Below are 54901 nucleotides of genomic sequence, written 5' to 3' on the forward strand. Positions count from 1 at the left end.
ACCAAGGCCGAACCCACTCCGCGTCACCGGGGTCTCGATAATCTCGACCACCGGCTCCGGGTTCCGAAAAGCATGATCGGGTCTCGACCAGCTCGACCACGGAGCCTCCAAGTCTCAACAAGCGCCGCTCGCCGCCAGGGCTCAACAAGCGCCGGAATCCCAAGGTCTCAAGCTCGACCAGCTGTTGCCAGTCGTTATTTGACGACGTGCGCCTGGTCCGGGGTGCCGATGCCCGGAGTGTTGAAACACCCCGCCGGGTGTCTGGCGGGTGTTCGTCGTCCTGGCGACGTCCGGAACACCGCGCCGGGCGTGGGTGGGACCCGCCATCGGGCTTATTTCAGGCGCCGGCCCGCTGAGCCGAGCTGCTGTGCGGCCTCAACCACCCTGCCGGCCATGGCTTGCTCGGCGGGTATCCCCCACGACCTCGGATCATAGGCTTTCTTGACGCCTACCTCGCCGTCAATCTTCAGGACCTGGTCGTAGCGGGACAGCATGTAGCCGGCAATGGAGCGGGTGAAAGCGTATTGGGTGTCGGAGTCGATGTTCATTTTGACCACCCCGTGGCGCACGGCTTCGCTGATCTCCCCGGGCGTGGAGCCGGAGCCACCGTGGAACACCAAATCCAAGGGCCGGTCAATATTGGTTTCCTTGGCCAGGGCGGATTGGATCTCGCCGAGCAGGGCGGGACGGAGCCGGACCGCCCCCGGCTTGTACGCGCCATGGACGTTGCCGAAGGTCAGTGCGGCCAGATAGCGGCCCCGCTCCCCCGTTCCCAGTTCGCCAACAAGCTCCCGGGCGTCGTCAACCGTGGTGTAAAGCCGTTCATCCCTGGCACCCTCAATGCCGTCCTCCTCGCCGCCCACCACGCCCACCTCAACCTCCAGGATGGTCCGTGCCTGCCCGGACAGGGCCAGCAGGCGGCGTGCCACCTCAAGGTTCTTGGCCAGGGGCAGCGCGGAGCCGTCCCACATGTGGGACTGGTACAGCGGCAGCTGCCCGCCGCGGACCCGTTCAATGGAATGCTCCAGCAGCGGCAGCACCCAGTCGCCAAGGTTCGCCTCGGGGCAATGGTCGGTGTGCAGCGCAATCTTCACGTCGTAGCACGCCGCCACCTCATGGGCATACGCCGCCAGCGCCAGTGACCCCGCCACCCGGTTGTGCGCCGCCCCCGAAAGGTACAGGGCGGTGCCCACGGAAACCTGGACAATACCGTCGCTCTCCGCCTCCGCAAAGCCGCGCAGCGCTGCATTCAGGGTCTGGGACGAGGTGACATTGATGGCCGGATAGGCAAAGCCGGCCGACTTGGCGGCATCCAACATCTGTGAATATTCGTCAGGGGTGGCAATGGGCATGGCAGGCTCCTTGGTCAGTCGGTGCAGCCGCAGGAATTCCGATGGTGGTAGATCGTTTTGGTGCGCAGCACCTGGCGGGGACCGGCCTTGCCGTCAATCCTGTCGACGAGAAGGTCGACGGCGGTGCGCCCCATGGTTTTCACGTCCTGTTCGATGGCGGTGAGCTGCGGCTCGAACACATCCGCCCATTCAAAGTCGTCGTAGCAGGCCAGGGCCACATCACCTGGCACCCTGAGCCCCAGATCCTTCAGGGCCTGCATGGACCCAATGGTCATGGCGTTATTCAAGACCACAAGCGCCGTGGGCCTTGAGGCGCTATTGCCAAACAGCCTGGTGACCGCACGGTATGCGTCCTTGGCCTTGGAATTGCCCGACACCATTTTCGACTTCAGCGCCGGGCCGCCGGCAGCAATCGCGGCCTCGAAGCCCTGAATGCGCTCCGCGGTGGATTGGATTCCGGGCAGTCCCGTGACAGCAGCGATGTACGTGTGGCCCCGCCCGACCAGGTGCCTGGTGATCAGCTGCGTCGGTTCGACGTTGTCAGGCGCCACCTGGTCACAGTCCACGTCGGCATGCCGGTCGATCAGGACCACCGGGGTTCCGGCATTGAGAACCCGCGGCAGGTTGGCCGTCTCACTGTGCGGGGCGGGGGCGATGATCATGCCGTCGACACGCCGGTCCAGAAGTGTGCCCAACAGCGTGCCTTCCACCTCCTCGTCGTCATGTGAGTCCCCCATGACCAGGCTGTAGCCCCTTGCGGAGGCCCGCTTCTCAATGGCGTGGACCAGGTTGGCAAAATAGGGGTTTTGCAGGGCGGAGATGGACAGGCCGATGGCGTGCGTCCGCGAGGTGACCAGTGCCGTCGCCAGGGCATTGCGCCGGAAGCGCGTGGAGGCCATGGCGTCCAGCACACGCTGCCTGGTGTCCGGGCTGACGGGGCGCGTCTCATTCAGGACGTGCGAGACGGTGCTGATGGAGACCCCCGCTTCACGGGCAACATCGGCCATGGTGCCCAAGGGTCCTCCTTCAGTTGATCTGGTTCATTATGTGGCACCCCTCACAATATTTTAATTCAAACGCTTGCGCAAGCGTTTGCGAGGTGCTTAGAGTGGAGCCACTCGAGGGCAGGCCCCTGCCTCACTGGTCGAAGGAGTCCAGATGACGAACAACAACAGTCCCAGGAACAGCAACCACCGCAGCGGCATCCACCGCTCACTTTCGGCACTTGTCCTAGCAGGCGCCATCGCCATGACGGCGTCGGCCTGCGGAGGCTCCGGGACCACCGGATCCACCGGCAGCGCGGGCGCAGGCAACGTCAAGGTGGGCCTCATCACCAAGACAGACACCAACCCCTACTTTGTGAAACTGCGCGAGGCTGCCAAGGCCGAGGCCGCCAAGAAGGGCGCCGACCTCATCGCCCTCGCCGGCAAGTTCGACGGCGACAACGAAGGCCAGGTGTCCGCCATCGAAAACCTGGTCAGCCAGGGCGTCAAGGGCATCCTCATCACGCCCAACTCGTCCACAGGCATTCTCTCCGCCATCAAGCAGGCCCGGGATGCCGGCGTCGTGGTCATTGCCCTTGACACCGCCACCGACCCGGCGAACGCCGTGGACGCAACGTATGCCACGGACAACAAGCAGGCCGGCGTTTTCGAAGGCAAGTGGGTCAAGGGCACGCTGGGCACCAAGACGCCCAAGCTCCTCATGCTCGACGGCACCCCCGGCGGCACGGTGGACGACTTCCGCCACAACGGCTTCCTGGAGGGCATGGGCCTTGCCGCCGGATCCCCGGAGATCGCCGGCATGGAGAACACCAACGGCGACCAGACCAAGGCCCAGACCGCCATGGAAAACCTGCTCCAGCGCGTCCCCGACGCCAATGCCGTCTACACGATCAACGAGCCGGCAGCGGCTGGCGGGTACCAGGCCATTTCCGCGGCCGGCAAGACCAGCCAGATCACCATGGCCTCGATCGATGGCAGCTGCACCGGCGTGCAAAACGTGAAGTCCGGCAAGATCGGCGCCACGGTCATGCAGTTCCCGGCCAAGATGGCCCAGCAGGGCGTTGACGCCGTGGTGACCTTCGCCAAGGATGGCACCAAGCCGAGCGGCTTCATCGACACGGGCGCGCAGCTCATCACCGACCACCCTGTCCCCGGACTTGACTCCAAGGACACGGCCTGGGGTTTGCAGAACTGCTGGGGGTGACGGCCGCAGATTGCCGGTGCAGGCGCCTTGACCATGGCGCCTGCACCCCAGCCGTTGCTGCAAAGCACAAGGAAGGTACGTCATGACTACCAGCACCACCCAGATAAGTCCCGCACCGCCCCGATCCCGCCGCGACTGGACGTGGGTTGCGCGCCAGCCGCTCGTGGGGCCCCTGGCCGCACTGATCCTTGCCGTCATCGTGTTCTCCATTGGCTCCCCCAGATTTCTCAGTCCCTACAACCTGTCATTGATCGGCCAGCAGTCCATTGTGATTGGCATTCTGGCCGTGGCCCAGACAATCGTGATCCTGACCGCCGGCATTGACCTGTCCATCGGCGCGATCGCCGTCCTGGGCACCATCGTGATGGCCAAGACGGTTCCGCAAGTCGGCGGCGTCGGGGCCTTGCTCATCGCCTTGGTGGTGTGCGTGGCCATCGGCGCCGTCAACGGCTCATTGGTCTCGTTTCTGCGGCTGCCGCCATTCATCGTCACCCTGGGCACCTACACGGCGGTGGCCGCCGCCAGCCAGCTGTATGCGGGATCCGCCACGTACCCGGTGACCTCCCCGCTGCTGACGTTCTTCGGCCAGGACTTCGGCATCGGGGCCTGGCGGACCACCCTGGGAGTCGGGGTGCTGATCCTCGTCTACGCCGTCTGCTTCTATGTCCTCCACCAGACCGCCGGCGGACAGCACGTCTATGCGGTGGGCGGCAATCCGACGGCGGCCCGCTTCACTGGCATCAAGATCAACCGCACATTGTTGATGGTGTACATCATGACGGGTGTGATCGCCATGGTTGCCGCCTGGGCGGCGTTGGGCCGCATTCCCAATGCCGACCCCAACGCCTACCAGACGGCCAACCTCGACACGATCACCGCCGTCGTCATTGGCGGCACCAGCCTCTTCGGCGGCCGCGGATCCGTGGTGGGAACCCTCATTGGAACATTGATCGTGGGCGTCCTGCGCAACGGCCTGACGCTCATCGGCGTCGACAACCTCTACCAGAACATCGCCACCGGCGCGCTGGTCATCCTGGCCGTCGCCTTTGACCAGATTGCCCGCAGGAGGACACAGTGACCAACCCGCAGACTGTGGTGCTCGAGGCACACAACCTGGTCAAGCGCTACGGTTCCGTCACCGCCATCAACGGGGCTGAATTCGAGTTGCGCGCCGGCGAGGTGCTCGCCGTCATCGGCGACAACGGCGCCGGGAAGTCCAGCCTGATCAAGGCCCTGTCCGGCGCCCTCGTGCCCGATTCCGGCGAAATCAGGATGGACGGCGCGCCGGTCCGGTTCAAGACGACGCTTGATGCCCGGCACCACGGCATCGAAACGGTCTACCAGGATCTCGCCGTGATCCCGGCCCTGGACATTGCCAGCAATGTGTTCCTGGGCCGCGAGCTGCGGAAAAAGGGATTCATGGGCACCGTGCTGCGCCAGCTGGACAAGCCGCGCATGCGGACCGAATCCATGCAGCACCTGTCCGACCTGAAAATCGGCATAAAATCGGCCACCCAAACTGTTGAGACCCTGTCGGGCGGGCAGCGCCAGGGCGTGGCCGTGGTGCGGTCCGCCGCGTTTGGCAAGCGCGTCATCATCATGGACGAGCCCACTGCCGCGCTGGGCGTCAAGGAATCGGGAATGGTCATGGACTTGATCCGCCAGATCCGCGAACGCGGGCTGCCCGTGATCCTCATCAGCCACGACATGCCGCACGTCTTTGACGTGGCCGACCGCATCCACGTGCATCGCTTGGGCAAGCGCGCCGGCGTGGTGGATCCGAAGGTGCGAAGCATGGCCGAGGTTGTTGCGTTGATGACCGGCGCCATGGAACCGACCGAGGAGGAACGAAACGGTGGGGCCTGAGCCGCCCCGCTTCCGGCCTCGCGGCATCTTCGTCGGGCTGGCGACGTTGGACATCATCCAGCGTGTCGCTGAACTGCCCGGCCGCAACGCCAAGGCCACGGCCCTGCGCCAGGACGTGGCGGGCGGCGGGCCGGCCCTCAACGCGGCCGTCGTCTTTTCCCGGCTCGGCGGCGCGGCCACCCTGGTGACGCGGCTGGGGCCGGGCGGCATCGCCACGCTGATCCGCGAGGATCTTCAATCCCAAGGGGTGGGGGTGGTGGACCTGGCCGGCGCCCACCACCAGCCGTCCGTCTCGACGATCACCATCGACGACGCAACGGGCGACCGGCAGATCGTATCCACGGACGCCCGCTCCGGGGATGCGGACCATGCCGAACGTGCCGCCCGGGCCGGGGGGCACATCCGTGAGGCCTTGGACGCACTGGGGCGTGCCGGCGTCGTCCATCTGGACGGCCACCATCCGGACCTGGCCATGGCCGCCGCCCGCTGGGGGCACGAACGCGGCATTCGGCGCGTGGTGGATGCGGGCCGCTGGAAGGCGGTCATGGCGGAGCTTGTCCCGCTTTCGACGGACGTCATCTGCTCGTCAGACTTTGCCGTGCCGTCCAGCCCGGCGGGGCCAATGCCGTGGGTCCTGGGCCAGGGCGCGGGGCTGGCCGCCGTCACGAATGGGCCGTCGCCCGTATTGTGGCGGACCCGGTTTGGTGAAGGATCCGTGGCGGTGGAGCAGATCCACGCGGTGGACACCCTGGGTGCGGGAGATTTCTTCCACGGCGCCTATAGTTTTGCTCGAACCATTCACGATCATGACGGACGCCGGCCCGGCCACGTGGCGGCGCTGAGATTCGCGGGCCACGTGGCGGCGCTGAAATGCGCCAGTCCGGGCACGCGGGAATGGCTGGGCGCGCTTGCCGGCGAACGCGCCCTTGACTATTTGAGGACGGAATGACCATGACCGACGCTGTGCAGCTTGACGACCTCATCAGCAGCGCCGGGGCCCTGGCGGCTGCGGGCCACAGGGCGATCCTCGGCATCACGGGCGCCCCTGGCGCCGGAAAATCCACGGTGGGCCGCCGAATCGTGGACGCCCTGGGACCTGACAGGGCCGTGCTGGTGCCCATGGACGGCTTCCACCTGGCAAATTCCGTCCTGCTTTCGAACGGGCTGCGGCAGGTCAAGGGCGCGATCCAAACCTTCGACGACGCCGGCTACGCCAACCTCCTGCTCCGCATTCGGGACCAAAACCCCGGGGAGGTCATCTACGCTCCCAGCTTCGACCGCGGGCTGGAGGAACCCATTGCCGGCAGCATTCCGGTCCGGGCGGAGGTTCCGCTGGTGGTGACCGAGGGCAACTACCTGCTCGCCGAGGCGGGCGCCTGGCCGCTGGCCCGCGGCTGCCTGACGGAATCCTGGTTCCTCGACCCGGACCGGACTCGCAGGCACAACTGGCTCATCACCCGCCACATGGACTACGGCAAGTCGGCCGAAGATGCCCGACTCTGGGCCCTGGGATCCGATGAGGACAACGCCAAGCTCATCGAGTCCATGGCCCACCGGGCGGACCGGGTGCTCCGGGTCAAGGGGCTGTAGCGGCCGGATCCGCGGGGACCCGGGGCCGGGGAATAGACTCCTTGAATGCGATTGGCGATTATTGGCGTGGTCCTGCTCCTGGCCGGCGCCTCTGCCGTCGCGGCCGGCGTGCTGCCGCTGTCCGACGTGGGGACGCTGGTGGGCCGGGCGGCCCCGATCCTGGTGTTTGTGCTCTCGATGACCGTGGTGTCCGAGCTGGCCAGCGAGGCGGGAATTTTCCGCTGGGTTGCCCGCCGGTTGCGGCATTGGGGCCGCGGGCGGAGCGTGGGGCTGTGGCTGTTGCTGGCCCTGCTTGCGATGCTGTGCACCGTCTTCTTGTCCCTGGACACGACGGCGGTGCTGCTGACGCCTGTGGTGGTCTCCGTGGCCCGGCAGGCAGGACTGCCGGCGCTGCCGTTCGCCCTGACCACGGTGTGGCTGGCCAACACGGCAAGCCTGCTGCTGCCCATTTCGAACCTGAGCAACCTGCTGGCCCAGGACACGCTGGGGGGCATCAGCCCCGTGGGGTTTGCTGCGCTGATGTGGGCGCCGGCCCTGGCCGCGGCCGCGGTGCCGCTGCTCTTCATCGCCATCGTCTTCCGCGCCGGTCTGCGCAAGCGCTACGAGCGGATCCCGGTGACCCGGATCCGGCCCGCCGCGGGAGAGCCGGCCGGACCCGCACCGGCCGGCACGGACGGACGGGGCACTGACGGACGGGGCACTGACGGACGGGGCACTGACGGACGGGGCACTGACAGGCTGCTGCTGGGGGGCGCGGCGGTGGTCCTCGCCGTCCTGCTTCCGGCCTTGGTCTCCGGGGTGCCGGTCTGGATTCCGTCCACGGCCGCCGCCGCGGTGCTGGCGGCACTTTTTGCCGTCCGGCGCCGACGGGCCCTCACCGTCTCGCTGGTGCCCTGGCCGCTGCTGCTGTTCGCCTCGGGGCTGTTCCTGGTCATGGAGGCCGCCCGGCAGCTAGGCGCCCCGACCCTGATGGGCGCGCTGGCCGGCCACGGCACCGGCGCCGCGGCCCTGTTGCAGCTGGCCGCCGCGGGCGCGCTGGGTTCCAACCTCCTGAACAACCTGCCCGCCTACCTGCTGGCCGAGCCGCTGGCCGGTACCCCGCAGCGGCTCGCGGCCCTGCTCATCGGGACCAACGCCGGCCCGCTCATCACCCCGTGGGCGTCACTGGCAACGCTGCTCTGGCACGAGCGCCTGCGCCGGATGAATGTGCTGATCTCATGGAGGGGCTACGCGCTGTTCGGGCTGGTCGTTGCGCCCCTGACCGTGCTGGCCGCCGTCGGCGCCCTGGCGCTGGCCCAGGGGTAGCAGGCCTTTGATCCGTGCCAACACGGCGGCGGCATGAATGGCGGCCCGCCCGGAATCAGGCGATGATGGAAGCCAGCCGCCATGCCCGCCACCCCTTGCCGAAAGGACCCCGCATGCTCAGCCTGCAGGACATCGACGCGATCATCCTCTCCGGCGGCATCGTCATCGACCCGGCCGGGGACAAAATAGGCTCCGTGGAGCAGGTGTTCACCACCGGCGACGCCGGGGTCCCGGCCTTCGTGACCGTGCGGACGGGCCTGTTCGGCATGTCCGAGTCCTTCGTCCCCCTGGAGGGCGCAAGCCTCGACGGCACCGTCATCACCGCGGCCTACGCCAAGGACCTGGTCAAGAACGGCCCGCGCATCGACAGCGACCGCGGCACCATCACCGACACCCAGGAGCAGGAACTCTACCGCTACTTCAGCATCGAAGGCTTTCCGGGGGCCGTTACGGAAGCAGTGACGGCAGACACCGCCGGGGGCACGCCTGCCACCGAGAGCAACTCGCTGAATGAGTCGCCCGCAGGGGCAAAGGCCCCAGACCGGTCCACTCCCGCCCAAGCAGCGTTGGCGGAACCCGCGGGCCGGGTTCACGCGGGGCACGCAGCGGCCGGGCCTCCCCCGCCACCTCCCCCGCCGCACCTGCACAGGCACGTGCCCGAGCCGCCGCATCCTCGCGAACCGCCTCCAGGCGGGCCGGGACCGCGCCAGCCTCGTGGAGGAACAGGCCCCGGCGGGCGGGGACCGGGACCGCACCCACCTGGACCACCGGCACAGCTTCCACCGAAGCCTTCGGGCACCTAGCAGACGACGATCCACGACGGTTCCGGGCCGGAGCCGATCCGCATGTGCCTTGGCCGGAAATAGTTCAAAAGTTCTGGACGGGACTGGCCGGGACGGCGCGCGCGTGGCCGCCTACCGGTCTTGTGGCCGGGCCATGGTCGGGCCTGCGGCAACAACGTCCAGGCCGGGGCGTCCGCCTCCGGCAGACGCCCCGGTTCGCTGTGCACGTCGTTTTCGCTTTGCCCCTCAAAGTCGGGATCGCGCAGAAACCGCAGCCGGGCATAGGCCGGCAGGCCAGGCGGACCGAGGGTGGCCAGCTGCTCCCACGGGACGTCGGCATCCACCAGCCACTGGGCATGCGCAGCGTCGGGACATGGCGTGAGCGTCATGTCCCGACGCTACCTGCACCCGCTACACAGGCCACCGGACGCTGCTGATCGGCAGGAGAAGCTAGGCCAAATTGGACGTTCCCGCCCTCGGAACCCCGGCGCCGCCGGGGTTCCCGCGAGCCCCCGCCGTGGCTACAGTTTTACTATCGCCCGCGGCACCGGACATTCCGGCCCGGCGCCCGGCGGGCAGCAACTCCGCGAAGGAGGCCAGTGATGGGCCAGCAAGGCGCTTTGCCGCACGGCGAAATCCATGAGGGCGGATACGGCGCACCCATGCCGGAAGACGAGATGCCCGATCCCGGGGTACCCGAGGTGCCGGCGGGGCAAGATGCCGGGGAGGGGCCCGGCGTCGAACCTCAGGAGTCCGCTCCGGCAGACAGCAACAGGCAGTCTTGACGGTCCTTGAGTGGGCGTGCTTCACCGTCGGCGCGGCGGGGGTCCTGCTGACCTGGATCAGTGTGATCGGGACGCTCATCGTGACGCGGCCGCTGCACAGCGCCCTGTCGCGCGTGACGGGCCTGGCCACGGTGAAGGCCTTTCACGCCCTCCTGCGGCCGGTTTCCACCTACGAATTGCGGGACCGGATCCTGTCCTGGCAGGCCCCCATGTCCCTGTTCCTGCGCCTGCTGGCCTGGATGATTCTCTTTGACGTATCCTTCACCCTCCTCCTGATGCCGTTTGTGGGTGGCGACCTGGGGCGGGCGGCGAGCGAGGCAGGCTCGGCGATGTTCACCCTGGGCTACGCGGCGCCGAACAACCTCGGCAACACCGTGCTGGTCTACGCGGCGGCGTACACGGGGCTGACAGTGATCGCCCTCCAGGTCAGCTACCTGCCCACCCTGTATGCAGCGTTCAACCGGTGCGAGGCGGACGTCACGCTGCTGGTTTCACGCGCCGGATCGCCGTCATGGGGCCCCGAGCTGCTGGTCCGCACCCGCTATGGCCGGGCAGCTCGGGACAGCTCCAACGAGCTGGCCGAGCTCTACCAGCAGTGGGAGCGCTGGGCCGCCGAGGTGGCCGAATCCCACAGCACCTACCTGACCCTGGTGTGGTTCCGCTCGCCGTCGCCGCAGTCAAACTGGCTCATTTCCCTGCTGAGCGTGATGGACGCCGCCGCGCTGCAGCTTGCCCTGAGCCCGGGTACCGTGCCGAACACGCGCGCCCGCCTGGTGGTCCGAATGGGCTTCACCTGCATGAACCAGGTGGCGCGCGCCATCCGCCTCCCCGTCGACGATGACCCGGACCCCGATGCCCCGCTCAATGTCACCTTCGACGATTTTCAGCTCGCCGTGCAAATGCTGCGCAGCGTCGACTTCCCCATTGAGGTGGCGCCCGAGCAGGCCTGGCCGCACTTCCGGGGCTGGCGGGCCAACTACGAGAAGGTGGCCTACGCCCTCGCCTACGCCATCGACGCGCCGCCGTCCATGTGGAGCGGCCCGCGGCGGTTCCCGTTTGAACCGGCCATGCCGCACCGGCCAAAGAACCGCACCGCCAAGGAGGTCAGGCCGGACGATCCGCAGATCCTGGGGCGGCGGAAAGGCTGAGGCCGCTGCGGATGCCGGGACGGATTGTTCGGGCTTAATGACCGGGATCCCTTCACCCTTCCACCCTCCTGGCGGCGCACCGATCCTGAGGTGAGGCACGACGCCGGTTCCTCCCGGGGCGCGATGGCCCGGCTGCGGCGTCGTCCGGCCGCGGCGTCGCCCGGCTGCGGCGTCGTCCGGCTGCGGCGTCGTCCGGTGGCCCGCTCTGGACGGGCACGTTGAGGTGGCGGCCAACCACCTCCGCCATCGGGCGCAGCGGGACGGCCTCGTCCGCCCACCGCGTGCAGCGCCGAACTGCCCGGGACCCTCTCCAGTGCCAGGGGCAACAGCTGAGCGGCGACGGGGCGGACGGGGGTCCGGACGGTCGGTTTCCACCGAGGCCCCGGCCACCAGGCCCGAGGCGAGGACCAGCTGGCGGCCGCTGCCCTCGATCGGCTCGCCGAAGGGCTGGACGGCCGCGAAGCGGGCCTCCACGGCGTCGTTGCGCCGGCTGAAATCGTGGTTGAACGCGGTGTGGATGACGGCCCAGGCGTCCACCAAGACCGGCCCCTGGCGTTCACCTTCACGCCGGGCGCAGTTGGCCCTGTTCAAAACCGCTTCCCAGCCGGCGGCCATAGCTTTCAAAGGCAAGCTGTTTCCGAACCGAAGGATAAACCCATGCCAGCCATGTCCCACTTCAAGCGCACCTCGATGGCCGTTGTTGGCGCCTGCCTGACCGCCGCCGCCGTCTCCGCTGCGCTCCCCGCCTCGGCCGCCGACAAACCCGAGGCCCCCAAGACCGCCGGCTACACGGTGAAGGCCTTTCCTGCCCTCGGCAGTGAGACAGGGCCCGACGATGTCACCCACCTCGGCAACTCCGTTTACGTTTCCTTCCAAAATGGCGTGGGCCCCTTGGGCGAAGCCGCAAAGACCGGTGCCACGGAAAGCACCATCCAGCAGTACAGCCTGGACGGCAGGCCCGGAAAAGCCTGGCAGGTGACCGGCAAGGTGGACGGCCTGACCGCCGATCCCGCCCACCACGGCCTGCTGTTGACCGCCAACGAGGACGGCAATTCCTCCTTCGCCACCCTCTCCCCTGAGGCAGCCCAGCCGCTGACCACCTACACGTACTCCGGCCTGACGCATGGCGGCGGCACCGACGCCATCACCGTCAGGCACGGCAAGATCGTGGTCAGCGCCTCCGCCCCCACCGACTCCTCCGGGCCCGCGGCCTACTCCGTAGCCCTTGAAGGCACGACGGCGACCCTCACCCCGCTGTTCCTCGACAACGCCGCGGCGACCATCGCCAACGGGCCCAATGCCGGAACCACCACCACCCTTGCCCTGACCGACCCCGACTCCAACACCACCGTCCCGCGCTCAGCTGCGCGATTCAAGAACACGTTCATGCTCGACGCCCAAGGCGACCAGCAGCTGATCTTCGCCGCCGACCTCGGCAAGGCAAAGCAGAACTTGCAGGTCCTCAACGTGGCCCAGCCGCTGGACGACACCGCCTTCGCGGCCCACGCCAACGAGACCCTCTGGATCACGGACCCGGCCGCCAACGCCGTCTACTCCGTGAACGGCCCCTTCAAGGCGGGGCAGGCGGTTTCCACCGTGGCCCCGGACGGCGCCGCCACCACGCTGGACACACTGGAGCTCGCCACCGGTGCCCTGACCCCGATCCCGGAACTCGCCGCCATCCATCCCAAGGGCCTGATGTTCATGGCATCCGGCGGCAAGGACCACGACGGCGGCATCCACAGCCACACGTCCCGGCAGGGTGAAAAAGCCACCGGTAGCAGTACCCCGCTGTAACGGAGCGCGCGAATGGCCGGAAGCCCCTGAAAGGCTCCAGCCATTCGGCGTTTTCGGCGGTGCCGGGCATCGCGAAGACGCAGCCGCGGCCCGGCCGGCTCAGCGTTGCGGGAGCGCCTGGGTTCCCTCGATCTGCACTGCCTGCAGCTGCCTCGGGTCCAGGCCCAGGGCAGCAAGGATGGTCGGGGCGATCTGCGTCGTCTCGACCGGCGCGGAAACCTTCTGCGCCTTGCCTCGGCCGGCGCCGGACACCACCAGCGGCACGTTGCGGTCGTCGGCACCGGCGCCGCCGTGCTCGGCGATCTTGCTGTGGCCGCCGGTGAAGACCACACCGGCCTGGGCGATGCCCAGGACGTCCGGGTAGCGGGAATCAGCGGCGGTGGTGCCGAAGTACTTCGCGGACCCGCTCCCGGCATGGACAGCGCTGAGCCCGGAGGACTGGACGGTCTTCGCCGTACCGGCAATGCCATTGCCGGCCGCAGCGTGCGCCAGCAGGTAGTCCTTGGCGAACTGGGCGGCTGCCTGCGAGTGGTCGGACAGCCACAACTGCATGATGTCATCGTCCGTGGAGAAGGCCACCAGGTCCGCGGACGACGCCGGGTGGGCAGCCTTCCATGCCGCGTTGAGGCCGGCGATGATGGCACCGTCCGGGACCCGGGTCAGCGCCGCCGGATTCATGGGCGACTGCCCGTGCTTGGCGGAGAGGATGATGGTGGTGTCCTTGCTGTTGCCCGTGGCCTTCAGCGCCGCCACCATGTTTCCAACCGACGCGTTGATGTAGTCCAGGGCCTTGCTCAGAAGCGGCCCCGGCGTGGCGCCGTCGGCCAGGTAGCCGCCCGCCAGGCCGTCCGACGTCGGAAGTTTCTGTGCCGTGGAAACGGACTGGAAATTCATGCCGAAGATGGCCGGGATCGCCGCGAACCTGGTCCCGGAATGGTCCTTGCCGTGGATTTCATTCAGGACGGCCCGGACCTTGTAGCCGTCGTACTGCTGGGTGGCGGCGTTGTCGGTGGTCCAGTCGGCCCCGGTGAAGGGCGCGGACGTGGTGGAGTTGATTTCCGGTGTGAAGAGGTCGTCAATGCCCTTGCCGGAGGGGCCGTTGAGGATCTCGTATGCTGCGTGCTTGTCCGACCACGCCGTGGTCAGCCCGGCGGCTTTCGCCACCTCGAAGACAGTGTTCACTTTCAGGTACTGGTGCGGGTAGACCGGCTTGCAGGTGGTCGGGTCCACCGGCAGCGCGGCCGGGTTCAGCAGCGTCTCCGGGTGGCCGGTCATGTTCATGATGCTGGCGGGCAGGCCACCGAGGCCCTGGCCTGCGTCCAGCGCGAGCGGGTTGGCGTCGGCCGCTTCGGTGTAGGCAACCTCGGCACCCGGGACGGCCTTGGCGCAGTCAGTGGTCCCGGCCGGCAGGAGCGCGCGATTGAAGGTGTCGTCGTAGTAGACGCCCGTAGTTTTCGGGTTTCCACCTGTCAGCTGGCCCACCATGCCGGGAAAGGAGTCCGACGGGACGGGCGTCTGCGCGTTGGTGTAGCTGGTCCCATGGTGCACCAGGGACGCAAGGGCGGAGCCCGGGTGGTTCTGCGAGTACCAATCCAGATCCTTCTGGTGCATGCCATCCACGGAGAGCAGGAGCACGTGCTTCGAGGTGCCGGGACGGCTGCTTGCGCCCTGGCCGTGGCCGGCGAGCGCCGGCGTCACGGTGGAGCCGGCAATCATGACCGCACCGAGAACTGCGGCCACCGCATTCTTTGTCATTGATTTCATCGAGACTTTTGTCCTTCGCCAATGGGGAGACGTCGGGGATGACGGTTCATCCCGTCTGGATTCTGCCAAGGCCCCGGCCCGATGGTGAGGACTTCGGCGCCTTCTCGCGCATTGTTCACCACAGATTCGGCCACGCGCCGCCAAACTCGGGGCTGATTCCCAGTTAGCGGCCTTGACTGATGTACGACGGCGACGTCCCCGCCACCCAGCCCGGCTCACCCTCGGCGGCACGCCGGACGGCCGTTGCCGGCGTGCGGCGCGGCCTCAGCGCCCGGACATGGCACCGGGCTGCCCTGGCATCGGCCCGGACCGCTGGCTCCATGCCCGCGGCATTGAATGGATCAGCGCCTGCCGCGCAGCCGGTTGGCGAGCCGGCGAAGGTGCTGCCGCCGGAAGGCGGCCTCGCAGGGCCCGTTGAAGATGATGAACTCGTCGAAGACGTGGGCACCGGGGCGCTCTGCCACGGCCCGGGCTGCGTCGCGGACCTCGCCCAGCTGCCCGACCGTCATCTGCAGCGGCGGCTCGTCGGGCTGGTAAAGCGTTCCCGCGGGATAGTCACGCCCGGGGAAGGTGGTCATTTCAATGTGGGAGCCCAAGACCCCCGTGGCCTGCCGGTCCCGGGCCAGGGCCCACATGCGGTCCAGGCTCTCGGTGAACGCGGCCATGTCCTCGACGTAGAGCCGGCCCCGGCAGACGGTGTCCCCCGTCAGCAGCCACCCCGTCCACGGGTCGTGGATGGTGATGGCCGCCTTCTGGTGCCCGGGCGTGTGGATGGCCTCCACGACCCGGCCGCCGAGGTCAAGGGCGGCGGGGCCGGCGTCGTCCGTGAACCCCCAAAAGGCGCGCACGGCGGCCAGGCCGGGACCCACCATCTCGGTGTCCGGCCGGCCCGCGAACTGTCCGTCCCCGGCAATGTGGTCGCCGTGGCCGTGGGTGTGCGCCACCACCAGCCCGCACCGCCCGCCGCCGCACGCGGGGTGCGCGGCGAGCCATTCGGCCATGATCGAATCCACCGTGGTTCGCAGCGGGAAAAGGGCAGGGTCGGCCGTGGCGCCGGTGTCCAGCAGCAGGGCCCGGCTGTTGCCGAAGAGCAGGTACAGGAACGGCGCCTCGAAGCTGGTGCCCTTGCTTTGGCGCAGGACGTAGCTGTGCTCGTCGTGGCGGTGGACCTGGATCAGCGGCCCGGCACCGGCACCCCCGCGCCGGCTGCCGTGGATCCAGCGGACGTCGAGGTTGGCCGGGACCGGCGCGCCGGCCAGGAAATCCACGGCGCCTATTGCTTGTAGCCTTCGACTTCGCTGGCCGGACGCACGCTGGCGTCGTCCGGGTTTTCCCCCACGTGGATGCGTGCCTGGCGCTGGCGGAGCAGGTCCCAGCACTGGTCCAGCTGGACCTCAATGGCCTTCAGCCGTGCCGCCCTCTCAGGCAGTTTCGTCTGGTCCGCACTGGTGTCCCGCAGCTCCTGTTCGGCCTTGACCAGCTCCTCGATCCTGTGGTGCACCTGGTTGTTGTCCATCCCGAGTCTCCCTCTTGTCCTCCGGCGCCGCTTGCGCTGTCCAGACCCACGTTAGTGCGCTACGGCCCCGGCGGCGAGGACCGCGTCCGCGTCCAGCAGGACCCTGGCGGCGACCTGGAGCCCCTCGATGCGGCCCAGCTCCACGTCCTCATGCTCGATGTTGACCAGCATGTCCGGGTCCACCTCGTGCAGGGCGCGCAGGAACTCCGTCCAAAAGGCGGTGTCGTGGCCCTTGCCGAGCGCCACAAAGTCCCAGGCCGCGTCCCTGGGCCACTCGTTGGCCCATTCGTCGCCGCCCAGGTTGGTCCGCGGCTCCTCCGGTGAGAGGCGCCGGAAGCGGTTGTCCAGGACGCCGTAGACGGCCGCGGCCGGGTTGATGCGGACGTCCTTTGCCGCGGCATGGAACACCAGCGGGCCCAGGGCGCGGACCACGGCAACGGGGTCCATCTGCTGCCAAAACAGGTGCGAGGCATCCAGCTCCACGCCAAGGTGCGTGGCGCCGGTGAGCTCCACCAGCTTGAAGACGTCGGCGGGGTTGAAGACCAGGTTCTGCGGGTGCAGTTCCAGCGCCACCTTCACGTCGAGGTCGCGGGCGAGGGCATCTGTCTCCTTCCAAAACTCCGCCGCAATGCCCCACTGGTAATCCAGCACGTCCAGCGCCGCCGAGTTCCAGGCGTTGACGATCCAGTTGGGCCGCGAGGCCCCCGGCTCTCCCCCGGGCAGCCCGGACATGGTCACGACCCGGTGCTGCCCCAGGCGGTTCGCCAGGCGGATGGAGCGCCGGATGTCCTCGGCGTGCTTGTCCCCGATGGCACGGTTGGGGTGCAGCGGGTTGCCATTGCAGTTCAGCCCGGCAATGTGCACCCCGGTCCCGTCAAAAATTGCCAGATAGTCGTCGCGGGCCGCGTCGCTTTCAAGGATCGCGTCGAAGGTGGGGATGTGGACGGCGGGCAGGAAGCCTCCGGAGTTGATTTCGATGCCGGTGAGGCCAAGGCTCCTCACCACGTCGAGTGCTTCAGGCAGGGGCCGGTCGTGCAGGACCGCGTTGTAGACGCCGAGTTTCATGCCGACGCCAGCTTTCCGGAATCGACGACGACGGCGCTTCCGCCGGCTTGGGCGGACCGGGCCACGGCGTCGAGCAGTTCCATGTTGTGGACCCCGTCGTCGAACGTGGCGTTGCGCGGGAGCGAGGCGGCCTGGTCAATGCCGGCCACCTCTTCAAGGAAGGCCCTGGCCTGATAGCCGAAGGCGTCGTTCTGGCCGAAGCCCACGCTGGGGGCGTCCATGGCCAGGCCGCCGCCGATGTAGGGGTGCTCCGGGCCGAGGATGACCTGGCGGTAGCCGCGCTGCGCGGATGCGCCGTCGTTGAGGAACAGGCCGATCTCGGCCGGGCGGCGCTGGTCAAAGGTGGCGGCCCCGTTTTCGCAGAACACCTCGAAGATCAGGCTGTTGGCGTGGCCGGCGGCAACCCTGGACACCTCGAAGCTGCCGACGCCCTGGTCAAACGTTGCCGAGAACGCCGCGTAGTCGTCATTCTCGACCCGCTCAAAGGTGTCGCCGACGGCTGCATGGTCGTGTCCCATGACGGCGCCCAGCGGCAGCGGCCGTTCGCCGATGACGGTGCTCAGCTGGCCCCCGTTGACGGAACGGACGTCCCCGCACAGGAACTCTGCCACGTAGGCCAGGTGGCTGCCGACGTCGGCCAGCGCGCCGGACCCGGCCGTGCCCTTGTAGCGCCAGCTCATGGGCGCCTGCGGGTTGGATCCGTAGTCGGTCCAGTAGCGGCCGCTGAAGTGCAGGACCTTGCCGAGGACCCCTGACTGGACCAGGTCCCGGATGTAGGCGATGCCGGGGGTGCGGCGGAAGGTGTAGCCGATGCGGGCGATGGACCGGGCATTGCGCGCGGCCTCGGCCATGGCCCGGGCGTCGGCCAGCGTGTCGCTCAGCGGCTTCTCGCACAGGACATGCTTGCCCGCGGCCAGCAGCCCCTCGACCACCTCGCGGTGGAGGGAGTTGGCGATGACGACGCTGACCACGTCGATGTCATCCGCCGCGGCAATGGCCTGCCAGGAGGTGTCGGAGCGTTCATAGCCGAAGCGCCTGGCGGCGTGGCTGCCAAATTCAGCGTTCACGTCGCCAATGGACACGAGCCGGATGGGCGGCAGAACGGGGTTGTACAGGGTGGACGCGGTGCGGAAGGCGGCAGCGTGCGCCTTGCCGGCCATGCCGGCGCCAATGACGGCTATCCCTAAACTCATGGAGGTTCTCCTTTGAAATCCAGCTTCGGAGCGTGACCCGGGCTGTGTTGTTTGGAGCGCTACAAATTGCGCCGGTTCAGTTAGGTTAGTTTCATCCATATGTCCTGTCAATATGTTTCCCGGTAGTCTCGTGTGTCAGAGACGAAAGGATTCTCCCGACGATGGCCACCACTGCTTCCAAGTCCAGGCGCCCCACCATCTCCGACGTGGCCAGGCGCGCCGGCGTTTCGACTTCCCTGGTGTCCCTGGTCCTGCAGGGCTCCCCGCTGGTGCGCGAACCCAAGCGGGCCGCCGTGGACGCGGCCATCAAGGAGCTGGGGTACCGCCCGAGCCGGGCCGCCGCGACCCTTGCCGGCGGCAGGACCAAAACCGTCGGGCTCATCATTGACGACTACCGCAACTTGTGGTTTGTTGAGCTCCTCCAGGGCTTGCAGTCCGAGCTTGACAAGCACGGCTACCACGTCACCGTGCTGGATTCGAAGGCCGGCGACGCCCCCGGGAACGGAGCCATTGACCAGCTGCTCTCCATGCGGGTTGACGGCATAGTGGTGGCCATGGATCCGCGCGACTCGATGCTTGAGGCGACCTGGGCCCCCACCGTTGTTGCCGGCTGGCGGGACCGGATCCCCGAAGGCGCCGACCTGATTGCCAATGACGACAGCGCCGGCGGGCGCCTCGCGGCCGGACACCTGCTGGAGCTGGGGCACACCCGGATCGGCCACCTGACGGGGTCGGGAGGGGCCGCGACCCACCGCCGGGCCGGCTTCCTCCTGCGCTGCGCCGAGGCGGGCCTGCCCGTGCGGCTTTGGGGGGAAGGCCACGGAACCAGCGAAGAGGACGGCTACCAGGCCGCCTGCGCACTCATGGACCACTTCCCCGACACGACGGCCATTTTTGCCGCCAATGACATCATGGCGGTGGGGGCCCTGGCGGCCCTGCGGGAACGGGGGCTGCAGGCGCCACGGGACGTTTCAGTCCTCGGCTACGACAATTCACCCCTGGCCATGTCGCGCTACCTTGATCTGAGCTCCGTCGACGCCAAAAGCGGCGACGTCGGCGCGGGAGCAGCACAGGCGCTGCTGGCCCGCATGGAGGATCCCGCCCGCACCCTGCTGCGGACGCTGATCCCGCCGGCGCTGGCACCGCGGGGCACCACGGCGCCCCTCGGCGCCCGAGCCGGGCACCGGCGTCGTGCATCCCAGGGGCCCCGGCCCCGGCCGGCACACGATTTATAGCGCTACAAACATTTTCCTCAAAAGTCTTGTGGCCCCATCCGGCGGCGCGTACAGTGATCCTCACGCACTCACTTTGTCTTGACAATAGGATGTGCTGCCCAGGCCCCTCCAACGGCCGCACCAGACCCCCTTGGGCCTTCCGCATCCCCGACGGGAGCGGCGTCCAACGGCAGTCCCACATATCAAAGGAGATCAATTGTGAGGAAGTTTTCTTGGCGCATGGCGGCGCTGACGGCCGCCGTGGTGCCCATGCTGGCGCTGAGCGCCTGTTCCAGTTCCGGCGGACGGACCACCGACACGGCCCCGGCGGGCAGCGGCGGACAGGCCGTGAGCACTCCCCGGCTCAACATTGCCCTGATCACGCACGCCCCGGCCGGGGACACCTTTTGGGACATTGTCCGCAAGGGTGCCCAGGAGGCGGCCAACAAGGACAACGTCAACCTGCTGTACACCTCCGACACCGACGCGGGCGGGCAGGCCCAGCTGGTCCAGCAGGCCATCGACCAGAAGGTGGATGGCATCGCCGTCACCCTGGCCACGCCCGACGCGCTCAAGGGAGTGCTGAAGAAGGCGGAGGACGCAGGCATTCCAGTGGTCAGCCTGAACTCCGGCGAGGATGTCTTCAAGAGCCTGGGCGCCTTCACGCACTTCGGCTCGGACGAGAACGTGGCCGGCGCCGCCGTCGGCACCCGGCTGGCAGCCGAAGGCGTCAAGCACCCGATCTGCGTCATCCAGGCCCAGGGGAACGTGGGGCTGCAGGCCCGCTGCGCCGGCGTCAAGTCCAAGGTCCCGGGCACGGAAATCCTTTACGTCCAGGGCACGGACATGACCCAGGTGGACTCGACGGTGACGGCCAAGTTGCAGGCCAATTCAAGCGTGGACGCCATCATCGGCCTGGGCGCGCCGATCACGCTGACCATTGTGAAGGACGTCGCCAGCCTCAACCTGCAGGACAAGGTCAAGGTGGCCTCCTTCGACCTGAACGCAACGCTGGCGCAGTCGATCATCGACGGCAAGGTGCAGTTCACGGTGGACCAGCAGCCCTGGCTGCAGGGCTATGACTCCATTGACGCCCTCTGGCAGTACAAGCGCGGCGGGTTCAAGGTGGGCGGCGGGCTGCCCGTGCTGACCGGACCATCCATCATTGACAAGACGAACGCCCCCGCCGTCCTCACGTTCGCCAAGGAAGGCATCCGCTAGGACCGGCCCGGGTCCCGGAAGGAGCCGCCGTGACGGCCCGGGTCCCGGAAGGAGCCGCCGTAACGGCCCGGGTCCCGGAAGGAGCCGCCGTAACGGCCCGGGTCCGGGAAGACCCTCCCGGACCCGGGCCGTCCGGGCTTTCAACCGGCGGCAATGGTCATGTTCTTCCACCATTGGGCGGTGATGGCAATGCCGAGCAACGCAACCCGGACGCAGAGGAAGAGCTGGATCGGGCTGACTGCCGCGGCGGCGGCCGGTCCACCCAGGCCCATCCACAGCCCGGGCGCCGCCTAGGGAAACCACGCCCCGGCTCCAAAAGCCGTCACAACCTGGTTGGCAACCACCAGCAATATCAGGGCGCCGACGCCGGGAAGGTAGCCGCGCGCGACGCTCGCCACCACGGCGAGGGGGCAGGCCAGCAGGGCTGCCATGGCGCCGGCGCACAATGCCCTGCCCGCGGCCTCCAAGGCCGCCGGCCCGGGGACGCCGAGTCCGATGACGGAGCCGGCGAGGAGGGCCGTCGCCACGCAGGCCAGGCAAAGGCCCAGGGACCAGGGCAGGATCACCATGAACTTCACACAGGCAAGCCGCCGCAGGCTGACCGGCAGTGCGAAGAGTCCCCCCACGGTCTTGTCGGTGAACTCGCGCCCGAAACTCCAGCACACCACGAACCCGATGCCCATCAGCGCCCCAACGGACAGCAGCATCCCCACCATCCCCAGATACCCGGCCCAGCCTGCCGTCGTCACCATGGCGGCGGCCTTGAGGCCGATCAGGCTGGATGGGGCGGAGTTCGCCGCAACCATGAACGCCGCGGCGAGCGCCGGAAGGCCGCCGGCAATCAGCGCGGAGACTGTGCGGACCACCGGCGCCCGGCGGAATTTTAGTGCCTCAAACTCCAGGGCCCGGCCGGACGTCCTCATGGTTGCCCCGGCCCCTGCGCGGCGGACCGCTGCTCATCGGACCGCTGCTGATCGGCCCGCAGCACCCGGTCAAAGAACTGCCGTTCAAGATCCACGGTCCCAGGCTGAAGATTGCCAATGACCCGTCCACGGTGGAGCACGCTGATCCGGCCGGCCATCCGCGCCACCTCGTCAAGGTGGTGGCTGGAGACCAGGATGGCGGCGCCGCTCGCCCGGCAGGCGTCCTGAAGCAGCTGGCGGAGAACGATGACGCCGCGCGGGTCCAGGGCGTTTCCCGGCTCGTCCAGAACAAGCATGGTGGGCCGGTGGACCAGGGCGGCGGCCAGTCCCAGCCGCTGTCTGTTTCCCAGCGACAGGGTCCCGGCGCGTCTGGCGGCATACTCCTCCAGCCCCAGGCTGTTCAAGGCCGCTTCGGGCGCAGAGCCGGCGTCTTTGCGGCCCATGCCGTGCAGGCGGGCCGAGGAATAGACGTTCTCCCGCACTGTCAGCTCCGGGTAGGCGAAGGGCGCCTCCAGCATTTGTCCGAGCCGGGACCAGGTCCGTGCCCCCGCCCCGGATACAGGCACTCCCGCCAGGGAGCCCGAGCCGCGGTCCGGGGCGGGCATGCCCAGCAGAATCCGCATCAGGGTCGTCTTTCCGGCCCCGTTCAGCCCGACCAGGGCGTGGATTTCAGCCGGCCCCACGTCCAGGGACACCCCGTCAAGGACGGGGAGTCCGCCCAGCGACTTGGTTATCCGGTCCGCCGCAATGACGGCAGGCACGGTCACGGGGAACCGTCCGCATCCCCCGCAGCGGTGGCCGGCCCGCCGATTTGTCCGCCCAGGAGGGCCAGTGCGGCATTCATGCGTTCCGGCAGATCCTGCCCGTCCGGTTCCGACGCCCAGTCCAAGAGGGCGGCCGTCAAGCCGCCAAGGCACGCACCGGCGGCAACCCGTGCCTCAACCCGTCCGACGCCGGTTCCCGTCAGGGCTGTGACGATCAGCTGCTCGGTCCTGCGGTTGTTTTCCCAGATGCCTGCCGCGAGCCTGGCGTGGCCCGCTATCAGCCTGATCCTGTCCCTGGTGGCGTTGATGGCCGGTTCCGGGATCGAGCCCCATGCCGCGGCCAGGCCCGTCCGGACACGCTCCAGCGCCGGCAACGTGCGGTCCTGTGCCGCCATGACATCCGCGATTACCGGGTCATAGGGGTCGTCGAAGACCACGGCGTCCTTGGTGGGAAAGTGCCGGAAGAAGGTCACCTGCGTAACCCCTGCCGCCGCGGCAATTTGGGCCACTGTGGTGCCGTCGAACCCACGCTGCCTGAAGAGCGCCATGGCCTGCTCCTGCAGGCGCGCCTTGGTCGTCGCAGCTTTTCCGATGCCAATAATGTTAGTCACTAACATTTCAAGGGGTCAAGGATGTGCCGCAACCCGGGAGGTCCGCCAAATGAGTCCTTGTCACCCCATGGAGACTGAGGATAATAATTCCCAAGGCCCAACAATTAGCCACCATCTTGCGGGCCCCGGCGGTCGGCTGTTTGCGGGGGCCGATGAGGGGTGGAGGAGTCACCATGGGGTGGTGTGCGAATGCCAGGAAGCGGCCATGCGCCTTGGCGGCCGCCGCGCTGCTGGCGCTCGCCGGCTGCAGCGCGTCACCGCCCGCGGCCGCCCCCCAGTCGCCCACGGCGGGCGGGATGACGGCAGGGTCCGCCAGCGACAGCGCCCGGGCGGGCGCGCCGGGGAGCACCGGCAATCCCGGGAACAACTCAGGTCCCAGGAACAATGGAAGTTCCGGGACAAACGGGAATAACGACGGCGGCGTGCTGGCCTGGGTTCCCCCCGGGCCAGTGGATCCAGCCGACCCCCCTCAAAGCCAGTGGTACGTGCTGCTGCAGGCCAAGGATTGCGACGGCCTGGCAGCCGCCGTCAACGCCGGCAACTCGACGACGTCCGACGGGTTCGCGCTGTGGAGTGCGGCCACGGCCGCCTGCCGGGCCGTGTACCAGGGCCAGGCATCCGGATGGACGGATGCCGCCGCCGGACTCGCGACACTGCAGCGGCCCGGAGACGACCGCTGCCTGGACCGGGCCGCCTACGACCTCGTCGCCGCCCTCGTGACGTTCCACTCGGAACACCCCGCCGCGGCGCCTTCCCCCGCGGCGGGGCCCGGAACGGCTTGCCCCTTGGGCCTGGTGGGGCTCGACGCACTTGACGGGCAGGGGGCCAGCAGCACGCCCTCGAGCGGATTGGCCGGAGGCCGCTTCCAGCTGGCCGGCCGCTTCCTAGACGTCGTGGCCGTCATGGTGGGCGGGCAACGCGTGGCGGCCGAGCCGGATCCGGACCAGCCCGGACGCTGGGACGCCGTCATCCCGCCCGCCGCGGCAGCGGGCACGGTCCAGATCACGGCCGTGGGAAGCGCCGGGGCCATCCCCGGCTCGCTCACGTTCACCTATCTATCCGGCTCATCCACGGCTCCGGATGCCACCACGCCCGGCCAGTCAAGTGTGGCCACGCCCTCGGAAGGGGACCTCGGCTGATGGCCGGCGGACCAGCCGACGGCGCCACACCCGACGCCACCACGGCGGGCGGCGCCACACCCGACGGCGCCACAGCAGGCGCCACGGCGGGCGGCACGGAGGCCCCGGACGGCGACGTCGCGACGCCGCTGGCGAAGGTCCTGGCGATCATTTCCTCGATCGGCCCTCCCGTCACGGTGGCCACGGCGCTGCTCGTCTACTTTGGCTGGGCACGCTCCGACGCCCAGGCCCGGGCCATGGGGCTGGACGTCAGCCTGTTTGGCTACTCCGTGCAGGACTACGCCCTGCGGAGCATCCGGTCATTGTTCTTTCCCCTTGTCTCGCTCCTGATTGCCGGCCTGGCGTGGCTGGCCGTCGACGGCTGGGTGCGCGGCCAGATGGAACCGGGGCGGCGGGGCCCGCTGATGGCCCGCCTGTCGGCAGCGGCGACCGTCGGCGGCACCGCCCTGGCCGGCGGCTGCTGGCTCCTGGCCGTGGTCCTACCCCGGGGGGCATTCCTGGCGGTTCCCTTCCTGATGGCTGCCGGCGTCCTGCTGGCCGAGTGGGGCGTGCGCCTGCACCGCCTCACGCTCGGGCAGCCGCCAAGGACCTCAGGGAGGCTGGTCCTCCAGCACCGGGCCCTGGAGGCCACATTCGTCTTCACGCTCGTGACGGTGCTGTTGTTCTGGGGCGTTTCGGATTTCGCCCAGGTGGTCGGGCGCGGCTTGGCGGCCGACGTCCAGGCCCAGCTGGCGTCGCTGCCGCGGGCGGACGTTTACAGCCATGCCGACCTCTCCATCGGCGCGCCCGGCGTGGCCCAGAACCGGCTCGGAACGGCGTCGGCACCTGTCTACAAATACACGGGCCTGCACCTCCTGGTCGTCAGCGGCGGACGCTTCTTTTTGCTGCCCGACGGCTGGACGCTGGCCCGGGGCACCGTCGTCGTCCTTCCTGACAACGACGACGTCCGGGTGGAGTTCGGCAACCGGTAAAGTCGCCACAGTGGCGGACGGGGCGCGGCGGCCGGACAGGCGGCGCCGGCCGGAAACCTGCTTTCCGAAGAACCCCCTTGACATGCCCCGGGGCGCGGAGGATTCTCAATTTCAACCATGCTGTTGCGGGCCCGACAGGACCACGGCATGGCGGTGAAGGAGGAACCACAATCATGGCCAGAACCAACTCGCGGTACGGATGGGTCCCCGACCTGCCCGACCAGCGCGACTTTCACTTCGCGGCAGCGGCAGCCGTGCAGGCAAGCCTGCCGCCCGTCGTCGACCTCACTCCCCAGTGCCCGCCGGTCTACGACCAGGGGCAGCTGGGCTCCTGCACCGGCAACGGCGTGGCCGGCGTGCTCCAGTTTGACGCCCTGAAGGAGGGCCTGGCTGACACCGCGGCGCCGTCGCGGCTTTTCATCTACTACAACGAGCGGGTCATCGAGGGAACGGTGAAGTCCGACTCCGGCGCCCAGATCCGCGACGGCATCAAGACCGTTTCCAAGACCGGCGCGTGTGACGAGACCCTCTGGCCCTACGACATCGCCAAGTTTGCGACCAAGCCGAAGGCGGCCTGCTACACAGCGGCCAAAAGCCACCGCGCGATAGTGTACTCGCGCGTCGGCCAGACGCTCGGCCAGCTGAAGGGCTGCCTCGCCTCCGGTTACCCGATCGTGTTTGGGTTCACCGTCTACGACAGCTTCGAAAGCAGCGAAGTGGCCAGCACCGGCGTGGTCCCCATGCCCGCCTCGGGAGAGGCGGTGCTGGGCGGGCACTGCGTGGTGGCCGTCGGCTATGACGACGCCGCCCAGCGGTTCACCATCCGCAACTCGTGGGGCGCGGGCTGGGGCAAGGCCGGGTACGCAACCATGCCTTACGCCTACCTCCTCAGCACATCGCTGGCCAGCGACTTTTGGACGGTGAAGTCCACGTCCTGACCCCGCGCGCCCGGATGCCAGTTTGGCCCCGGGACGCGCGGACTGACCAAACATGCTCACACGCCTGAAAGCGGCCGGACCGGTTGCGCGCTTTGCCATCGGGGTGGCCGCGGCGGCCGTCGGCCCGCTGCCGTTGACGGGATGCGCCTGCCGCCGCAGGGTCTCTGGGAGGTGGACACGCTTCCTGCCGACATGCCGCGGCCCTGCTGCCGTTCAATCGGTACATGCTGCCGTTCAGTCGGTACATGCTGCCGTTCATCGTCGCGGTCGTTGTGGCTGATTGCCGCCGCGGCAGGCGTGCCCATTTGGTGGACGGGTTCCGCGCTGTTGGTTGCGGTGGCTGCGCTGCGGTCAGCCGCGCCTACGCCTGCCACTCGCAGGATATGGCGCATCTCGCCGCACGGGCATTGGTCCGGACGCTGTGGGGCCCGCAGGGGTCGCTGCCGCAGGTCACGGCGGCCTCGGCGGTCGTGCCCTTGGGCCTGGCGGACCGCAGGATGGCACGACGGCGGCACCCCCTGCGTGCCCCCGCCCCCTGAGCCCTCGGCCCGGCGTCCCCGACCCGGACGACGACCGTGGTCTCCAAGTCCACCAGCTTGAGCGTTCCCGTCCTGGCGCAGACAATCCACGCCATCGACACGGACGGCAGCATCCTGCTCACCGTCCCCGCGTCCAGGAGCCTTCCGCCGCGCCAGGCCTCGATGTATTCGCCGGTGTGGAGTTCTTCGGGCCGATGGATGCCCGGTAGTGCCTGGATGTCTGTCACGTTGAGCTCCTTTCCTGCCCTGCCCCCGGCTTCAATCCTGCCGGAGGCACGCCCGTGCCGTAAGGGGAAGGGTGGGTCGGCCGATCCTAGGAAACGCCGGAGGTGGCTCAGCCTGGCCGGTACGGCGCGGCCGCCGGGGCTGGCCGCGGCCGGCACCCGCCCGCTACACCCGGCCCGCGCCGTCGAGCTTGCCCTGGAGCACAGCGCGTTCGGCGGCGTTTCCGCACAGCTCGACGGCCCGCCGCAGTTCGGCCCGCGCCTCCTCGACGCGGCCGAGCCGCAGGAGCAGTTCGCCTCGGATGGACGGAAGCAGGTGTGATTCCGCCAGCCCGCCCTGGGCGGCGACCGCGTCGAGCACGCCGAGGCCGGCCGCCGGGCCCGACGCCATCGCCACCGCCACGGCGCGGTTGAGCTCGATGACGGGCGACGGCGCCAGCTTCCCCAGTGCCCTGTAGAGCGCGACGATCCGCGGCCAGTCCGTCTCGGCCACGGACCGCGCCACGGCGTGGCACTCGGCGATCGACGCCTGGAGGCCGTACGCCCCGAGGCCCCGGCCGGCCGCCGAGGCCTGCGCCAGGGCGGCCCGGCCGCGCCGGACCGCCGACTGGTCCCACAGCCTGCGGTCCTGGTCCTCCAGCAGCACCGGCCGTCCCGCGGCGTCCAGGCGTGCGGGAAACCGGGCGGCGGTCAATTCCATCAGCGCGAGCAGCCCGGACACCTCCGGGTCCGGTGCCAGCCTGACCAGCACGCGGGCCAGCCGTCGGGCCTCCGAGGCCAGGTCCGCGCGGATCCAGTCCGAACCACCGGATGCGTATGACCCCTCCGTGAAGATCAGGTAGACCACCTGGAGCACGGAGCCCAGCCGCGCGGCCCGTTCCTCCGGCGGGGGCACGGCAAAAGGGACGTCAGCGGCGGCCAGCGCCTTCTTGGCCCGGGTGATGCGGGCCTGGATGGTCGGCTGGGGCACCAGGAAGGCCTTGGCGATCTCGGCCGTGCCCAGGCCTCCCACCACGCGCAGGGTCAGGGCAATCCGTGCCTCCCTGGCCAGGACGGGGTGGCAGGAAATGAACATCAACGCGAGGACGTCGTCGTCGATCGCCTCGGGGTCAAACAGGGCATCCGCCCCGGGCTCCTCCTCGTCCAGCCCGCGGGCCAGCAGCGCATAGCGTTCGTCGCGCGCGGACCTCCGCCGGAAGGCGTCAATGGCGCGGCGGCGGCCCACCGTCAGCAGCCACCCCACCGGCTGGGCGGGCACGCCGTCCACGGCCCAGGACACCAGTGCCTCGGCCAGGGCTTCCTGGGCCAGGTCCTCGCCCAGCGGAAAGTCGCCCGTGTACCTGGCCAGGGCGCCGACGATCCGGGCGGACTCCATCCGCCACACCGCCTCGACGGCGCCCCGCGCATTCTCCGTGCCGGCGTGTTGGCTCACACCGGTCAGAGCTGCCCGGTCCGCTCGCGCCAGGCCCGTTCCTTACGGATCCATTCATTGTCCTGCGGGAACTCGTCGATGGTGGGGACGCGGCGGATCTCAGCCTTGCTCCCCTGCATGTAGGGCGCCCGCTTGGCCCATTCGACGGCCTCCTGGATCGATGCGACATCGACGATGTAAAAGCCGTTGAACAGTTCCTTCGTCTCCCCGTAGGGTCCGTCGGTGACGACCGGGGTCTCCCCCGTGTAGTCGACGACGACGCCCTCCGCCGGGTCCGCCAGGCCCTCGGCCGCAAGCAGGACGCCCGCCCGGATCATCTGGTCGGTGAACTTGCCCATCGCGTTCATGATGTCGGTGAAGTCGACGTCCTTGAACGCAGCCTGCGATTCGTCGGTTGCCCGCCAGATCAGCATGTACTTGGCCATGGTGTACTCCTTGTGTGTGGAAGGTCGCCTCTCGACCTTCTCACCCCTTGGTCGAACGGCGCGAGCCCCGATCGACAGCGGGCGGCGATTTCCTTCGCCCGCCGACGGGGCGGGCCTCGGGCGCGGGCGGGCGCCTGCCGGCCGGAGGGCCGTTGCGGGTAGGCTCGTGGACAACTCCGGCAGGCGCGGCTGAACCGGCTGGCCGTCCCGTCAGCATTGAGAAAGGCAGGGAAACCGTTGCCATGAAGGCCGTCGAGACGATGGAGCGGTTCCGCACGGCAGTCGCCGGGTGGGCCGCCGGCGACTGCCGTGCCGCGGACTCGGCCCTGGCCCTCGCGCAGAACGTCCACACCGTCATTCTCGTGGAAGGTGCGAGCGACGCAGCCGCCGTCGAGGCCCTGGCCGAACGCCGGGGAATGAAGCTCGACGCCGGGGGCGTCGCCACCGTGCCCATGGGCGGCGCCACGAACGTTGCCCGGTATGCGGGACTGCTGGGGCCCTCCGGGCTTGGCCTCCAGCTGGCCGGCCTGTGCGACGCCGGCGAAGAGCGATTTTTCATGCGCGGCCTAGAACGGGCCGGCCTGGGCCCGTGCACCACCCGGACCGGCTTGGAGCGGCGCGGTTTCCACGTGTGCGTTGCCGGCCTTGAGGACGAGTTGATCCGCGCCCTGGGTGCGCCGGCCGTTGAGGAAATCATTGAGGAACACTGCGAGTTGCGCTCGTTCAGGCTCTTCCAGAACCAGCCGGCCCAGCGCGCCAGGTCCGTGGAGCGCCAGCTCCGGCGATTCATGGGCACCCACAGCGGCCGCAAGATCAGCTATGGGCGCTTCCTGGTGGACGGACTGGACCTGGCCCGCGTCCCTGCCCCGCTGGACCAACTCGTCTCGAGCCTGTAGCAACAGGCCTCTGCGGCCAGGGGCCAAATCGGTTCCGGAAGGGCTGTTGCCCGCCGGTGGAGCGGGCTAGGGTTGGTGGCGGAACAATTCCGCCTCCGCCCACCCCAGGAGTTCCGCCATGACCACCCTTCCCGGCCGCCCCAACACCGCACTGCTCATCATTGACGTCCAGAAGGGCGTTGTGGACGAAGCCTATGGCCGCGGCTCCGTCGTCGCGAACATAGCCTCCCTGGTGGAGAAGGCCCGCGTTGAGGGGACCCCCGTGGTGTGGGTCCAGCATTCCGACGAGGAGCTTCAAAAGGGCAGCGAGGCCTGGGAGTACGTCCCGGAGCTGGTCCGCCGGGAGGCGGAGCCACTGGTTCACAAGTCCTACGGCGACTCGTTTGAGGGCACGGATCTGGAGGACATCCTGGCCAGGGCCGGTGTGGGCCGGCTCGTGGTGGCCGGGGCCGAGACGGACGCCTGCATCCGCTCCACCATCCACGGCGCGTTTACGCGCGGTTATGACGTGACGCTGGTGGGCGACGCGCACACCGCCGGGGACAAGAGTGCGTGGGGCGCCCCGCCGGTGGAGGCCGTCATTGCGCATACCAACCTCTATTGGCAGTTCCAGGACGCGCCTGGGCGCACGGCCGCCGTCACCAGGGCCGAGGACATCAGCTTCACCGGCTGAGCGCACGCGCGGACGGCCGACATCCGTTCAGGTGGCCAGCAACGTGCCCGGTCAGGTGTGCAGCAAGCGGCCTTCCGCCAGTGCCAAGACGCTGGCGAACGCGCGGGTTCCCACATTGTCCGTCCTCCCACGGACCACGGCGGGGGCGCGGTCAGCGGAAAGCGGGGATGCCGGTGATGTGGCTGCCCAGGATCAGGGTGTGGACCTCGTCGGTGCCCTCGTAGGTGCGCACCGATTCCAGGTTGTTGGCATGGCGCAACGGCGAGTAGTCCAAGGTGATGCCGTTACCGCCGAGGATGGCCCGGGCGTCGCGGCAGATCTTGATGGCCTCGCGGCAATTGTTCAGCTTGCCCACCGAGATCTGCACCGGCTCCAGCGTTCCTGCGTCCTTCATGCGGCCGGTGTGGATGGCCAGCAGGGTACCCTTCTGGATTTCCAGGAGCATGTTCACCAGCTTTTGCTGGGTCAGCTGGTAGGCAGCCAGCGGCTTGTCGAACTGCAGGCGCTCGAGCGAGTATTTCAGCACACATTCGTAGCTGTCCCGGGCCGCGCCCATGGCGCCCCAGATGATCCCGTAGCGTGCCTCGTTCAGGCAGGAGAACGGCCCGCGCAGGCCCTTCGCGCCGGGCAGGATGGCGGAGGCCGGCAGCCGGACGCCGTCGAACTTAAGGTCACACTGGATCGAGGCGCGCATCGAGAGCTTCGGCTCAATCACCGTGGCCGAGAACCCTTCGATGTCGGTGGGGACCAGGAAGCCGCGCACGCCCTCCTCCGTGGAGGCCCAGACCACCGCGACCTGGGCGATGGAGGCCAGGCCGATCCACCGCTTGGCACCGCTGAGCACCCAGCCAGTCTCGGTGCGCACGGCGCGGGTCGCCATGGATGACGGATCGGAGCCGGCCGTCGGCTCGGTCAGCCCGAAGCAGCCAATGACCTCCCCCCGCGCCATGCCGGGCAGGTAGGTGTTCTTCTGTTCCTCGCTCCCCCACTTGTGGATGGCGGTCATGGCGAGCGAGCCCTGCACCGAGACAAAGGTGCGCAGGCCCGAATCCCCGGCCTCCAGCTCCATCTCGGCGATGCCGTATTCCACCGCCGAACGCCCGGGGCACCCATACCCCGTCAGGTGCATGCCCAACAGCCCCAGGGCGCCCATCTCCTTGACGACCTCCACCGGGAAAAAGGCGTCCTCGTACCAGGCGGCAATATTCGGGCGGATCCGTGCATCCACAAAGGCGCGCACCGTGTCCCGCAGTTCCAGCTCGTCGGCGGTAAGCAAGGCATCAAGGTTCAAAACATCGGAGTTGGCCAGGACGGCCGTGCTGTTCTCTGTGGCGGGGGCGTTCACTGTAAGCCTCTTTCCAAGGGTCTTCGGGGTTGGCTGCGTGCGCTTGCTGCGAGTTTAGCGGCCTGCGGCGGAGAGCGGGCTGTCGTTGGGCAGCACGGCGTCTTTGTCGTCGCCGAGTTCCGGCGGCGTGTCACGGGCCCGGGGGCGTTGACTGCTGAAATTGACGGGGAAGGCCACTGGCTGCAGCGCCCCGATGGCACGGCCATCCATGCGCGGCCGCAGGGCCCTCGTCCGCAGGGCCCGCAGCCGCAGGGCCCGCGCCCGCTGGGCCCGTGGCGGCTGCCGGGCGCGCAAGGCGCGGGGCGCCGTCGTCCGCCATCAGGATTTGCCGAAGCCCGGGTGTGTTCCGCAAGAATGGAAGCATGGACGTCACTGAACTGTTGGACCGGTCGGCTGAACTCAAGAGCGCCCTGGTGGACTATGCCACGTCGCCGGGGTTTGCGCGCCGCCTGGCCGAGGCCCTCAAGTCGGCTGAAACGGAGGGACGGCCGTCAATGGAGGAGTTCGCCGACGCCGTGGAGCAGATGCTGTTTGAGCCGTCACTCGACGGGCGCGAAGCGCTGCTTCACCGGTTCCTGCGGACCAACAAGGCCCTGTCGCCGGATGACCGGGCCGTGTACGAGGACTGGCGCGACCGCAATGTCCTGGGCGCCTTCCGCATCGTCTCGAACCACCGTATGTGGATGGTCCTGCACAACCTCATCGACGAACTCGACTACCAGGCCCATCCCACAGCCGGGCTGGAGCAGCTTCCCCACGTCAAACCCGGCGGCTACGTGGTTACACGCCTCGTGCCAGTGGGCGGCATCTGGACGGTCAGCGGCAACTTGAGGTTTTTCGGTGCCAACGATCTGCCGCAGGTGCGGCGTTTTGCGGCATCCCTGCTCCGAAGGATGCCGCAACTGGCCTTCCGCAACCCGGAGAAGCTGGAAAACGCGCGCGACACGGTCCGGAAACACCACGACATTTTTGTCCGGCTGTTTGGTGGCAATGTGCTTCGGGGGACAGGCGCGGAAGCTGTTGCGGCGTACCGGCGGTTTCTGGACGCCTGCGGTTCCGAGCTGGCCAGGCCGGACACCGATCCGGCAACGATCCGCACCGGCGCGCAGCTTGCCCCCGATTCCGGCATTCCGCCCGAGATCCTCGAGTCGGCCGACGTCGCGCTGTTCCACCACCCGGTCAAGTCCATTTCCTTCCTGCTACATTACGGCGAGCTCGAGGATGCCCACCGGTTCCCACCCCGTGACACGCACGACGCCGGGGCGGTGCGCGGCTTTGTGGAGGACTCCACCACCCCGGCCTATGTCCTGCAGGAGCTTGCCTCACGGTTCCCCGGCACCGTCAATGCAACGTACCGCGTGGCCCTGTCGCAACCCGATTTCGACTGGGACCGCGACGGCGAGGCCCTGCTGCGCCGGCACAAGCCGGACAGCTTCAGGGAGCAGGACGTGCCGGCCATCAGCACGGTCCCTGCCCTTCTCGTCGAGGAATACCGCAAGAGCGTGGAGGGGTAGACCCGTCCCCGGCCGGCGGTGGGCCGCGGCCGGCGGTGGGCCGCGCGGGCGTGTCCCGCCGCCCGGGCGCTGCCGGCAACCTTAAGCTTGGTGGATGGACTGTGAAATTCCCGAGGTGATCGAGGGGCAGACCTCGATCAACGAGTTGCTCGTGGCCATGGGCGAGCGTCCAGTGGAACACGTCATGCCGCAGGACGCCCCGGACGACGCCGCCGACCTTTTTGCGGACGGATCCATGCTGCCCGGTTTCTAAACCGGCCCGGAACCCGCGCCGGGATGTCCCGCCGCGGCCGCCAGCACGCCGGCGTGCCACGTGGTGCCGAAGGAAACGATCCGGTCCCGGCCCAGGACCCGGCGGGCCACGCTGTCCATGGTGGGGACGTCGTCGTTGAATGCGGTGTGGGTGGTGGCCGCGCTGCGTGAATCCAGCGGCCCGGTGTTGGCCACTGACCACACGGCCTCGGCCCCGCCGGCGGCGGGGGCCACCTTGAACAGCGCGGCCAGCGCGGGATCCTCTTCGATGCACTGCTGCAGGCCCAGCAGGGGTGTCCCCGCCACAGCTTCCAGGGCGCCGCGCACCAGATACAGCAGCGACTTGTGGTAAATCCCCAGGTAGTTGTCCGTGCGCGCCAGGTCCTGATGCATCCCGAACAGGGACAGCGCCTGAATGCCGGTGCCCAGCAGCGGCAACAGGCCGTCCTTGAAGGATTCCGTGCCCAGGGCCGGCACCAGCAGGCTGCACGTCTCAAAGGTCGCGCCGCCGTCCCGGACGACGGCGGGCACAAAGTGGCGCTGGAAGTCCGCCCCCGCGCTGAAGCCGGCCGCGTGGATGACGGCCGACCCGGGATGCGCCTGAAGGTGCGCCCGGAGCGCATCGGCCACATAGGCAGCCCCTCCGCCAGGTGCCGACGCAAGGCGGGCGTTGTCCTTCATGGCCCCCCAAATCTCCGGTCCACCGACAAGCCGCAGCAGGTCCTCGATGAGTCCATCAGTGAAGTCGGTGAGCGCGGCGTCCCGCACGCCGGCCGCCGGGCCCTGCCGGGGATCCGGAACCGCCCCCGCCGCAGCCAGTTCCCCGTAGTGCCGCGCCAGCAGGTCGCCGAGAGTTTCCCAAAGTCCCGTGTGCCAGACAAAGTGGATCGGGTAGACCCCGTTGGCCAGCCACCACGGAATGTCCCGCAGGGCCTGGGACAGCGCCAGGTTTTCATCCACCAGGCCGCCGTGGGCCCAAAATACGACTGGCACCGCTCCCCCGCCCCGCGACGCGGCAAAGGCCGGAAGATGGGTGGAGAAGATGGCGTCGACGTCGGCGGGCGTGGTGTTCAGCCGCGCCGTGGTGGCAAACTGCCCGTCCTGCAGTTCCACCACATGGGGCCGCATCGCCTCCAGCTGGTCCGGCGTGGGCGCCGGCAGTCCGGTATCCTGTTCCATGGCTGGCTCCTCCACAACGGGTGCAACGGGTGATGCCATGGTGCGCACCCCCGCAGGCAGGTGTCAAGGGAACCACGGCCGGCCGCTCGCAGCGCACTACAGTGGAAGCCATGGACACACCCCCGGCCCTCGCCGCATGAGCGAGCACCAGGCGACATTCCAGCTGGCGGTGGCCCGCACCGCCCTGGAGTTGTTCGCCGTGCACGGCTTCGACGCCACCAGCGTGGACCAGATCGCCGCCGCCGCCGGGATCTCGCGCAGCACGTTCTTCCGGCAGTTCGGTTCCAAGGAGGACGTGGTTTTTGCCGACCACGCGGTCCTGTTGGCAGAGGCGCGCGAACTCCTCGCCCGGCCGCACCGGGATCCGTGGCTGGCCGTCTGCCAGGCCGCCGAGCTGGTCTTCTCCCACTTCGCCGCCGAAGGGGAGCTGGCCGGCCGCCGCTATGCCGTGGTGAACGCCCATCCTGCCCTGCGCGACAAGGAACTCGTCACCGTGTTCCGCTACGAAAAACTATTCGACGCCCACCTTCGCGCCGCTCTGCCGGAACTGGACCCGCTGGATTCGGTCCGTTTTGCCGCCACCGTCATCGCCACGCACAACTACCTCCTGCGAGAATTCATGCGCGGCGCCCGGCCCGTGTCCCGGGCCCAAATGCGTGACGCGCTCGACGCCGTCCGCCGGCTTTTCGGGGTCCTCGACGGCCCGGCGGGGCCCCGCTCGGGCGTCGCCGCGGCCCGTGGCCGTGACGCCACGGGCGCCAGCGGCACAGGCACCGGCAGCACGGGCGCCGGCTGGCCGGGCGCCGACAGCACGGGCGCCGACGGGCCGGACGCCGACAAGCTGGACGCCAACGGCACGGGCGCCGACGGGCCGGACGCCGACAAGCTGGACGCCAACGGCACGGGCGCCGACGGGCCGGACGCCGACAGCACGGGCGCCGACGGCACGGGCGCCGGCCAGACGGACGCCGGAACGCGCGGACCGGGCCATGCTCCCGGCGGGACCGGCGCGCCCAGGGCCGCGGACGACGTCGTGGTTGCCGTGTTTCCGCGCGCAACACCGGCGGCGGAAATCCTGGCGGCCGTGCAGCGGGCCCTGAAGGACACAATTTGATACTCAGTTCCAATTGACCTGAGACTCAGTTTCACGGCAGACTGGCGGCAGACAAGACCCCGCCAGCCAAGGATGCCCCATGCCCGACCCTGACGTCAGCCAGCCCCTCGACACCGACTACTTTGCCGCGTTCGCACAGCTGGGCGATGAGGACCGCAAGGCGTGGGAGCGCGCCCGGAGCCTGAGCGCGGAGGCCCTGCCGCAGATGAACGACTACTGGGACCGGGCGGACTACCCGCTGCATCTGGTCAGGCGCATGGGCGAACTGAACCTGCAGGCCGACGGCCTCGAGGTGCCGGGGCTGGAAACCTTGTCCCCCATGGCGGCCGGGCTGGTGAACATGGAGGTCTCCCGTATTGACGGCTCGGTGGGGACTGTCATCGCGGTACAGGGCGGGCTGGCCATGCGGTCCATCGCGTACTTTGGCTCCGACGCGCAAAAGGAGCGCTGGCTGGGACCGCTGGCCCGCGGCGAGGAATACGGCGCCTTCGCCCTGACCGAACCGGACCACGGCTCCGACTCCGTGGGGCTGGCCACCACGGCACGCCGGGACGGGGACGAATGGGTGCTCAACGGCGAAAAGAAGTGGATCGGCAACGGCTCCGTGGGCGGCGTGACCGTGGTGTGGGCCCGGGTTGACGGCGGGCCGGACGACGGAGCGGACCACGGCGGCGTGCGCGGCTTCCTCGTGGAGCAGGACACTCCGGGCTATGAGGCGGAGACCATCACGGGCAAGGCGTCGCTGCGGGCCATCTTCCAGGCGCGCATCAAGCTGGACGGGGTGAGGATTCCGGCATCGGCCGTGCTGCCGGGCAGCCACACCTTCAAGGACACGTCCAAGGTGCTCGTGGCAACGCGGCTGGGCGTGGCGTGGTCCGCCCTGGGGCATGCGACGGCGGTCTACGAGGCTGCGCTGAGCTACGCCGGCCAGCGCGTCCAGTTCGGCAAGCCGCTGGCGAAGTTCCAGCTGGTGCAGGAGCGGCTCACCCAGATGCTGGCCGAACTGACCGGCATGCAGCTCATGTGCGTGCAGGCCGCCACGCTGGACGCCGCGGGCACGCTGCGCCCCACGCAGGCGTCCATGGCCAAGTACAACAACACGCGCAAGGCCCGCCAGCTCGCCTCCATGGCGCGCGACATGCTCGACGGCAACGGCATCCTGCTGGAGAACCACGTCATCCGCCACCTGGCGGACATCGAGTCCATCCACACCTACGAGGGCACCGAAAGCGTCCAGACGCTGCTGATCGGCCGTGACATCACAGGCCACAGCGCCTTCGCCTGAGCCGGGCCTCCCCCGTTCGACAGTCGGACAGCGCATGTCGCTGGCGTGTTTGCACGGCCGTTGCCGCGGCGACGGCCGGCGGTGGGGGGCCGTTATCACTGGTGTTAGCCGTTGGAACTGGTGTTAGCCGTTGTCACTGGTGTTACAACGGCTTTCTGGTTGCCAGCACCAGCCGAAACGTAGCCGATGTGGCCAGCAGCGTGATCGACTCCAGCAGGTGCTCATGCGGCAGCCAGCCGCTGTCCCCCTGCAGGAAGTGGCGCATGTGGCCCAGACAGCCGTGAAGGTGCACCATCCGCTCCGCCACTTCATCCGGATCGCCCCCATGGTAGGCGCCGTGGGCCTCGTTCTGGACCAGGGATGCGCCCCGGTCCGGGGCCGGCCAGCCGCGCAGCCGGCCCCTTTCAAGGTTGAGGTTGCACCAGCCCGGGTAGAACCGCTCCAGCGCCTCCTTTTTGCTGGGAGCCACCAGGCCCAGCGCTGCCACGGATTCCTTGAGGCCGGCAGGCGCAGGCGCCCCGCCGGGTTGACAACGCCGGGTTGACAACGCCGGGCGGACGACGCCGGGCTGCCGCGGGTCGCGATCCACAGCGGCAGCCTCCACCGCACGGGCCTGGGGACGACGGCGAGGTTGTCGATGGCCGGGCGCACAGTCCTGCTCCAGCGGACGTTTTCGGTCTGAGCATTGTTGAGCGCCATGAGCAGTTCAAGCTTTTTGGAGTAGAGCCGGTCGTAGTCGCGCAGCTCGGAGCCAAACAGCGGGAAGGTCCCCACGGAGGAACCGCGGCCCGCCGTGATCTCGACACGCCCTCCTCCGGAAATGGCGTCCGCCGTTGCCAATTGCTGGAAGACGCGTACGGGGTCGTCGGTGCAGATGATGCTTGCGGCGCTGCCGAGGACGATGTTCGAGGTGGCTGCCGCGTCGGCCGCCAGCAGGGTCCCGGGCGGGGAGGCCGGCATGGACACGGTGTGGTGCTCCCCCACGCCAAAGCAGTCCAGGCCCACCTGGTCCGCGTGGACAATGGTGCCCAACAGGTTCCTAATGCCCTTGGCAGTGGACCGCGGCGTGCCATCGCGCCCCACAGCGCGCATGATGGACTGGGAAGTGAAATGAGGAGCGTTGGCATGGGCAATGAACTGGTTTTGGTCACGGGCGGCTCGGGGTTCCTCGGCGCCCACTGCATTGCGCGGCTCCTGCGAGACGGCTACAGGGTGCGCACCACCGTCCGGTCCCTGAACCGCCAAGCGGACGTCCTGGCGCTGCTGCGCCGGGCCGGCGTGGACCCGGACGGGCGGCTTACCTTCGCGGCCGCCACGCTGACGGACGACGCCGGCTGGCCGGCCGCCATGGACGGCGCCGCCTTTGTGCTCCACACGGCATCCCCGTTCCCGGCCGTGCAGCCGAAGGATCCGGACGAGCTCATCGTCCCCGCCCGCGATGGCGCCCTCCGCGCCCTGGCGGCGGCCCGGGAGGCGGGGGTGCGGCGGGTGGTGCTGACGTCGTCGTTCGCGGCGATTGGCTACGGCGGCCCGGTGCCCGACCGGCCCTACACGGAGGAGGACTGGACGGACCCCGGCGCGCCCGTCTCCCCCTATGTGAAGTCCAAGACGCTGGCCGAGCGGGCGGCGTGGGACTTCATCGCGGGCGCGGGCGGCATGGATCTGGCCGTCGTCAACCCGGTGGGGATCTTCGGGCCGGTCCTGGGACCCAAGCTCTCCAGCTCCATTGAGCTTGTGCAACGTTTCATGACCGGCGGATTCCCCGCCGTGCCCAAGGTGTCCACGGGAGTCGTGGACGTGCGTGACGTGGCCGAGCTCCATGTGCTGGCCATGGCCGCTCCGGCTGCGTCGGGTCAGCGCTTCCTGGCCTCGGCCGGTGATGCGATGTCGCTTCCCGCGATCGGGAGAGTGCTGCATGACCGGCTCGGCACGGCGGCAGCCAAGGTGCCCACGCGTGTCATGCCGGACGTGGTGGTGCGCATCGCCGCGCTGTTCAACAAGCAGCTGGCGGAGGACGTGGTGCCGCGCCTGGGCAAGGTCAAGCACCTGTCCAACGCCAAGGCCCGGGAGCTGCTGGGCTGGCAGCCGCGCTCCAACGAGGACGCGGTGGCGGCCACGGCCGAAAGCCTGCTGGAGCTCGGCCTCGTCTGACCACCGGGCAGGCGTTGGCGCGGCAGGCGTTGGCGCGGGAGGCGTTGGCGCGGGAGGCGGTTACCTCCAACGAAGGGCGTCAGTCCTGCAGGACGCTGAAAACGTTGCCCGCGGGATCCTTGAACCACGCGATGAGGGGTCCGCCGCCGCGGAAAATGCCCTTGGCGTCCGTCTCCATCGGCGTACCCTCGTAGTGTTCGAATGCGACGCCGGCGCCTGCCAGGGCGTCCACCACGGCCTCGATGTCAGGGACGGGAAAGTTCAGGACGGTGAACGACGCCGGCTGGTGCGCTTCGCCCTTTGCGTACGCAATCACCCTTCCGCCGCCGGCCAGGTTCAGGGTCAGGATGCCCTTGTCGTAGCTCACGTCCAGGCCCAGCGTTTCCGCGTAAAAGCTTCGTGCAGTATCGGCGTTGTCCACAGAGAATCCGCCGAAGGCCTTGCTGTCTTCCAACATGTTCTTCTCCCTTGTCAGAGCGGTCCGCGGCGTGCTGCGGGGCCTGGGTCAAGCCTAGCCACGTGGCATCCCGCGCAACAGGGCCGGGCACTGCCCCGCAGGAACCTTTCACGCTGGTCAGGGCTGCGGAAACACGCTGGTTCGGACCGCGGAAAGTTGTCCCCAGGCCACGGCAGGGGCGCTTCCCGGCTATGGGTTGTTGCCGCTGTCCGAGCCGCTGGGCGCCTGGCCGGGAAGCTGCGAACCGCTGCCGCCGCCCAATCCGCCGTAGGGGCCAAAATTGCCGCGGTGGTGCCCATACCGGCCGATGCCGGGCCCGAGGTGCTGCGCGCCGGCCTCGCCGATGCCATAGCCGATGGCCCCGCCCCCGGCTCCTGCCAGCAGGACGGCGACCACGCCGGCAATGACGATTTTGGGGATGGTCCACCACCGCCTCCTGAACGGCGACCTCGACGGTTTGGCCGGTCCCGGCTCGTCCAAGGGCCGGCTCCACGCCATCCGCTCCTGCGCCGTCGGCGTGGGCCCGCCGGGCCCCGCCCCCGTCGGGTCCGCCCCCGTCGAGCCCGCCCCCGTCGGGCTCGCCGCGACGTACGGGCTTCCATGCGGCGCTGCCCCATGCGGTCCGGGCACGTGGCCGTCCCCGCCGTTGCTGACTTCATCCTGTCGCACGTCTTGCTCCTTCACCTGTGCCGGCCCTCGCCGGCCCCTTCAGTAAAGGTGTGGGCCCTGACGCGAACCTGCACGAATTTTGTGTGCCTGCTGTGAGTTGCGTGCTGCGCGCAGGCCCGCCTGCGGGAACGCCTGTTCCCGTCGTTGCAAAATTGGCACCGATTTTACAGAGACTTCCCACGCCCCAGATATATAGTTCAAGAAAGGGCTCAAGGAGGATGTCGAAATGATCACTTACGACCACGTCGTCAAGGGCATGCTGGTTATTGACTCGGAAGGGCGCACGGTTGGCAAGGTCAGCCACGTCGAACCGGCCAACGAGAAGATCGCCGCTTTTGAGGAAGCCGCCAGCGTCTCCACCCAGGACCCGATCAACCTGATCCTGACGGCCATTTTCGGTGCCACCCCGCGCGTGCCCAAGGAAATGTCGGCACGCCTTTTCCGCGCCGGCTTCATCAAGATCGCCGGCCACGGCGTGTGGTCCGGCAGCCGCTTTGCGCCCATGAATGCCATTGACCGGGTGGACGACAACCACATCTACCTTTCCCGCACGGTGCACCAGCTCGACGCCATGTAGCCCGGCGCACCAGGCCCTCACCAGGGACCGGCTACCCGCCCAGGCCCAGCCTGCGCCGCCGGGCCCTGGCCGCCCTTTCGCTGGGTCCTGTTTTGCCCAGACCGCGATGCACGACGCCGAGCACCACCCGGGCTGCCCGCCTCACCGGAAGCGGCACGGGGCCCAGGCCGGGCACGTCCAGGCCCAGCAGCGCCCGGTAGTGCGGATCCAGGGTGGAGACGGCGGCTGCGAACAATATTCGGTACCCACGTTGCTGCGAACGCGGCAGTGGCGGGCGCCGCAGGAACTGCACTGTCTCCGCCACGCGCTGGTCGCAGCGCAGCTCCGGGTTGAATCCGGCCAGCTGGCGGCGCAGTTCGGCAACGGTCAGCGGCGGATCGGGGACGCCCATCAGGTGGCCCGCCACGGCCCAGTCGGCCACATAGGCGTCGGCGCCGCCGGGAATTCCCCCGCCCAGGGCCAGGTGCGAGGCGAGGAACGCCTCCGTGAAGGCCAGGTGCACCCATCGCAGAAGGTGAGGGTCGTTCGCCGAGTATTCGAGCTCCTCCCCCGTGTTGGCGGTGTAGCGCCCGGTGATGTGGGCATGGATCCGCAGCACCTTGTTGGAGGCGGCCTGCGCCGCAGCCGTGTCGCCGTAGGTGACGGTGAAGATCCAGCGGATGGTGCCGGCCAGGCGGGACAGCGGGTCGGACTTGTAGCCGGAATGGTCAAAGACCCCGGCCATGGCGCCGGGGTGGAGCGCCTGAAGCAGCAGCGACTGGATGCCGGCCACGAGCGTCGTCATGGATCCATGCACCGCCCAGGCCGCCGATTCCGGCGTGAAGTATCCTCCGTCGTCGCCCTTTTCAAGGTCAAGCTCCCATTGCGGGACCGTGGGCGAGTTGGCGCTGAATGTGCCGCGCAGCTCGCGCCGCCAGCGTGCCAGAAAGTTCTCCATGGTCCCAGTCTGCCGCTTGTCACGCGTCCGGCGGCACACCGTCCGGCGGCGGTGGCACGGCCTGGCCGAAGTTTACCGGGCCGGCCAGGGGCCGCTTTGCGTGGTAGCCGTTGCTGTGGGAACGGTTCTTGAGCCCTTCGAGCACCCACGGCATGAAGTATTCGCGCGCCCACTCGAGGTCGCCGGCCCTGGCCTGGCGCCAGCTGCGCGCCGGCATCGGCTTGGGGCTCAGCGGGGCGAGCGTGTGGGGCACGTTGAGCGTACGCAGCACCATGGCGGCCACGGCATGGTGCCCCATGGCGGAGGGGTGGAGCCTGTCGGGGCTCCACATGCGGTGGTCCGCCAGCTCGGTCATGGCCCACATGTCTGCCACAAGCGCGTCATGGCGTTCACAGACGCTGCGCACGTTTTCGTTGAAGATGGCAATCTTGGTCCGGAACTGGCCCATGATGGTGGAGCGGCCGGAGTCGGGCCCCACGAACACCAGCACCGTGGCGTCGAGGGCGCGCAGTTCAATGACGGCCTTTTCCAGGGCGTCGGCCAGCTTGTCCGGATCCGCCCCGGCGTGCAGGAGGTCGTTGCCGCCGCCCTGAATGGAGACCAGGTCCGGGTGCAGCACCAGTGCCCGGGGCAGCTCGGTATCGATGACCTGTCGCAGCTGCAGGCCCCTCACAGCCAGGTTGGCGTAGGAGAAGTCGCTGGATCCGGCACTCAACTCCTCCGCCACGCGGTCCGCCCAGCCGCGGAAGCCGTTGGGGCTGTGCGGTTCCGGGTCGCCCAGGCCCTCGGTCATCGAGTCCCCCAGGGCAACGAAGCGGTGCCAGGGGTGGCGTTGTTCGGGCCCCTGGTGGTTGCCGCTGGCGCCGCCGGATGCGGCAGGCGATGTGTCCATGCCCCCATCCTGCCCCCCGTGCAGGACAAAGGGTAGCCTGAGGTGCCATGGCGAAGCGGTCCGCAGGGGAGCAGAATGGAAGCAGGGCCGTCTGGCGCGAAGCCGCCGGGCGGTGAAGCGAAAGGCAATGCCATGACACAGACACCAGCATTCACGCGCGAAGGCAACGGAACCGGCCAGGACGGCGGGGCGGCGCCGCAGCGGGTCCACAGCGAAACGGCCGCCGAGGGGACCGACGGGACGGAGATGCCTGAGATCCGGATGCATTCCCAGGACGCCGCCGAGGGTCCGGACCTGGACGCCTAGGTGGCGCCCGGCACCGTGCACCAAGAACGCCCGGGGATTCGGCGCCACAAAGGGTTGCCGCAACCATAGGATGGGCGCATGTCCACTTTCACGGTTGAACGCAGCGCCGTCATCCCCGCCCCGGCGTCAGAGATTTACCCCCTGGTTGAGAGCTTCCGCGAGTGGACCAAGTGGTCGCCGTGGGAAACCGTCGACCCCAACATGCAGCGCAGCTACGAGGGCCCCGTGTCCGGCGTTGGGGCGAAGTACGCCTGGAAGGGCAACCGCAAGGCCGGCGCCGGCGCCATGGTGATTACCGGGGCCGAGCCGGCGCGGATCAACATCCGGCTGGAGTTCACCAAGCCGATGAAGGCCGTCAACCCCATCACCTTCACCTTTGCCCCTGAAGCGTCGGGCACCAGGGTCACCTGGACCATGAACGGGGAGAGCAAGGGCATCACCAAGTTCTTCATGCTCTTCATGAACATGGACAAGTTGGTGGGCCGCGACTTTGAAAAGGGGCTGGCGCACTTGGCCCAGGCGGTGCGCGGGACGGCGTAGCCCCTTTCACCGCCCCCTACTTCTTGGCCAGCAGTTCCTCGAGCCGCTCGTAGCCCTCGGCCATGCCGCCCTCCATGCCGGAGGCCATCATGCCGTCGCGGTCCTCCTGCGTCTGGAACGTTGTGTGGTTGACGATCCGGGTGCGTCCGCCAAGGTCCTCGAAGACCACCCTGTCAAGACTGACGTGTCCGGGGAATCCGTCGTATTCGAAGGTCTGGACGATGCCCTGGTTGGGCGTGACGTCGTGGAAGACGCCGCGAAAGCCGTAGGCGTTCCCGTCCGGAGCGGTGTGCGTGTAGGCCCAGATGCCGCCGATGCGCGCATCCCAGGAGCTGATGGCCATGGCCATTTCCCGCGGTCCCAGCCACTGGGCCACGAGGTCCGGGTCAGTGTAGGCGCGGAACACGTCCGCCACCGGCGCATCCACCTCGCGGACGCTGTCCACGAAGGGCACACCGGGCTCGGCCGTGACAACAAGGGCATTTTTGGTTGTCATCTTATCCAACTTCCTTCATTCCTCTTGCGGTCTATTGGCAGTCTTCATGGCGGCCAGGACCTCGTCCAGGGCCCTGTAGCGCGCTTCCGCCGCCAGCCGGTAGCCGTCAATCCAGGACGTCAGCTCCTCGAGGGCGGCCGGGGCCAGGTGACACGGGCGGCGCTGCCCGTCCCGCGTCCGCGTGATGAGCCCGGCCCGCTCCAGCACCTGAATGTGCCTGGACACGGCCTGCTTGCTCATCGGGAACGGCTCGGCCAGCTCGTTCACCGTGGCCGAACTGCGCGACAGCCGCGCCACGAGATTGCGCCGGACCGGGTCCGCCAGGGCCAGGAAGGCCCGGTCCAGCCGGTCGTCGTCGGATTCGGTGTCGTGCACGCATTCACTGCCTATAATCAACCTATTTGTTTATCAACCAGTTGGTTGACTATTTAACGCTAGACCCGCAGGCACGGGCCGTCAATCCCTTTGACGCGGGTTTTGGCGGGTTTCCGCCTGGGCGCCACGGCGCCTAGTGGTGGAACGCCACCCGCGCCGGCGCCTTCCCGGACAGCCGCTCCACCGATTTGGCCAGGTCCGCCAAAAACGCCTCGGCCAGGTCATAGGTGAAGCCGTTGCGCACCACCACGCGGAGCACATCCACCCCTGCCATCCCCTCCGGCATGGGGTATGCCGGCACGATCCACCCAAAGCTGCGCAGCTCATGGGAAAGGTCGTATACGGACCAGGTGTCCGGCGTCGTGAGTGAAAAGGCGAGGACGGGCAGCTCCTCGCCCCGGCTGAACAGCGTAAACAAGCCCAGCTTCCCCACGCCGTCGGCAATATACAGGGCGATGTCCCGGGACCGCTGCTGGATGCGCCGGTAGCCCGCGAAGCCGTAACGGACCAGCACGTAGTACTGCGCAATCACCTGGGCGGCGGGGCGGGAGAAGTTCAGCGCGAACGTTGGCATGGAGCCGCCGAGGTAGTCGACGCTGAAGATCAGGTCCGCGGGAAGGCTGTCCGCGCCGCGCCAGAGCACCCAGCCCACGCCGGGGTACACCAGGCCGTACTTGTGCCCGGAGGAGTTGATGGACTGCACCCGCTCCAGGCGGAAGTCCCACGGCAGCTCCGGGTCCAGGAACGGGGCAATGAACCCGCCTGAAGCGGCGTCCACGTGCACCGGGACATCCAGCCCCGTGTCCAGCTGCAGCCGGTCCAATGCTGCGGCGATGCCCGCCACGGGCTCGTAGGAGCCGTCGAAGGTGGAGCCGAGGACCGCCACCACCCCAATGGTGTTCTCGTCGCACGCCGCCGCGGCCTGTGCGGCGGTCAGGTGCGTGGCGCCGTCGAGCGGGATGAGCCGTGCCTCCACGTCCCAGTAGCGGGCGAACTTTTCCCAGCAGACCTGCACGTTGGCGCCCATCACGATGTTTGGCCTCGTGGCGTCCTGGCCTGCGGCCTCGCGGCGTGCCCGCCAGCGCCACTTCATGGCCATGCCGGCCAGCATTGCGGCCTCGGAGGAGCCCGTGGTGGAACATCCGACGGCGTCCGTCCCGCCCGTGGGTGCCGGCGCGTTCCACAGATTGGCGAGGATGTTGACGCAGCGACGCTCAATCTCGGCCGACTGCGGGTATTCGTCCTTGTCGATGATGTTCTTCTCCAGCGACATCTGGATCAGCGCCTGCGCCTCCGGCTCCATCCACGTGGTGACGAAGGTGGCCAGGTTCTGCCGGGCGTTGCCGTCCAGCATGAGCTCGTCCCGGACAAACCGCATCGCGGCGCCCGCCTCCTGCGTGGTCCGCGGCAGCCGGTGCTTGGGGATGGCGCCCACGCCGCCGTCGAAGGCGGGGTCCAGGACCATTGCGTCGTGCTGGACGTGGTGCTTGTGCAGGCTCATGAATCACTCCATCTTTCGAGGCATGGTTGCCTCTGTCGAGGCTATCGGCGATCCCCCGCATTGAACAGGCAGGCCCGCGGAGGCAGGAGCGGGATCCCATGGCCTGCCCGCAGCACGGACAGCCGGCCCCGGCCGTACGCGTCCACGGGAAGTCCCCCAATCCAGGAAAACTCCGGCCGGTACCCGGTGGCCCAGGCGACCGTCCTCACCCGTGGGGCGGGATTCCCCGGGAAGGCGGGTCAGCCGCCGTCGGACACGGAACCTGGATTCCGGTACCCGGGGCTGTGCAGCTGCTTGGGCCCCGGGGCCAGCAGCGCGGCCGGTGCCGGAACGTACGGCACTGCGTTCGCCCCAGTCGCCCCCACCTCGGACAGGGCAGTTTTGGTGCCGTGCGTGGTTTCAACCTCGAATACTCCCTCCGCCGCCCGCACCGCCATCGCCGTCACCGCGTAGTCCACGGCCAGGCCGGACTGCCCGGCACCCATGATGATGGTTCCGTCGAGTGATGTTGCAGCCATGACGCACCCCGGCACTGTGAGGAGTTGAAGCTCCCAACGGAATGCGTTTCCAGTGACTGGAATGCTATTCCACGATTATGAATGCCTCAGTTTCGGGGACACGCGCCGGGCCGGCGGGCCGCGGGGAGTTCCAGTCGGAACAAACCAGGGCGCCGAGTGTGGCAACGGCGCGGGAGCAATTTTCGGCCAACGGCCATTCGGCAACGACCATCGAATCCCTGGCAACAGGCGCCGGCGTGGCCATCCAGACCATCTACAACCCGGTGGGGAACCAGCCGGCCCTGCCCGCGGCCGCCCTTGACGCCGCTTCCGGTCCCGACGCCCCCGCCACCGTGCCGGAGTCCTGCGCGAACGTGCCGCCCGCACGGCCGGCTTCGCCGGCCTGGTGGGCGTGCTCGCCCACTGGTTCGCCGGGGCCATGCCCCGCAGCCACGGCATCTTCGCAGCCATCAGACAGGCGCCCGCCGCCGCCGAGCCTTCCGTGGCTGCGCTGCGGGACGGGCGCGCGCGGGCGAGAATGGGGCGCCACATGGAGGCCGCCGCCGCCGTCCGCCGGCGTGGCGGGCTCGGCAACGGGCTGAGCGGCGCGGACGGGACGGCCGTCATCTTCACCATCGGGCATCCGGACACGTACGCGTCCCTGATGGTGGGGTTCGGCCGGCCGCTGCCCGGATACCGCAACTGGGTCTACACCTCGCTGCTGGGCGCCCTGCGCTGACGGCCCGGGATGGCGCGGCCTGGGCTGAAGCGCGACGGTCCGGGGCCTTGCCCCCGGCAGGTCAAGCGCCGTTTCAGCCGCCCCGACGTCCGATGACCGCGGTGCCGTCGAGCTGCTCCGAGTGCACGCTTGCCGCGCGGAAGCCGTTCCGTTCCAGTATCCGGACCGATTCCGCCGCCTGCGCCGGGCTGGATTCCACGATCAGGTGGCCGCCGGGACGCAGCCACTCCCGGGCCTGCCCCGCGATCCGCCGCTGGATGTCCAAGCCGTCGGCGCCGCCGTCGAGCGCCGCGTCCGGTTCGAAGAGCCGCGCCTCCTGCGGCATGAAGGCGATGTCCTGCGTCGGCACATAGGGTGCATTGGCGGTGATGATCCTGAATCTCCCACGGAGCGCCGCCGGCAGCGGCTCGAACAAGTCGCCGCAGTGGACCGCCCCGGTGAACAGGGCCAGGTTCGCGGCCGCGCACGCAACGGCGGCGGGGTCGATGTCCGCAGCGTGAATTTCCAGCCGCGGCAGTTCGGCGGCGAGCGCCGCGCCGATCGCGCCGCTGCCGCAGCACAGGTCTAGCACGACGGCGTTTCCCCCGCCTCCAGCTGTGCCCCCCTCGCGGCGAAGGATCGCGGCCGCTTCCCGGACCAGGAATTCGGTGCGGAGCCGCGGCACGAAAACGCCCGGGGCAACCTTGATCCGCAGGCTGTGGAACGCGGCCCAGCCCACGATGTGTTCAAGCGGGAACCCCTTCACGCGGCGGGCCGCCATGTCGTCCAGTTCCTGCGCGGTGCCGGCCGCCCCGAGCAGTATTGCGGCTTCTTCCTCGGCGTAGACGCAGCCGGCCGCGCGCAGCCGTGCCGTCAGTTCCGCGGTGGTTAAATCCTGAAATGGCGCCGTCACAGGGACAACAGTAGCGTGGTGGGCCGGTGGTTGAGCCCGTCGAAACTCCCGGACCACGGCCGGCCCGCCCAGCCCCCGACAGTACGGACGGGGCGGGCCCGTGCGCCCCGTCCCGGCCAGCCTCGCGCATCGCCGCAATCGTGGCCGCGGAGTTGGGCCGGCCCATGGAATCCCCTTCCTTGCCGTTGGGGAATTTACGCCACGCAGGGGGGACCCCGCCGCGGCTACGCTGTGGGCATGACGTACGACGCCGTTGCCCCCAACATCTCCTTCCTCGCCTCCCTGCGCCCCGCCTTGGGCTCCGTGGTCGAGCCCGGGAGGGCCGGGAGCATGGCCGCGTACATGAAATCCGCCATGCCGTACCTCGGCGTGCGGTCCCCCGACGTCCGCAAGACAGTGCGGGCCCTGGCGAGGGAGCATCCCTTTGGGGACGCCGCCCAGCTGCACGCCACGGCCGCCCGGCTGTGGTGTGCCGCCGACTTCCGCGAGGAACGCTACGCGGCCATCATGCTCACAGATTCACGGCTGGCCCGCGGCGAGCTGGAACTGCTGCCGTTCTACACCACCGCCATCGCCGAGGGCCGGTGGTGGGACTTTGTGGACTCCGTGGCTCCACGACTGGCCGAACTGCTTCTGGCACACCCTGACACCATGGACCCCCTGCTGCGCGAATGGAGCCGGCACCCAAATTTCTGGTTTCGGCGCGCCGCCATCATTGCCCAGCTGCCGGCCAAGGCCGCCACGGACACCGTCCTGCTGCACGACGTCATGGTGCCCAACCTGGCCGAAAGGGAGTTCTTCATCCGCAAGGCCATTGGCTGGGCGCTGCGGCAGCATGCCCGGACCGACCCGGCCTGGGTGCGGGAATTCGTGGCCCGCTACGACGCCGAGCTCAGCCCGCTCTCGCGCCGCGAGGCGCTCAAGCACCTGGGCTGAGGCGGCGCCGCCGGCAGGATCCCGCGCAGGGCGCCTTACGTCCGGGGGTCGCGCAGTGCGTCGCGTTCCGCCAGCGACGGCCGGAACAGCCCGCGCGTCCGCCGGTCCCACAGCATGAGCCAGAGGGCACCGAGCACGCTCACCCCGATGGCCACGCCGCGCACGGCCACGACAGGGATCCACTGGAAGACGCTCAGCTGGTCCGTCAGTGCGATCAGGGTAAAGAACACGGAAAGGAAATACACCGCCCGAAGGGGCCAGCCGTCCCTGATGCCCGTGACGGCGAAGAACGCGAGCAGCCACATCATGTACCAGGGCTGGATCATGGGGGCCAGGAGCACCACGGCGGCAAAGGCCCACGCCATCCGGCGCAACACCGCCTGGCTGTACCGGGAGGCGCGGGAGGGTCCGGCACCCAGGCCGGGGTCCGGCGTCGCACGCACGGCGACCAGGGCCAGCAGCACCACCACCAGGATGGACGCACCCTGGCCAACGGTCTGGATGACCCCCGTCACCGCGGCCCCGGCGCCGCCCCCGCCCAGCAACGTGACCAGGAATCCCACCACATGTGAGAAGAGTCCCACCGGCGCGTACCAGATCCACACGGTTCCCGGGGTCTGCAGCGCGGCCAGCCAGCCGAAGCCCAGCCCGTTGACCACGCCCATCGCCGCCAGGATGCCCATTGAAATGGCCAAGGTGGCGGTCCACAGGGCGAACTTGCGCAGCCAGCCGGCCTGCGAACCCGCCCACAGCAGGCCCGCAAACGGCAGGGCGATCAGGGTGATGGGCTTGATCGCGATGGACAGGGTGACGAGCACAATGCCCCAGACGGGGTGCCGGCCCGACGCATGGTAGATGCCGGCCACCACCAGGCCCAGCATGAGGGAGTCGTTGTGGACGCTGCCAATGAAGTTGATCAGCAGCACAGGGTTAAGGACCACCAGCCACAGGGCCCGCTGCGGGTTGAAGCCGTGCCGCGCGGCCAGCCGCGGCACATAGATCGCCAGCAGGACCACGCCGAGCAGGCTCGCCAGGCGGAACGGGACCAGCGCCAGCTCCGGGCTGCCGTTGGCGAGCCCCACGGCGGCCTGCTCCAGCCACAGCCACACCGGGCCGTAGGGGGTGGGTGCCTCCGTCCAGAGCACGTCGGGGCCCAGGTTGTAGTAGTTGCTCAGGGCGGAAATGCCGTTGGTGTAAGGGTTAAGGCCCTGCTGCATGAGGCGGCCCTGCCCGATGTAGGCGTAGGAGTCGCGGCTGAACAGCGGCAGGGCGAGCATCATGGGGGCCGTCCAGAGGGCCAGCGCCTTGAGCAGCAGCGGGCGGCAGGACGGGTCCCAGCCAGCCAGGTGCTGGCGCAGCCGCAGCCAGGCGCGCAGCATCAGGAGGGCGCCGATGCACAGCAGCACGGTGCAGGTGATGACCGCGGCCGGCGTGGTCCGGGCCAGGATGAACAGCGGCGTGCGGATCAGCGGGGACGCGCTGGTGGCCATCCAGCCGACGCCGAAGGACCCGAGCAGCAGCATGAGCGAGCCGGCAAAGCCCTGCCACACCGCGGACCGCGCGGCCCACTTGCGTCCCGGCTGCTTCACTGCCACCGGACTCCTCGTCTCGCGCTCGGCAACTTCCCGGCTGGTCAAATACTCACTCCTGAACAATCTTCGGCGTACACCTGCCCGGGTGCGCCACCTGCCCGGGCGCCTCTCCGGCGCGGGTGAGACCAGGGGAACCCGTGGGTGGAACACCGGCTGCGCTAACATGATAAAAGCCAAGGTGCACCTTGTCTTGGCAGTCTACCCAACCACGCTTGAGAAGGACCCAACCATCTCCACGGACACATTCTTTGCCGCGCTCGCCCGCTTCCGGGACCGTATCCTGCCGGCACAGGCCCAGGCCTGGTTGAAGACCCCGCGGGGGATGTGGAGCGTTTTCGGCGCCGTCCATCTGTTCTTCCTGGTCTTTGCCGCGGTCCTGTCCCTGCGCGGCGAGGCGTTCAGCGACACCTTCATCTACCGCTCCTGGGTGGACGCGGGCTTCGACGAAACCCGCGTCAGCGGGCCCAGCCCCTGGGTCTACCCGATCCTGGCGCTGCTGCCGATGGCCGTGGCACACGTGTTCGGCAACGGCCCGTTCCTGTTCCTGTGGGTGCTGATGATCAGCGCCCTGAACTTCCTGGCCGTGGCCAAGCTCACCAGCTGGGGCCGCCGGCGCAGCGCCATCCCGGCCGCCCTGTGGTGGCTGGGCTTCACGGCCCTGCTGGGCTGGCTCGGCTTCGCCCGCGTGGACGGCTTCACGGCGCCCGTGGTGCTGATCGCCCTGTCCATCGGCGTCGCCCAGCCGTTCCTGGCCTCCTTCATCCTGAGCGCGGCGACATGGATGAAGGTCTGGCCGGCCGCCGTCGTGCTGGCGCTGTTCACCGTGGTGCGGCGGAGGGTGCGCGTGGTGCTCGCCGGCGTGCTGGCCACCATCCTGGTGGTGGCACTGGCACTGTCCATGCAGTCCCTGCCGAAGCTGCTTGACTTCCTGCTCCAGCAGGGCGACCGCGGCATGCAGCTTGAGGCCACGTTCACCACCCCGTGGCTGTGGATGAGCGTGCTGGGCCTGGGCGGGGCGCGGATGTACATGAACCAGGGCATCAACTCCATGCAGGTGGACGGCCCCGGCACCGAGGTCATGAGCGTGCTGATGCAGCCGCTGCTCGTCGCCGCCGCGCTGCTGGTGGCCGGGCTGATCTTCTGGGCGCTGCACACCGGCAAGCGCAACGGCGGCGCGGACCGGACCGAGCTCCTCCTGCTCGGCGCCCTGGCCCTCGCGACGGCCTTCGTGGTGTTCAACAAGGTCGGCTCGCCGCAGTTCATGGTGTGGCTCTCGCCCGCGGTGGCCGTGGGGCTGGCGTATGGCTGGCGGGCCTGGCGCGTGCCGGCCACGCTGCTGATCGGCATCGGCGTGCTGACCTTCGTGGTCTACCCCCTCTTTTACGACGCCCTCTCCCACAACAACCCCGTCATGGCCGCGGTGCTGACCCTGCGCAACCTGATGCTGGTGGTCCTGTTCGTGTGGTCCGTGCGCGAGCTGTTCCTGATGGGGCGCAGGCCTTCCGCCGTTCCCTCCAAGCACGACGCCGGCACCCCCGCCGGTGCCAAGGAGTCCTAAGATTTCCACGCCACTCTTCGACCGGGTCCTGGACCGCGCCACTGCCTGGCGGAACCGGTTCCTCTCCCCCGCCGTGCTGGCCTGGTTCCGCACCCCCGCCAGCGTGTGGTGGGGCTTCGCCGCCGTCCACTTGTTCTTTCTGGGCTGGATGTTCAGCTTCTTTGTCCACGGCGAAACCTTCAGCGACACGGAGCAGTACCGGCAGTGGGCGCTGCTGGGCTACAACCCATCCGAGCTGCACGGCACCATCAGCCCCTGGGTGTACCCGGTGCTGGCCCAGGTGCCCATCTTCGCCGCCAACATGTTCGGCCCGTCCCTGTACCTGCTGGGCTGGACCCTGATCATCACCGCGGTGGACGCGGTGGGGCTGGCGTTCCTGACCCGCGGCCGGAGGGCCCGGAGCGGCATAGCGCCGGCCTGGTTCTGGCTGTTCTTCACGGTTTTCATGGGCTACCTCAGCTTTGCCCGCGTGGAGGGCATTACGGCGCCGATCGTGATCATTGCGCTGCTGTACGCGGCCGGGCGTCCCGGCGTCGCGGCCGTGCTGCTCTCGGTGGCGACGTGGGTCAAGGTCTGGCCGGCCGCCGTCGTCCTTCCCCTGCTGATCGCCAGCGCCAGGCGGGTCCGGGTGTTTGGGTGGGGCCTCGCGGTCAGCGCCGCGGTGGCCGGGGCCACCGCGCTCTCCGGCGCCGGTGCGCACCTGCTCGACTTTGCCGTGAACCAGGGCGAGCGCGGCATGCAGCTTGAGGCCACGTTCTCCACCCCCTGGGTGTGGCTGAGCGTGTTTGGCCTGGGCGGGTCCAGGATTGCGGACAACGTATCCATCAACTCCACCGAAGTGTACGGTCCGGGCGCGCCGCTGGCCGCGATGCTCATGCAGCCGCTGCTGATCGTGGCCGCCGCGGCCGGCGTCCTGCTCATGGTCTGGGCGCTCAGGCGCGGGGCGGAGCGGGAGGAGCTGCTGCTCGAGGGGTCGCTGCTGATGGTCACGGCGTTCATCGTGTTCAACAAGGTCGGCTCGCCGCAGTTCATCATCTGGCTGGCGCCGGTGGTCATTGCCGGGCTGGTCCACAACTGGGACCGGTGGAAAATTCCCGCCACGCTGCTCATGGGGATCGCGTTCACCACGTTTGTGATCTACCCGCTGTTTTACACGCCGCTGATCCACGCCAACCCGCTCATGGCCGCTGTGCTGACCATCCGCAACGTGCTGCTCGTGACCCTGCTGGTGTGGGCCATGCGCCGGACGGCGGAACTGGGCCGGCGGGCGCCCGCCGCGGCCGCGGAGGGCTCGCCGAGGTAGCCGGTTCGCGCCCAGGCTGGATGCATGAACAGGCCTGGCGTGCCGAGAACTACATCCACTTGACCCGCAAATCGAAGAATTCGACAGCCGGCCGGGCCGCTGGCGTCAAAATCCACTGCCGGGCGTTGCTGCACGGCCAGGGCACCGAAATCGACGGGCCGCCGGAACCCCAGTTCAAACCCAGCACACGGCATGGCAACTACCGCGCAGACGTCGCCCGCCCCGGTACAAGGTCATCCTGGATTTGGCGGGGACGGCAAATATTTCGACCACCGGCCCACTGAACAGGTGGTTCGTGATGAGCGCCGCCGCGAAAACGGCCTGCTGGAGGCTGGGCGGACTGTCATCAGGATCGGCTGGTCGGACGTTTTCAACGAGCACCTGTCCAAAACCCGTCCGGTGGCCGCATTGCGAAAGGGCGGCACCCGGTGAGTTCCTGTCGTGCCACCGCCCCAAGGGGCCCAGCATGTACCCTGGGGCTACTTCTCCGCGGACTGCACGGGCCGGTTGAACAGCAGCTTCCTGGTGTGCACGTCCACCAGCAGCAGGTACACCACGGCGGCCAGGGCCACCCAATACGCCAGGGCATGGGCGGATACGGGCAGCGACACAAAGTTCCACACAAACACCTGGTCCTGGGCGCCAAACACCACGAAGAAGCCCACCGCCACGTACACCAGCTTGACCTGCCAGTTGTTGCGGATGCCCGTGGCGGCAAGAAACGGCAGGAACCACAACACGTACCAGGGCTGGATGATGGGCGCCAGCAGCACCACGGCCGCGAACGCCAGCCCCAGGCGCCGAACCACACGCTTCGGGTCGCCAAAAAGCACCAGCCAGGCGGCCACGGCAACGCTGGCAAGGGTCAGCCCGGTCCGGAAGATGTCCGCGGCGGTGCCGCCGTCGAGCCCCACGGCATTCACCGCGAGCTCCACCATCTGGCCGCCAAAGCCCGACGGCGAGTAGCCCGTGTAGCCGGGCGTCCCGTTGGTAAGCGCCCATGTCCAGCCCAGGCCCAGGCCGTGCGGCACTCCGGCGAGCACCAACAGGCCGCCGGAGACCGCTGCCGTGGCCGCCCAGCACCTGAACTTCCGGCCCCAGCCGGCTGCCTCCCCCGCCCACAGCAGGCCGATGAACGGCAGGAGCACTATGGTGATCGGCTTGACGGCAATGGACGCCGTCACCAGCAGGATGCCCAGCAGCGGCTTCCGCGCGGCCGCGTAATAGGTGCCCGCCACGGCCAGGCCCACCATCAGGGCGTCGTTGTGGGCGCTAGCAATGAACGAGATCAGGAACAGCGGATTGGCCGCCACGATCCAGAGCGCGCGGGCGCCCCCCATGCCGTGGAGCGCGGCCAGGCGTGGCACGTAGAGGACGCACAGCGCCACGCCCAGTCCGGCGAGGAGCCGGAACAGCACCACCGATGCGTCGGGCTGGGCGGCGGTCACTGTCA

At 68.8% G+C, this 54901-nt stretch carries 59 protein-coding genes and 1 pseudogene (1 of these 60 cut by a window edge); 29 read left to right on the forward strand and 31 right to left on the reverse strand.

Features of this window, described 5'->3' with window-relative positions:
- Nucleotides 1-332: 332 nt before the first annotated feature.
- Together fbaA and G6034_RS12815 are read right to left on the reverse strand one after the other, a co-directional pair.
- Complete coding sequence (gene fbaA, locus G6034_RS12810; RefSeq protein ID WP_176635505.1) at nt 333-1352, reverse strand: class II fructose-bisphosphate aldolase; 1020 nt, start codon at nt 1350-1352, stop codon at nt 333-335.
- Between the two features lie 14 nt (nt 1353-1366).
- Entirely contained in the window at nt 1367-2359 is a 993-nt protein-coding gene (locus G6034_RS12815; protein WP_246295818.1) for a LacI family DNA-binding transcriptional regulator, read from the reverse strand.
- Between the two features lie 151 nt (nt 2360-2510).
- On the opposite strand from G6034_RS12815, the gene G6034_RS12820 reads away from it, so the two are divergent.
- The 7 genes from G6034_RS12820 (at nt 2511) to G6034_RS12850 (ending at nt 9124) form a co-directional block, all read left to right on the forward strand.
- On the forward strand, nt 2511-3560 hold the full coding sequence (locus tag G6034_RS12820) for a substrate-binding domain-containing protein (RefSeq protein ID WP_176635507.1): 1050 nt from the start codon (nt 2511-2513) through the stop codon (nt 3558-3560).
- Between the two features lie 82 nt (nt 3561-3642).
- A complete protein-coding gene (locus G6034_RS12825) occupies nt 3643-4638 on the forward strand; it encodes an ABC transporter permease (RefSeq protein WP_176635508.1) in 996 nt (331 codons plus the stop codon).
- Nucleotides 4635-5426: an ATP-binding cassette domain-containing protein gene (locus G6034_RS12830; RefSeq protein WP_343038044.1), complete on the forward strand. Its 792-nt coding sequence runs from the start codon at nt 4635-4637 to the stop codon at nt 5424-5426. The genes G6034_RS12825 and G6034_RS12830 overlap by 4 nt, the downstream gene beginning before the upstream one ends.
- Nucleotides 5416-6375, forward strand: a complete 960-nt coding sequence (locus tag G6034_RS12835) for a PfkB family carbohydrate kinase (RefSeq protein ID WP_176635509.1) — start codon at nt 5416-5418, stop codon at nt 6373-6375. Before G6034_RS12830 ends, G6034_RS12835 begins: the two co-directional genes overlap by 11 nt.
- A 2-nt stretch (nt 6376-6377) precedes the next feature.
- A complete protein-coding gene (locus G6034_RS12840) occupies nt 6378-7016 on the forward strand; it encodes a nucleoside/nucleotide kinase family protein (protein WP_176635510.1) in 639 nt (212 codons plus the stop codon).
- Nucleotides 7017-7061: 45 nt separating this feature from the next.
- Entirely contained in the window at nt 7062-8321 is a 1260-nt protein-coding gene (locus tag G6034_RS12845; RefSeq protein WP_176635511.1) for an SLC13 family permease, read from the forward strand.
- A 113-nt stretch (nt 8322-8434) separates the two neighbouring features.
- On the forward strand, nt 8435-9124 hold the full coding sequence (locus G6034_RS12850) for a hypothetical protein (protein ID WP_176635512.1): 690 nt from the start codon (nt 8435-8437) through the stop codon (nt 9122-9124).
- On the opposite strand, the gene G6034_RS12855 is transcribed toward G6034_RS12850, so the two are convergent.
- Entirely contained in the window at nt 9121-9492 is a 372-nt protein-coding gene (locus G6034_RS12855) for a hypothetical protein (RefSeq protein ID WP_176635513.1), read from the reverse strand. The two genes, G6034_RS12850 and G6034_RS12855, sit on opposite strands and share 4 nt — an antisense overlap.
- A 392-nt stretch (nt 9493-9884) precedes the next feature.
- Between G6034_RS12855 and G6034_RS12860 the strand changes: the two genes are divergently transcribed.
- Complete coding sequence (locus G6034_RS12860) at nt 9885-11036, forward strand: hypothetical protein (RefSeq protein ID WP_218063892.1); 1152 nt, start codon at nt 9885-9887, stop codon at nt 11034-11036.
- A 657-nt stretch (nt 11037-11693) separates the two neighbouring features.
- Entirely contained in the window at nt 11694-12833 is a 1140-nt protein-coding gene (locus G6034_RS12865; protein WP_176635514.1) for a hypothetical protein, read from the forward strand.
- Nucleotides 12834-12932: 99 nt separating this feature from the next.
- Here the strand turns inward: G6034_RS12865 and G6034_RS12870 are convergent, their stop codons facing one another.
- From G6034_RS12870 to G6034_RS12890, 5 genes are all read right to left on the reverse strand, one after another.
- Nucleotides 12933-14588, reverse strand: a complete 1656-nt coding sequence (locus G6034_RS12870) for an alkaline phosphatase family protein (RefSeq protein ID WP_176635577.1) — start codon at nt 14586-14588, stop codon at nt 12933-12935.
- Between the two features lie 350 nt (nt 14589-14938).
- Nucleotides 14939-15865, reverse strand: a complete 927-nt coding sequence (locus G6034_RS12875) for an MBL fold metallo-hydrolase (protein ID WP_176635515.1) — start codon at nt 15863-15865, stop codon at nt 14939-14941.
- 5 nt (nt 15866-15870) lie between these two features.
- Complete coding sequence (locus G6034_RS12880; RefSeq protein WP_176635516.1) at nt 15871-16113, reverse strand: DUF2630 family protein; 243 nt, start codon at nt 16111-16113, stop codon at nt 15871-15873.
- 51 nt (nt 16114-16164) lie between these two features.
- Nucleotides 16165-17178, reverse strand: coding sequence for a sugar phosphate isomerase/epimerase family protein (locus G6034_RS12885; RefSeq protein WP_176635517.1), 1014 nt, complete (start codon nt 17176-17178; stop codon nt 16165-16167).
- A complete protein-coding gene (locus G6034_RS12890) occupies nt 17175-18371 on the reverse strand; it encodes a Gfo/Idh/MocA family protein (protein ID WP_176635518.1) in 1197 nt (398 codons plus the stop codon). The genes G6034_RS12885 and G6034_RS12890 overlap by 4 nt, the downstream gene beginning before the upstream one ends.
- Before the next feature lie 161 nt (nt 18372-18532).
- On the opposite strand from G6034_RS12890, the gene G6034_RS12895 reads away from it, so the two are divergent.
- Together G6034_RS12895 and G6034_RS12900 are read left to right on the forward strand one after the other, a co-directional pair.
- Nucleotides 18533-19606, forward strand: coding sequence for a LacI family DNA-binding transcriptional regulator (locus G6034_RS12895; protein ID WP_176635519.1), 1074 nt, complete (start codon nt 18533-18535; stop codon nt 19604-19606).
- A gap of 198 nt (nt 19607-19804) precedes the next feature.
- Nucleotides 19805-20806, forward strand: a complete 1002-nt coding sequence (locus G6034_RS12900) for a sugar ABC transporter substrate-binding protein (protein ID WP_343038045.1) — start codon at nt 19805-19807, stop codon at nt 20804-20806.
- A 140-nt stretch (nt 20807-20946) separates the two neighbouring features.
- Here the strand turns inward: G6034_RS12900 and G6034_RS20170 are convergent, their stop codons facing one another.
- The 4 genes from G6034_RS20170 to G6034_RS12915 are packed head-to-tail and all read right to left on the reverse strand — an operon-like array spanning nt 20947 to nt 23110.
- The gene (locus tag G6034_RS20170; RefSeq protein WP_281375478.1) at nt 20947-21078 is read right to left on the reverse strand and encodes a hypothetical protein; all 132 of its coding nucleotides are present in this window, start codon (nt 21076-21078) and stop codon (nt 20947-20949) included.
- Between the two features lie 18 nt (nt 21079-21096).
- Nucleotides 21097-21729, reverse strand: a complete 633-nt coding sequence (locus G6034_RS12905) for an ABC transporter permease (RefSeq protein WP_176635520.1) — start codon at nt 21727-21729, stop codon at nt 21097-21099.
- Nucleotides 21726-22496, reverse strand: coding sequence for an ABC transporter ATP-binding protein (locus G6034_RS12910; protein WP_343038047.1), 771 nt, complete (start codon nt 22494-22496; stop codon nt 21726-21728). Before G6034_RS12910 ends, G6034_RS12905 begins: the two co-directional genes overlap by 4 nt.
- Nucleotides 22493-23110 carry a TetR family transcriptional regulator gene (locus G6034_RS12915; protein WP_425485526.1) on the reverse strand — a complete coding sequence of 206 codons (618 nt, stop codon included), beginning with the start codon at nt 23108-23110 and terminating at the stop codon, nt 22493-22495. The genes G6034_RS12910 and G6034_RS12915 overlap by 4 nt, the downstream gene beginning before the upstream one ends.
- A 167-nt stretch (nt 23111-23277) precedes the next feature.
- Between G6034_RS12915 and G6034_RS12920 the strand changes: the two genes are divergently transcribed.
- The 3 genes from G6034_RS12920 (at nt 23278) to G6034_RS12930 (ending at nt 26152) form a co-directional block, all read left to right on the forward strand.
- Nucleotides 23278-24243 (forward strand): hypothetical protein, encoded by a 966-nt coding sequence (locus G6034_RS12920; protein WP_176635521.1) that lies wholly within the window; start codon nt 23278-23280, stop codon nt 24241-24243.
- Nucleotides 24243-25214, forward strand: a complete 972-nt coding sequence (locus tag G6034_RS12925) for a hypothetical protein (protein ID WP_246295794.1) — start codon at nt 24243-24245, stop codon at nt 25212-25214. The genes G6034_RS12920 and G6034_RS12925 overlap by 1 nt, the downstream gene beginning before the upstream one ends.
- Nucleotides 25215-25387: 173 nt before the next feature.
- Nucleotides 25388-26152 (forward strand): C1 family peptidase, encoded by a 765-nt coding sequence (locus G6034_RS12930; protein WP_176635522.1) that lies wholly within the window; start codon nt 25388-25390, stop codon nt 26150-26152.
- Nucleotides 26153-26513: 361 nt separating this feature from the next.
- Here the strand turns inward: G6034_RS12930 and G6034_RS12935 are convergent, their stop codons facing one another.
- The 3 genes from G6034_RS12935 to G6034_RS12945 form a co-directional block, all read right to left on the reverse strand.
- Nucleotides 26514-26918: a hypothetical protein gene (locus G6034_RS12935; protein ID WP_176635523.1), complete on the reverse strand. Its 405-nt coding sequence runs from the start codon at nt 26916-26918 to the stop codon at nt 26514-26516.
- A gap of 163 nt (nt 26919-27081) precedes the next feature.
- The gene (locus tag G6034_RS12940; RefSeq protein WP_176635582.1) at nt 27082-28290 is read right to left on the reverse strand and encodes an RNA polymerase sigma factor; all 1209 of its coding nucleotides are present in this window, start codon (nt 28288-28290) and stop codon (nt 27082-27084) included.
- 62 nt (nt 28291-28352) lie between these two features.
- Nucleotides 28353-28772 (reverse strand): YciI family protein, encoded by a 420-nt coding sequence (locus tag G6034_RS12945; protein ID WP_176635524.1) that lies wholly within the window; start codon nt 28770-28772, stop codon nt 28353-28355.
- A 242-nt stretch (nt 28773-29014) separates the two neighbouring features.
- On the opposite strand from G6034_RS12945, the gene G6034_RS12950 reads away from it, so the two are divergent.
- Nucleotides 29015-29668, forward strand: a complete 654-nt coding sequence (locus G6034_RS12950) for a TOPRIM nucleotidyl transferase/hydrolase domain-containing protein (protein WP_176635525.1) — start codon at nt 29015-29017, stop codon at nt 29666-29668.
- Between the two features lie 118 nt (nt 29669-29786).
- Nucleotides 29787-30341, forward strand: coding sequence for an isochorismatase family protein (locus G6034_RS12955; protein ID WP_176635526.1), 555 nt, complete (start codon nt 29787-29789; stop codon nt 30339-30341).
- A 151-nt stretch (nt 30342-30492) separates the two neighbouring features.
- Here G6034_RS12955 and G6034_RS12960 read toward each other — a convergent pair whose 3' ends face one another.
- Nucleotides 30493-31650 (reverse strand): acyl-CoA dehydrogenase family protein, encoded by a 1158-nt coding sequence (locus tag G6034_RS12960; protein WP_218063903.1) that lies wholly within the window; start codon nt 31648-31650, stop codon nt 30493-30495.
- A gap of 90 nt (nt 31651-31740) precedes the next feature.
- On the reverse strand, nt 31741-31896 hold the full coding sequence (locus G6034_RS12965; protein WP_176635528.1) for a hypothetical protein: 156 nt from the start codon (nt 31894-31896) through the stop codon (nt 31741-31743).
- 152 nt (nt 31897-32048) lie between these two features.
- Between G6034_RS12965 and G6034_RS12970 the strand changes: the two genes are divergently transcribed.
- Both G6034_RS12970 and G6034_RS12975 read left to right on the forward strand, forming a co-directional pair.
- Complete coding sequence (locus tag G6034_RS12970) at nt 32049-33200, forward strand: hypothetical protein (protein WP_176635529.1); 1152 nt, start codon at nt 32049-32051, stop codon at nt 33198-33200.
- Nucleotides 33201-33294: 94 nt separating this feature from the next.
- Nucleotides 33295-33453 carry a hypothetical protein gene (locus G6034_RS12975; RefSeq protein WP_176635530.1) on the forward strand — a complete coding sequence of 53 codons (159 nt, stop codon included), beginning with the start codon at nt 33295-33297 and terminating at the stop codon, nt 33451-33453.
- Here G6034_RS12975 and G6034_RS12980 read toward each other — a convergent pair.
- Entirely contained in the window at nt 33450-34631 is a 1182-nt protein-coding gene (locus tag G6034_RS12980) for a hypothetical protein (RefSeq protein WP_176635531.1), read from the reverse strand. The genes G6034_RS12975 and G6034_RS12980 overlap by 4 nt on opposite strands.
- Nucleotides 34632-34767: 136 nt before the next feature.
- Here G6034_RS12980 and G6034_RS12985 point away from each other — a divergent pair, with 136 nt between their 5' ends.
- Together G6034_RS12985 and G6034_RS12990 are read left to right on the forward strand one after the other, a co-directional pair.
- Nucleotides 34768-35745, forward strand: a complete 978-nt coding sequence (locus G6034_RS12985) for a TetR family transcriptional regulator (protein ID WP_176635532.1) — start codon at nt 34768-34770, stop codon at nt 35743-35745.
- A 79-nt stretch (nt 35746-35824) separates the two neighbouring features.
- Nucleotides 35825-37030, forward strand: coding sequence for an acyl-CoA dehydrogenase family protein (locus G6034_RS12990; protein ID WP_176635533.1), 1206 nt, complete (start codon nt 35825-35827; stop codon nt 37028-37030).
- A gap of 142 nt (nt 37031-37172) precedes the next feature.
- Here G6034_RS12990 and G6034_RS19850 read toward each other — a convergent pair whose 3' ends face one another.
- Nucleotides 37173-37517: a hypothetical protein gene (locus G6034_RS19850; protein ID WP_246295796.1), complete on the reverse strand. Its 345-nt coding sequence runs from the start codon at nt 37515-37517 to the stop codon at nt 37173-37175.
- Nucleotides 37518-37648: 131 nt separating this feature from the next.
- Nucleotides 37649-38122, reverse strand: a pseudogene (locus tag G6034_RS20490) (LLM class flavin-dependent oxidoreductase); the annotation flags it as partial.
- Between the two features lie 33 nt (nt 38123-38155).
- On the opposite strand from G6034_RS20490, the gene G6034_RS13000 reads away from it, so the two are divergent.
- Entirely contained in the window at nt 38156-39181 is a 1026-nt protein-coding gene (locus G6034_RS13000) for an SDR family oxidoreductase (RefSeq protein WP_176635534.1), read from the forward strand.
- A 79-nt stretch (nt 39182-39260) separates the two neighbouring features.
- Here G6034_RS13000 and G6034_RS13005 read toward each other — a convergent pair whose 3' ends face one another.
- The gene (locus tag G6034_RS13005; RefSeq protein WP_176635535.1) at nt 39261-39638 is read right to left on the reverse strand and encodes a VOC family protein; all 378 of its coding nucleotides are present in this window, start codon (nt 39636-39638) and stop codon (nt 39261-39263) included.
- A 189-nt stretch (nt 39639-39827) separates the two neighbouring features.
- Complete coding sequence (locus tag G6034_RS13010; RefSeq protein ID WP_176635536.1) at nt 39828-40307, reverse strand: hypothetical protein; 480 nt, start codon at nt 40305-40307, stop codon at nt 39828-39830.
- Between the two features lie 226 nt (nt 40308-40533).
- Here G6034_RS13010 and G6034_RS13015 point away from each other — a divergent pair, with 226 nt between their 5' ends.
- Nucleotides 40534-40884, forward strand: a complete 351-nt coding sequence (locus G6034_RS13015) for a hypothetical protein (RefSeq protein WP_176635537.1) — start codon at nt 40534-40536, stop codon at nt 40882-40884.
- 31 nt (nt 40885-40915) lie between these two features.
- On the opposite strand, the gene G6034_RS13020 is transcribed toward G6034_RS13015, so the two are convergent.
- Together G6034_RS13020 and G6034_RS13025 are read right to left on the reverse strand one after the other, a co-directional pair.
- The gene (locus G6034_RS13020) at nt 40916-41821 is read right to left on the reverse strand and encodes an oxygenase MpaB family protein (protein WP_176635538.1); all 906 of its coding nucleotides are present in this window, start codon (nt 41819-41821) and stop codon (nt 40916-40918) included.
- 19 nt (nt 41822-41840) lie between these two features.
- Complete coding sequence (locus tag G6034_RS13025) at nt 41841-42713, reverse strand: SGNH/GDSL hydrolase family protein (RefSeq protein WP_176635539.1); 873 nt, start codon at nt 42711-42713, stop codon at nt 41841-41843.
- A gap of 132 nt (nt 42714-42845) precedes the next feature.
- Between G6034_RS13025 and G6034_RS13030 the strand changes: the two genes are divergently transcribed.
- Nucleotides 42846-43019, forward strand: coding sequence for a hypothetical protein (locus G6034_RS13030; protein WP_176635540.1), 174 nt, complete (start codon nt 42846-42848; stop codon nt 43017-43019).
- Between the two features lie 78 nt (nt 43020-43097).
- Nucleotides 43098-43559, forward strand: a complete 462-nt coding sequence (locus tag G6034_RS13035; RefSeq protein ID WP_176635541.1) for an SRPBCC family protein — start codon at nt 43098-43100, stop codon at nt 43557-43559.
- Between the two features lie 16 nt (nt 43560-43575).
- Here the strand turns inward: G6034_RS13035 and G6034_RS13040 are convergent, their stop codons facing one another.
- The 4 genes from G6034_RS13040 to G6034_RS13055 form a co-directional block, all read right to left on the reverse strand.
- Nucleotides 43576-44055, reverse strand: coding sequence for an SRPBCC family protein (locus G6034_RS13040; protein ID WP_176635542.1), 480 nt, complete (start codon nt 44053-44055; stop codon nt 43576-43578).
- Nucleotides 44056-44070: 15 nt separating this feature from the next.
- Nucleotides 44071-44430 carry a metalloregulator ArsR/SmtB family transcription factor gene (locus G6034_RS13045; protein WP_176635543.1) on the reverse strand — a complete coding sequence of 120 codons (360 nt, stop codon included), beginning with the start codon at nt 44428-44430 and terminating at the stop codon, nt 44071-44073.
- A gap of 133 nt (nt 44431-44563) precedes the next feature.
- A complete protein-coding gene (gene gad, locus G6034_RS13050; RefSeq protein WP_176635544.1) occupies nt 44564-45931 on the reverse strand; it encodes a glutamate decarboxylase in 1368 nt (455 codons plus the stop codon).
- 239 nt (nt 45932-46170) lie between these two features.
- Nucleotides 46171-46449 (reverse strand): hypothetical protein, encoded by a 279-nt coding sequence (locus G6034_RS13055; RefSeq protein ID WP_176635545.1) that lies wholly within the window; start codon nt 46447-46449, stop codon nt 46171-46173.
- Nucleotides 46450-46867: 418 nt separating this feature from the next.
- Here G6034_RS13055 and G6034_RS19855 point away from each other — a divergent pair, with 418 nt between their 5' ends.
- A complete protein-coding gene (locus G6034_RS19855; protein ID WP_246295803.1) occupies nt 46868-47167 on the forward strand; it encodes a hypothetical protein in 300 nt (99 codons plus the stop codon).
- Between the two features lie 73 nt (nt 47168-47240).
- Here G6034_RS19855 and G6034_RS13070 read toward each other — a convergent pair whose 3' ends face one another.
- Entirely contained in the window at nt 47241-48059 is an 819-nt protein-coding gene (locus tag G6034_RS13070) for a putative protein N(5)-glutamine methyltransferase (protein ID WP_176635548.1), read from the reverse strand.
- A gap of 237 nt (nt 48060-48296) precedes the next feature.
- On the opposite strand from G6034_RS13070, the gene G6034_RS13075 reads away from it, so the two are divergent.
- A complete protein-coding gene (locus tag G6034_RS13075) occupies nt 48297-48995 on the forward strand; it encodes a DNA alkylation repair protein (protein WP_176635549.1) in 699 nt (232 codons plus the stop codon).
- Between the two features lie 35 nt (nt 48996-49030).
- Here the strand turns inward: G6034_RS13075 and mptB (G6034_RS13080) are convergent, their stop codons facing one another.
- The gene (gene mptB, locus G6034_RS13080; RefSeq protein ID WP_343038048.1) at nt 49031-50590 is read right to left on the reverse strand and encodes a polyprenol phosphomannose-dependent alpha 1,6 mannosyltransferase MptB; all 1560 of its coding nucleotides are present in this window, start codon (nt 50588-50590) and stop codon (nt 49031-49033) included.
- A 226-nt stretch (nt 50591-50816) separates the two neighbouring features.
- On the opposite strand from mptB (G6034_RS13080), the gene G6034_RS13085 reads away from it, so the two are divergent.
- From G6034_RS13085 to G6034_RS13095, 3 genes are all read left to right on the forward strand, one after another.
- Nucleotides 50817-52145, forward strand: a complete 1329-nt coding sequence (locus G6034_RS13085; protein ID WP_343038050.1) for a glycosyltransferase 87 family protein — start codon at nt 50817-50819, stop codon at nt 52143-52145.
- A gap of 76 nt (nt 52146-52221) precedes the next feature.
- The gene (locus G6034_RS13090; protein ID WP_246295844.1) at nt 52222-53448 is read left to right on the forward strand and encodes a glycosyltransferase 87 family protein; all 1227 of its coding nucleotides are present in this window, start codon (nt 52222-52224) and stop codon (nt 53446-53448) included.
- Between the two features lie 192 nt (nt 53449-53640).
- Nucleotides 53641-53880: a hypothetical protein gene (locus G6034_RS13095; RefSeq protein ID WP_176635552.1), complete on the forward strand. Its 240-nt coding sequence runs from the start codon at nt 53641-53643 to the stop codon at nt 53878-53880.
- A gap of 47 nt (nt 53881-53927) precedes the next feature.
- Here G6034_RS13095 and mptB (G6034_RS13100) read toward each other — a convergent pair whose 3' ends face one another.
- Nucleotides 53928-54901, reverse strand: the 3' portion of a protein-coding gene (gene mptB / locus G6034_RS13100; protein ID WP_176635553.1) for a polyprenol phosphomannose-dependent alpha 1,6 mannosyltransferase MptB. Its footprint extends 529 nt past the window's final position; 974 of the gene's 1503 nt are visible here — the last part of the coding sequence; the start codon falls outside the window, past its right edge; the stop codon is at nt 53928-53930.

The sequence above is a fragment of the Arthrobacter wenxiniae genome, assembly GCF_013376105.1.
Lineage (GTDB): Bacteria > Actinomycetota > Actinomycetes > Actinomycetales > Micrococcaceae > Specibacter > Specibacter wenxiniae.

Coding starts and splice junctions, on each gene's coding strand:
- fbaA (WP_176635505.1), bottom strand. CDS start 1,352: ATGCCCATTGCCACCCCTGACGAATATTCACAGATGTTGGATGCCGCC.
- G6034_RS12815 (WP_246295818.1), bottom strand. CDS start 2,359: ATGGCCGATGTTGCCCGTGAAGCGGGGGTCTCCATCAGCACCGTCTCG.
- G6034_RS12820 (WP_176635507.1), top strand. CDS start 2,511: ATGACGAACAACAACAGTCCCAGGAACAGCAACCACCGCAGCGGCATC.
- G6034_RS12825 (WP_176635508.1), top strand. CDS start 3,643: ATGACTACCAGCACCACCCAGATAAGTCCCGCACCGCCCCGATCCCGC.
- G6034_RS12840 (WP_176635510.1), top strand. CDS start 6,378: ATGACCGACGCTGTGCAGCTTGACGACCTCATCAGCAGCGCCGGGGCC.
- G6034_RS12845 (WP_176635511.1), top strand. CDS start 7,062: ATGCGATTGGCGATTATTGGCGTGGTCCTGCTCCTGGCCGGCGCCTCT.
- G6034_RS12850 (WP_176635512.1), top strand. CDS start 8,435: ATGCTCAGCCTGCAGGACATCGACGCGATCATCCTCTCCGGCGGCATC.
- G6034_RS12855 (WP_176635513.1), bottom strand. CDS start 9,492: ATGACGCTCACGCCATGTCCCGACGCTGCGCATGCCCAGTGGCTGGTG.
- G6034_RS12865 (WP_176635514.1), top strand. CDS start 11,694: ATGCCAGCCATGTCCCACTTCAAGCGCACCTCGATGGCCGTTGTTGGC.
- G6034_RS12870 (WP_176635577.1), bottom strand. CDS start 14,588: ATGACAAAGAATGCGGTGGCCGCAGTTCTCGGTGCGGTCATGATTGCC.
- G6034_RS12880 (WP_176635516.1), bottom strand. CDS start 16,113: ATGGACAACAACCAGGTGCACCACAGGATCGAGGAGCTGGTCAAGGCC.
- G6034_RS12885 (WP_176635517.1), bottom strand. CDS start 17,178: ATGAAACTCGGCGTCTACAACGCGGTCCTGCACGACCGGCCCCTGCCT.
- G6034_RS12890 (WP_176635518.1), bottom strand. CDS start 18,371: ATGAGTTTAGGGATAGCCGTCATTGGCGCCGGCATGGCCGGCAAGGCG.
- G6034_RS12895 (WP_176635519.1), top strand. CDS start 18,533: ATGGCCACCACTGCTTCCAAGTCCAGGCGCCCCACCATCTCCGACGTG.
- G6034_RS20170 (WP_281375478.1), bottom strand. CDS start 21,078: ATGGGCCTGGGTGGACCGGCCGCCGCCGCGGCAGTCAGCCCGATCCAG.
- G6034_RS12905 (WP_176635520.1), bottom strand. CDS start 21,729: ATGAGGACGTCCGGCCGGGCCCTGGAGTTTGAGGCACTAAAATTCCGC.
- G6034_RS12915 (WP_425485526.1), bottom strand. CDS start 23,110: ATGTTAGTGACTAACATTATTGGCATCGGAAAAGCTGCGACGACCAAG.
- G6034_RS12920 (WP_176635521.1), top strand. CDS start 23,278: ATGGGGTGGTGTGCGAATGCCAGGAAGCGGCCATGCGCCTTGGCGGCC.
- G6034_RS12925 (WP_246295794.1), top strand. CDS start 24,243: ATGGCCGGCGGACCAGCCGACGGCGCCACACCCGACGCCACCACGGCG.
- G6034_RS12930 (WP_176635522.1), top strand. CDS start 25,388: ATGGCCAGAACCAACTCGCGGTACGGATGGGTCCCCGACCTGCCCGAC.
- G6034_RS12940 (WP_176635582.1), bottom strand. CDS start 28,290: ATGGAGTCCGCCCGGATCGTCGGCGCCCTGGCCAGGTACACGGGCGAC.
- G6034_RS12945 (WP_176635524.1), bottom strand. CDS start 28,772: ATGGCCAAGTACATGCTGATCTGGCGGGCAACCGACGAATCGCAGGCT.
- G6034_RS12950 (WP_176635525.1), top strand. CDS start 29,015: ATGAAGGCCGTCGAGACGATGGAGCGGTTCCGCACGGCAGTCGCCGGG.
- G6034_RS12955 (WP_176635526.1), top strand. CDS start 29,787: ATGACCACCCTTCCCGGCCGCCCCAACACCGCACTGCTCATCATTGAC.
- G6034_RS12965 (WP_176635528.1), bottom strand. CDS start 31,896: ATGGATGGCCGTGCCATCGGGGCGCTGCAGCCAGTGGCCTTCCCCGTC.
- G6034_RS12970 (WP_176635529.1), top strand. CDS start 32,049: ATGGACGTCACTGAACTGTTGGACCGGTCGGCTGAACTCAAGAGCGCC.
- G6034_RS12975 (WP_176635530.1), top strand. CDS start 33,295: ATGGACTGTGAAATTCCCGAGGTGATCGAGGGGCAGACCTCGATCAAC.
- G6034_RS12980 (WP_176635531.1), bottom strand. CDS start 34,631: ATGGAACAGGATACCGGACTGCCGGCGCCCACGCCGGACCAGCTGGAG.
- G6034_RS12985 (WP_176635532.1), top strand. CDS start 34,768: ATGAGCGAGCACCAGGCGACATTCCAGCTGGCGGTGGCCCGCACCGCC.
- G6034_RS12990 (WP_176635533.1), top strand. CDS start 35,825: ATGCCCGACCCTGACGTCAGCCAGCCCCTCGACACCGACTACTTTGCC.
- G6034_RS13000 (WP_176635534.1), top strand. CDS start 38,156: ATGGGCAATGAACTGGTTTTGGTCACGGGCGGCTCGGGGTTCCTCGGC.
- G6034_RS13005 (WP_176635535.1), bottom strand. CDS start 39,638: ATGTTGGAAGACAGCAAGGCCTTCGGCGGATTCTCTGTGGACAACGCC.
- G6034_RS13015 (WP_176635537.1), top strand. CDS start 40,534: ATGATCACTTACGACCACGTCGTCAAGGGCATGCTGGTTATTGACTCG.
- G6034_RS13020 (WP_176635538.1), bottom strand. CDS start 41,821: ATGGAGAACTTTCTGGCACGCTGGCGGCGCGAGCTGCGCGGCACATTC.
- G6034_RS13025 (WP_176635539.1), bottom strand. CDS start 42,713: ATGGACACATCGCCTGCCGCATCCGGCGGCGCCAGCGGCAACCACCAG.
- G6034_RS13030 (WP_176635540.1), top strand. CDS start 42,846: ATGACACAGACACCAGCATTCACGCGCGAAGGCAACGGAACCGGCCAG.
- G6034_RS13035 (WP_176635541.1), top strand. CDS start 43,098: ATGTCCACTTTCACGGTTGAACGCAGCGCCGTCATCCCCGCCCCGGCG.
- G6034_RS13040 (WP_176635542.1), bottom strand. CDS start 44,055: ATGACAACCAAAAATGCCCTTGTTGTCACGGCCGAGCCCGGTGTGCCC.
- gad (WP_176635544.1), bottom strand. CDS start 45,931: ATGAGCCTGCACAAGCACCACGTCCAGCACGACGCAATGGTCCTGGAC.
- G6034_RS13055 (WP_176635545.1), bottom strand. CDS start 46,449: ATGGCTGCAACATCACTCGACGGAACCATCATCATGGGTGCCGGGCAG.
- G6034_RS19855 (WP_246295803.1), top strand. CDS start 46,868: ATGCCCCGCAGCCACGGCATCTTCGCAGCCATCAGACAGGCGCCCGCC.
- G6034_RS13075 (WP_176635549.1), top strand. CDS start 48,297: ATGACGTACGACGCCGTTGCCCCCAACATCTCCTTCCTCGCCTCCCTG.
- G6034_RS13095 (WP_176635552.1), top strand. CDS start 53,641: ATGGCAACTACCGCGCAGACGTCGCCCGCCCCGGTACAAGGTCATCCT.